The 40534-nt window shown below is 63.2% G+C and carries 20 protein-coding genes, 1 other RNA gene and 2 pseudogenes; 21 read left to right on the top strand and 2 right to left on the bottom strand.

The window, feature by feature from the left end:
- Positions 1 to 273: hypothetical protein (locus ASF90_RS21415; protein ID WP_082473412.1), on the bottom strand; the 273-nt coding region annotated here is incomplete at its 3' end.
- A gap of 786 nt (positions 274 to 1059) precedes the next feature.
- Here ASF90_RS21415 and ASF90_RS04710 point away from each other — a divergent pair.
- Positions 1060 to 6153 (top strand): hypothetical protein, encoded by a 5094-nt coding sequence (locus ASF90_RS04710; RefSeq protein WP_055846618.1) that lies wholly within the window; start codon positions 1060 to 1062, stop codon positions 6151 to 6153.
- Positions 6154 to 6318: 165 nt separating this feature from the next.
- Here ASF90_RS04710 and ASF90_RS04705 read toward each other — a convergent pair whose 3' ends face one another.
- On the bottom strand, positions 6319 to 9474 hold the full coding sequence (locus ASF90_RS04705) for a TonB-dependent receptor (protein WP_193552592.1): 3156 nt from the start codon (positions 9472 to 9474) through the stop codon (positions 6319 to 6321).
- A 372-nt stretch (positions 9475 to 9846) separates the two neighbouring features.
- Here ASF90_RS04705 and ASF90_RS24095 point away from each other — a divergent pair, with 372 nt between their 5' ends.
- From ASF90_RS24095 to ASF90_RS24090, 20 genes and pseudogenes are all read left to right on the top strand, one after another.
- Positions 9847 to 10080 carry a hypothetical protein gene (locus tag ASF90_RS24095; RefSeq protein WP_156364956.1) on the top strand — a complete coding sequence of 78 codons (234 nt, stop codon included), beginning with the start codon at positions 9847 to 9849 and terminating at the stop codon, positions 10078 to 10080.
- Positions 10081 to 10942: 862 nt separating this feature from the next.
- Entirely contained in the window at positions 10943 to 11683 is a 741-nt protein-coding gene (locus ASF90_RS04700) for a flagellar motor protein (protein WP_005992624.1), read from the top strand.
- Between the two features lie 8 nt (positions 11684 to 11691).
- Positions 11692 to 12666 carry a flagellar motor protein MotD gene (motD, locus tag ASF90_RS04695; RefSeq protein ID WP_055846606.1) on the top strand — a complete coding sequence of 325 codons (975 nt, stop codon included), beginning with the start codon at positions 11692 to 11694 and terminating at the stop codon, positions 12664 to 12666.
- Position 12667: 1 nt separating this feature from the next.
- Entirely contained in the window at positions 12668 to 13450 is a 783-nt protein-coding gene (locus ASF90_RS04690) for a ParA family protein (protein WP_055846604.1), read from the top strand.
- Entirely contained in the window at positions 13447 to 14745 is a 1299-nt protein-coding gene (locus ASF90_RS04685; RefSeq protein ID WP_055846601.1) for a chemotaxis protein CheW, read from the top strand. Before ASF90_RS04690 ends, ASF90_RS04685 begins: the two co-directional genes overlap by 4 nt.
- Before the next feature lie 97 nt (positions 14746 to 14842).
- Positions 14843 to 15151, top strand: coding sequence for an STAS domain-containing protein (locus ASF90_RS04680; RefSeq protein ID WP_055846598.1), 309 nt, complete (start codon positions 14843 to 14845; stop codon positions 15149 to 15151).
- Positions 15148 to 15513, top strand: coding sequence for a response regulator (locus ASF90_RS04675; protein WP_002806565.1), 366 nt, complete (start codon positions 15148 to 15150; stop codon positions 15511 to 15513). Before ASF90_RS04680 ends, ASF90_RS04675 begins: the two co-directional genes overlap by 4 nt.
- Positions 15514 to 15546: 33 nt before the next feature.
- Positions 15547 to 17550 carry a chemotaxis protein CheA gene (locus tag ASF90_RS04670; protein WP_055846596.1) on the top strand — a complete coding sequence of 668 codons (2004 nt, stop codon included), beginning with the start codon at positions 15547 to 15549 and terminating at the stop codon, positions 17548 to 17550.
- 245 nt (positions 17551 to 17795) lie between these two features.
- Complete coding sequence (locus tag ASF90_RS04665; RefSeq protein ID WP_055846593.1) at positions 17796 to 20066, top strand: methyl-accepting chemotaxis protein; 2271 nt, start codon at positions 17796 to 17798, stop codon at positions 20064 to 20066.
- 383 nt (positions 20067 to 20449) lie between these two features.
- Positions 20450 to 22720 (top strand): methyl-accepting chemotaxis protein, encoded by a 2271-nt coding sequence (locus tag ASF90_RS04660; protein ID WP_055846590.1) that lies wholly within the window; start codon positions 20450 to 20452, stop codon positions 22718 to 22720.
- A 297-nt stretch (positions 22721 to 23017) separates the two neighbouring features.
- Positions 23018 to 23551: a hypothetical protein gene (locus ASF90_RS04655; protein WP_055846611.1), complete on the top strand. Its 534-nt coding sequence runs from the start codon at positions 23018 to 23020 to the stop codon at positions 23549 to 23551.
- Between the two features lie 301 nt (positions 23552 to 23852).
- Positions 23853 to 26030 carry a methyl-accepting chemotaxis protein gene (locus ASF90_RS04650; protein WP_055846587.1) on the top strand — a complete coding sequence of 726 codons (2178 nt, stop codon included), beginning with the start codon at positions 23853 to 23855 and terminating at the stop codon, positions 26028 to 26030.
- Between the two features lie 191 nt (positions 26031 to 26221).
- Positions 26222 to 29011: a methyl-accepting chemotaxis protein gene (locus ASF90_RS04645; RefSeq protein ID WP_055846585.1), complete on the top strand. Its 2790-nt coding sequence runs from the start codon at positions 26222 to 26224 to the stop codon at positions 29009 to 29011.
- A 61-nt stretch (positions 29012 to 29072) separates the two neighbouring features.
- Positions 29073 to 29149: non-coding RNA, sX9 sRNA (locus tag ASF90_RS21400), on the top strand.
- A gap of 427 nt (positions 29150 to 29576) precedes the next feature.
- Complete coding sequence (locus tag ASF90_RS04640) at positions 29577 to 30338, top strand: transporter (RefSeq protein ID WP_055846582.1); 762 nt, start codon at positions 29577 to 29579, stop codon at positions 30336 to 30338.
- A gap of 13 nt (positions 30339 to 30351) precedes the next feature.
- Positions 30352 to 32700 (top strand): methyl-accepting chemotaxis protein, encoded by a 2349-nt coding sequence (locus ASF90_RS04635; RefSeq protein ID WP_055846580.1) that lies wholly within the window; start codon positions 30352 to 30354, stop codon positions 32698 to 32700.
- Positions 32701 to 32902: 202 nt separating this feature from the next.
- Positions 32903 to 35173 carry a methyl-accepting chemotaxis protein gene (locus tag ASF90_RS04630; RefSeq protein ID WP_055846577.1) on the top strand — a complete coding sequence of 757 codons (2271 nt, stop codon included), beginning with the start codon at positions 32903 to 32905 and terminating at the stop codon, positions 35171 to 35173.
- 786 nt (positions 35174 to 35959) lie between these two features.
- Positions 35960 to 36943 carry a methyl-accepting chemotaxis protein gene (locus ASF90_RS23220; RefSeq protein ID WP_156364955.1) on the top strand — a complete coding sequence of 328 codons (984 nt, stop codon included), beginning with the start codon at positions 35960 to 35962 and terminating at the stop codon, positions 36941 to 36943.
- A pseudogene (locus tag ASF90_RS04620) lies at positions 36855 to 38549 on the top strand (methyl-accepting chemotaxis protein); the annotation flags it as partial. The gene ASF90_RS23220 and the pseudogene ASF90_RS04620, both read left to right, overlap by 89 nt.
- Positions 38550 to 39003: 454 nt before the next feature.
- Positions 39004 to 40534, top strand: a pseudogene (locus ASF90_RS24090) (MCP four helix bundle domain-containing protein); the annotation flags it as partial.

The raw sequence follows: 40534 nt of genomic DNA, 5'->3' as shown, positions 1-40534 counted from the left end.
ATGGGGTACGTGCTGGTCGCCGCCGTGATTGTGGGCGCCGGGGTAATGGGTATAGCTGACGGTGCATTGGCGCGGGCGGCGGGCGCGGCGGGGTGCGCCCAGCGTGCCAGGGCCTTGCGGGGAGGCGTCCGGGTCGGGCGGCAGCATCGGTGGCAGCTTGGTGCGGTCGGGCTCAACGTAGATCCACTGCACTCGCTTGGTCGTCGCGGGGCGTGCACGCTTGCTGCTGGGCTGTGAGGTGGCAGATGCCGTGGGTGGGCGGCGACGTGTCATGACGCCTCCGCGTGATGGCGGGTGATGGTTGCAGCGACGTACTGCTGCAATGGCACAGCCATGCGTGCGAACCGGCGGCGCAAGATGTGCGGCAACACACCGAGCTGGCGACTCAGCGAATGTGCGGGATCGTTGATCGCTCGCTCAACAGCTGCGCGTGCTGCGAGCCGACGCAGCACTTGGGCTACATCCTGCCGCAAGCGGTGAGCAAAGGCTGGAAACAGATCAACCAGCAAAGATGCCGGCATGCATGGTGCGGTAGACATGGCAACGCCCTCCTGGAACAACCCAAGAACCGCCGCCAACGGCGACGGGATGTCGGGAGGTTCGAAACCGCACGTAGCCGGCGGGCATATTCCCCTTGCGGGTGTTGTATTAGCCGCCCTCCCGACGCAGGCATTGCGTCGGCTTGTACCTGCAGGATGCAGGCACAAAAAACCCACCGGTTTGACGGAGGTGGGTACCGCTACGTGAGGAGTTTCGACGCTCCTTGGGCTTAGATTGCAAGTACACGGTCTGGCGTGTCAATACACGCTGGCGGGTCTCGCGCGGCTGTGTGTGCCGCTGGCGAAGTTCCATAAGGGCCACGCAAGCCGAACGCCGTCGCCTGATAAGTGCACCTGACCCCATCACGGACAGAACCGTTGTTTTCCAGCCAGGCTGGACCGGTGTCGCAATGCTCCTCGCTGCGCAGTTTGCATAGCTCTGCTGCAGGTCCCACGAACCGTCCCGCTACGCTTTATGATCGTCTCCAGCATGCGCCGCGCAACGGAGAGAGACTTTGCAATGAGTAAGAAGAAGGAAGTCACCCCGCGCGACCCGCTGCACGGCACCCAAGTGATGAGCACTGTCGCTACTGGCGGCGGTGGCGGCGTTTTTCAGGCCCGTGTGGGCGCCCTGTACCTAGCTAACATGCTTACGGGCTTGCCTACAGCCTTTTGCTTGCACGGTGCCTGGGTTGAAGAACTGCGCTTTGAAGCTCGCTATAAAGGCGCTCACACCGACGATGTCTACTGTCGGCTCCGTGATCCCAAGGAAAGTTGGCTACAACTCGTCCAGTGCAAGCGAGGCCTCAATGCCACTGCTGGTAACACAGATTTTATCGACGGACTGCAGGGTGCCTGGCGCGACTTCCTCGGTATCGAGAAGAGCCCTTTTGACCGCGGCTGTGACGTGCTGGTTCTTGCGACCATCGCCCCGGCGACGGCCGCTAACCAGGCAGCAAAGCGTCTTTGCGAACTTTCCCGTGCATCAGTAGATCTCGCTGACTACTTGCAGAAGGTGAACTCCAAGCTCTTCGACAAGAAGCACAAGGAAACCTGGGAAGCGTTCAAGACGGTCTCGAAGGAAACGTTGACCGACAAGTACACTGAGGAGCTTGTCTTCCAGCTGCTCCAGCGTCTTCGTGTTGACATTCATGACTTGGGCACCGAATCCTCACAGGAGCTCAGCCTCGTCCAAGCACTGTTGACCTCAGGGCAACCAAGCGACTCAGGAGAGCTGGTATGGGATGGCCTTGTCTCCTATGTGCAAGAGCAAGGCATTTCAGTAGGGACTGTCACTCGGACAACGTGGTCTCAGACGGCCAAAGAAGGATTGCAAGCGGCAATGAGCCGCCTGACTTCCTCGCGCGCACTGAGCAATATTGCTGAGCGTTTGACTCAGCGAGCCTTACTTCAACTCTCCCTCATCTCGACAAACCTGCCCAATGGCGCACACATCCCTAGAGGCGAGTGCTTAGGCCGTGTGTTGTCAGCACTCGATGACCGCCAACTCGTCATCATTACTGGCGGGCCGGGCGCAGGAAAGTCGGCGGTCGTCTCTGAGCTCGCTTCTTTGCGTCGTGAGTCCGGTCCATTGTTCTTCTTCAGGGCTGATGAGCTGGATGCGCCGACTTTGGCAGCAGTCCAGTCCCTGAACGGGCTTCAAGACCCGGTGCTAGGCATCGATACACTGCTGCACACAGGGGCACCCACTGTCATCATCGACTCGCTGGAGAAGGCTCTGGAGTCACAGAACCCAGGCGCGCTCGAAGAGCTGCTCGCACTCGTTCGCAAGAACAAGTCTTCGAGGCTCTGCATCACGACGCGCTCCTATGCTCTCAACGGCCTGTACACAAACTTCCTCTATAGCTTTTCCAGCCAAGTCATAGACGTTCCTCTGCTCACGGACGCGGAGATTGCCACCGCGGTAGTCGCAAGCCCGCTTGAAGAGGTTGTCGCCAAAGACTCAGCTGTAAAAGAGGTTCTGCGCACTCCCTACTACCTGCAGCTTGCTTTCAAGTACGCCGCCGCAGGAACTGCACTACCAAGTGCTTCGGGCAACGACCTTAGGAGGGCGCTTTGGACAGAGCGAATTGCGCCCCGCAGAGGCCTTTCGGCCGCCATGCGCACAAGCCGTTTAGCGACCTTCGACCAAGTCTGCTACCTGCGCACCGAGCGATTTGCGCAGTTCGTCGAGCCCCCCCCGGACGTTGAAGCTGTCACGTCGCTCCTGCAAGACGCTGTGCTCGCGAAGGACGAGGCCGACCGAGTAGCCCCGGCACATGACGTCTTGGAGGATTGGTCGCTGTTCTTTCGAGTAGAACGTGAGGTGCGCTCCGCGGAGCGGGACTGGTTAGCGTTATTCACAAAGCTCGGCTCACATGCGGGCATGCGACGAGCTCTGCGCTCATGGACGGCTCAGAGATCGGCTGAAGGCGATGATGATGCCTACGCGCTCTTGGAGGCAGCTCTCCGGCCTGAATCGACGATTGCGCAGCTTTGGCGCGATGAGATAGCCATCGGGCTTCTGCGCTCTGAGCGAGTTGAGGAGCTGGTCGCAAAGCTTGGAAACAATGGCACTTTCAGCAGCGCGGCTCTGCTTCAGCGCCTGTGTCACCTACTGAGGGTTGCTTGCAAGGGTCCGACCTCCATCGACTACTCGCACTTGGCGGCCGACTCCGCGAACAAAGAACTTCTTTCCCGAATCGGGATGGCTGCACCGGTAGGCAAGGCTTGGGACGTGATGATTGGGCTGGTCGCAACGGCATTCCCATCTCTGCCGCCGGAAGCCCACTCATGGGTTGTCCAACTCGCCGAGGATGCGGTCGCGCACGATGACGCTTGGCACAAGCCCAGCCCACGTGTGACCGACGTCTTCACCATGGCGGAGCGCTATTGCTGGCGAGACAACGACACTTGGTACAGAGAGAAGTCTCTCGGCCGGCGATTCTACGAGCTCCTGTGTCGTTGCTCTGGAGCTGACCCCGCCAAGTTCAAGGTGTTCATCGACGCACTTATTAAACGGATCTCCGCGGATCGAGAAGATCGCGACGTCTACGCCGAAGAGCGCTTGGAATTTGTTACCAACATCAAGCACTGTAGGGAGCCGATTTACTTCAATGCGGATTTAGTTCGCACTGCGTTCTGGGCGCTCTACACCGAACCTGAGCCTCGAGCCGAACGTCACTTCGGCATGGTCGGCTGGGAGGCAGCAATGGGCCTCAGTCAGAGGGCAAGCCATGCATTCTTCCCTCCCTCCGTGCTGCAAGGACCTTTCCGGTGGCTTTTGCTCTACTCCTTTGCCAAGAGCATTCGCTTTGTCGTGCAGCTCTGCAATCACGCAGCCGTGTCATTTGCCAAATCGCATCCGGAGGAAGTCACCGTTCTTCCGCCGGAGCAAAGTCCGAACGGACGGGCCCACATCCACGACTGGCGACTTTGGGCCGCCTATCGCGGCCACTCCGTTTCCAGCTACGTGTTGAACTGCGCACTTATGGCGCTGGAGGAAAGGCTGTTGGTCGAGGCGAAGGTGCAGCCGGAGATCATCTCGGAGGTCCTTGAGTTCGTCTTGGAGAGCGGCGAGTCGAGCTTCACTACAGGGTTGGTGGCAGGCGTACTGATGGCGTATCCGAGCCTCGTCACTGGGAAGCTGCTGCCGCTCTTCAGCTGCCCGCAGTTCTTCGTCGACGACATCGCGCGTTACGTGGGAGAGTCGACTGCTTTAGCCATCCATGGCGGCCACGACGGCCTGGGCGACGAGAGGCAAAAGGAGCGCATCGCCAGCAACCGGCTACAGCACAGGAAGCAGCACTTGGAGATGCTCGTGCTTCAGTTGCAGATTATCCGCCCCGACCTCCGGGAGGGCATCTTTGCGATCCTCGATAAGCACATCGAAGATCTCAAGCATGCTGAAGACGTGCCTGACGGTTGGCGCATGGGGCTTAAGCGCATGGACGCTCGAGGCATGAAGTTCGGTGAGCCAATTGGTGATGAGAAGCTCATACCTCTGGAAATCGTGAACCTCGAGCCCGAGCTTAAGCAAGTGAGTGACCAAGCGGAGTCAAGAAGTCAACTCATGAACCGTTTGGCGGCTGTCCGGCTTTGGGCGGTAGCTGTGACGCAGCCAATGCTCACCTTGTCCCCGGGGGCCGCAGACCGCTTCTCCTCCTCGTCTGAGGTGTATGAAGAGTTCCAGCACCTTCTTGAAGAGGTTAAGGGGCAGGAAGAGCCCTTGCTGTTTGGGATGGATGACGACCTCCCTTGCGCGCTGATTCAGCGTTGGCCGACCGACAACTCGGAAGCGCTCCAATGGGCCAAGGACTATCTCCTCGATGTCACCTCGAAGCGTCTGGACAACGACGCTTGTGTCCGTCGTAGCACCGCGACAGGCGAGTTGAGAGCCAAGACGCTCGTCTTGCTTGCAAGCGTGGTCCCAAGCCATCCAAAACTTCCTGAGTGCCTCGCCAACATCATTACAGAGCCCGTCTGGAAGGTTCGCCGAGCAGGAGCTCTTGCCATCTCAGAAATTCTGCGGCCGACGCAGCCTTTGCTCGCCGACATCCTGACAACGGCGCTGGCGCACTACGCCGAAGCGCTCGACACCACAATCGGCGCTGCACGAAGACGCAGGCATGACTTCTACGAAGACGCACGGGACGCAACCAGCAAGCGGTTGGTGGCAGCCCTCACAGGCGGGAAGCTAGCACCTAGGCCTAGTCCTAGAAGCCTCGCCGCTGTCAAAGAATGGACGATAGCGCTCGATGCCGCCCGCAGCGAGATGTCAGAGACTTGGAGAGTCCAGGCGCTTACAGTGCTTGCCCGTCTGATGGCCGATCAGGAAGGCAAATCAAGGATTGACCGGTACGACCCAAACTATGTTGATTTCGAAGCGCGCTGGGAGGTGGGAGACCTCTTGGCGTCTGAAATGCTAGCTCAGAGGACTGACAAGACTCACATCTTTGAAACCCTTGACTACTGCATCGAGCACGGCCCAGAGCTTAGTGAAAGGGTGCTGGAGTCAACCCTTAGCGCGTGCATGAAGCAAGAGTACGCTAACGCGGATGCCTTCTGGCAGGTATGGGACCGGGCCGCAGCGAAGATCCTTCCAGACGAGTCGTTGCGCGCGCGCTCGCGGCGCGTGTACAGCAAGAACGAGAAGCCGCTCGCCGTGCTGCTGTTTCAGTCCATTCCATGGACCAAGACCTTCCATGACTTGCCGCTGCTGCGAAACCACCCTCGCTTCGTCGCCAACTGCCTTGTCGCAGCAGGTGACAGCTGGCACGCGCTCGAACATCTTCTTGCGCTAATGGCAGGTGTCGGAAGGTCAACAGCAGTGCCCTCCGCCTTAGGACAACTGAGGGACGCGATATCGAAGGCTCCTTCTGACTTATTCAACGAAGGAAGCATCCTCTGGCACACTGAGACGGTCTGCCAAGTAGCGGTGCACGAGCACCGTCAGGCGCTCCTACGAGACGTGTCCCTCAGGCAGGCTACTCTGGAGATGCTGGACAGGCTCGTAGAGGCCGGTTCGTCCTTGGCTTTTCAGTTGCGGGACTATCTAGCGACATCGTCACCGGTTATACCTTCAACGCCTCCAGGCTCGAACTCAGCTGCTTAGCTTGTCAAACTTCGGTTAGCGGCGGATTCGCAGCGCCCAGATGTTCTTGAGCTTGTGAATAACGGTTCCAGGTTGAATAACGGTTCCGAATAACGGCTCCAGATGCACTTCTTTACCATCGCGCCCATACCGCCACGCGGCAGCATGGGCGCGACACGCTGGCGCCTAGAACTTGTAAGTCAGCCCCAAGTACGCCAGCCGGCCTGCGTATCCGCCGCTATAGAAGCGGGCTCGGGTGTCCTCGCCCAGGTGCGAGCGCGACTCCTGCTTGGTCAGGTTCAGCACCGAGGCGGTGAGGCTGAGCGCCGGGGTGATGTTGTATGCCGCGTTCACATCGATCTGGTAGTACGGCTCCTCAAAGACGTTCAACCCGTTGACCAGGCCTTGCACCAGCTCGCCACGACGGTTGTACGAGGCGCGCAGCAGCAGGCTATCGGCTTCGTAGAACACGGTGAGGTTGGTCTGGTTCCTGGCGCTGCCCGGCATGGACGTCTTGCCGGCCTCGGTGCCGTCTTCCAGCCGCACCGCCGCCTTGCTGGCATCGTTGTAGGTGTAGTTGACCTGCACGCCGAGGCCAAACGGCAGCGTGTGCTGCGCGTAGAGCTCCACACCTTGCGAGACCGCGTCCTGGCCGCCGGCCTGGGTGCTGTAGTTCTGCACGGTGACCGGTTGCCCGTCGACCATCATGTTGACGTCGCTGATCACGTCGACCGCGAAGTTCTCCACGTTCTTGCGGAACAGCCCCACACCCGCCACCGAACCCGGGTGGAAATACCATTCCAGCCCCAGGTCGAACTGGTTGGCCTTGTACGGCTCCAGGTTCTTGTTGCTGCCCGAGCCGTACCATCCCTGCTCGCTGGCACCGCCGGTCAGGCGCCGGTCGGCCACGTACTCGGGGCTGTAGAACTCCAGGCTGCCAGGCGCGGCGATGTCGTTGTAGCTGGGACGTGCGATCACCTTGGCGGCTGCCGCGCGCAGCAGCAGGTTTTCGGTCAGGTCGTAGGCCAGGTTGAAACTCGGCAACACGTCGGTGTAGTTGCGATCCAGCCCGCTGATTACGAACGACTCGGTGCGCTGCACGCTGTCGGACAAACGCCAGTAGCCTTCGGTCCCGCAATAGGTGTCGGCCGGGGCGCCGCTGGGCATGGCGGCGCCCTGCTGGCAGGCCAGCGGACTGCCGTCGGCGCCGTCGAAGAAATAGTCGTTGTAGGCGGTCACCTTGTCGGTGGAATCGGCACGCTGGCCGGTGCGCGCTACCCGCACGCCGACGTTGCCACGCAGCCGCTCGGTGTGGAAGTTGAGCTGCAGGTAGGTGGAATAGATCTCCTCGTCGACGTTGTAGACGAAGTTGTCTTCGCTGCGGGTCTGCATCGCGCCGTAGGTTTGGTTCAAGTAGCCGATGTAGCCAGGGAAGTTGATCGCCGGGAACGCGCTGGCGTTGACGCCACCGGCCAGGTTGTCCTGCGCGAACAGCAGGCCCGGCGAGAACTGCGTGGCGATGGCATTGCAGCGCCCGTTCCAGTAGCGGTTGTCGTAGTCGCCCGGATCGGTGCCAGGGCACACCCAGTAGTTGTTGCCGGTACTGCGGTGAATGCCGCCGTCGCGACGCTTGAGGCCGAACTGCAGCGAGTCGAAGACCTCGCCATCGAAATGCCAGGTGGTATCGATCTGCGCGTATTGCTGCTGATTGGTATTGCGGGTCCAGGACGAGCCGGTCGAGCCCAGGTCGACCTGCAGGATGCCGTTGCGCAGGTTCTGCATCAGCTCCGGCGAGAACGTCATGCTCGGTGTGCCAGTCAGGTCCCAGGCGCTGGCGAAGTTGCCGTTGGTCCAGCTGCCGTCGGCGTTCTGCAGGCGCGGCTTGATTGGCAGGGAGAACTGCAGCTCCGGCCCGCCCTTGGCCCAGGTGCGGCCAGCCTTGAACGACACGTCCACCTGCTCGCCACGCCATTCGCCGCCCAGGTCCACCGTCTGCGACTGCGACTTCTCGATGTTGTAGCTGCCGGTGATCTGCGGCGTCGGCACCGTGCAGTCATCCGAGCCCCAGCCGCCCGGCGGCAGGCCGGCTGCGGCGGCCTGCGCCTCGCTGCAGTAATACGTCTTGCCCGGACGCAGGCTGTAGGCGGCGCCAGTGACAATCGTGCCGCTGGGATCGAACTGCAGCCCGTCGAGCAGACGGCCGCCGCGCCAGTTGCCGTCGCCGTTAAAGCGGGCAATGTTCCACTCGGGGATCTTGATGGTATTGGTCTGCGAGTTCTGCGACAGATCGAAGCGGAAATAGTTCGCGGTCAGGGTCAGGTCGTCGGTTGGCTTGAACTGCAAGGTCAGCTGCCCACCCTTGCGCTCACGCTCCTCGCGTTTGGCATCCAGGCTGACCGCCGTCGGCATCATGAAACCCGTGGAGTAATTGCTGTTCTGGTCCCAGAAACCGGTACCGCCCCACCAGTTGGCGTTGAAGTCCGACGGATTTCCGTTCACGTCGACCGCCGGGCCGACTTCGTCGCGGCCGTACCACTGCCAGCTCTCGGTACTGGCATTGAGCGTGCGTGCGGTGCGCTTCTGCTGCGTGTAGCCAACAAAGACACCGAAGCGGTTGTCCTTGTCGTGCCAAGAGTACGAACCGGAGAACTGGCCGTCGGTCTTCTTGCTGGTATCGGACCAGGTGCCCTCGGCGGAAACGAAGCCGGAATGTGGTTCCAGTTCCAGCGGGCGCCGCGTCTGCAGGATCACCGTGCCGCCGATGCCGCCTTCGTCGATGCGCGCTTCCGGGGTCTTGTACAACTCCGCGCTGCCCAGCAGGTTTGACGGCAGCAGCGTGTAGTTGAACGAGCGCGTCGGGTCGCCGTTGGACTCGGCGGTGGCGATGTAGTTGCCGTTCAATTCGGTCAGCACCAGCTCCGAGGACAGACCACGCACGCTGACGTTCTTGCCTTCGCCGCCGTCGCGGCTGATGACCACGCCGGGCACGCGCTGCAGTGCATCGGCCACGTTCTTGTCGGGGAACTTGCCCACGTCCTCGGCGGTGATCACATCGACCACGGCGTTGGCGTTGCGCTTCTGCTCCAGGCTTTTTTCGATCGCGTAGCGGTAGCCGGTCACCGTCACAGCGTCCAGCTCCGTGGCCTGCACCTCGGCCTGGCCTGCGGGCGCCGGCGTGCCGTCGGCCTGCTGGGCGGAGACGGTGGCGGAGGCGGCGCTCGCGAACAAAGCGATGGCGATACCGGCGGACAAGGTGCTGCGGTTGCGTGCGAATGGCATGCAGTTCATTTCGATCATGTTCTCCCAATAGTGATCGGCTTCGGCGGCTTTGTATCGATCCAACGATCGGACAAGAACACCGCGCGAGTGACGCAAAAATATCCGGCGCCGTTGCGGCGACCCGGTTTCCCTCCTCTTCTCTCCCCTTCTGCGCGGATGCGATTAGATCGTTCTAATGCAAAGGAAAACTAAGTATCACAGCCCATGCGCCAGCGCATTCTGCCGCGCAGCAGGCCGCAGCAATACAAGCGCCACGATGCGCGGTCGGGCTCGCCACGCTTGCATGCAGCACGGCACAGCCTGCTGCGTCGTCGGTAGCAGCAGCTCGATCGCCGCCAGCAAAACGCCCTCGCCCGCATCCGCGCGCAAGCGGTACCGAAGCGCCTGCGCACTCCCCATCATTTTCAACCGGGCTCAGCCAGAAGCAGGATCGATATGAGTGTTGAAACATTCCAGGACATGGCCACCACACGCCTCTTGGCTGCCATCGCCACGGCAATTCTGATACCGCGAGCATTCTTTATCGCTTGTGATTGCCTGGGCGTTCGATCAATGAATCTGACCCCGATCACGGCCGCACCGATGGCTCCACTGAAGCATTGCACGCAGTCGCGTCAACTGATTGCCGGGTATTCCGGGAGCCTGGCTCCCACCTTGCCGCCGCAATGACGCATGAAACGACTCACCCTCCTGTGGCTGATTGCGCATACGTTTTGTCGGCTGCTCTGAGGCCCGCCGGCACCCTGCGCCGCTGCGCGCGGCTGCACGTTGATTTCGGCCTCGGTGCGGTTGGGCAAAGTTGTCAGGTCGCAAGTGGCCTGCGGCGCGAGCCAGGATGCCGCGTCGCTACCGACGTGGCGCGCGAGTCGCGCAGCGGTATCGGCAGTTTACGATCCGGGTTGCCTGAGTAATGACAACGGCCGCACACAGCGGCCATTGTCGTTTCCGTAGATCTTGCTGCGCGCAGGTGCGTGACGAACTACATTCCGTACAACCTCGGCCCAAAGGTGGCCCGTACCCTCACCCCAACCCCTCTCCCGCAAGCGGGAGAGGGGCTTGTGCAGACGACTTCGTCCTTCTCCCACGGTCGGAGAGGGTGCCCGAATGGCATGCGATTTCATTCTTCTCCTGCATGCGTTCGTCCCTTCCCTCGCGTGCGGGGGAAGGTGCCCGAAGGGCGGATGGGGGCGGCATCGCCGACAGGGATCCGGCCGACAGTCGATCAACACAGACTCCCCCCCGATGAAAACGCACCAGTCTGTTTGCATTGGCAGAGTGGTCACGATGCGCTACCGGCTCCCATGACGCGCAAGCTGCGCACCGGAGCCCGCCAGCTCAACCCCGAGGTGCCCGTACCCTCACCCCAACCCCTCTCCCGCAGGCGGGAGAGGGGCTTGTGCAGAACCGGCTCCAATGACGCGCACGCGGCGCGCACGCAAGGAAGCGGGCGCAGACCCCAGAACGACAACTTTCTGGCGCGCCAACCGCCCGCCTCTATCAAGTCCGCCGCGCCTGGGCCGATACCGCTTGCATGGACAGACTGAGCATTATCGGACTGGTGCTGGCGATCGTTGCGATCGTGGGCGGCAGCGTGTTGAAAGGCGCCGGCATTTCGTCGCTGTGGTCGCCGGCTGCCTTCGTGATCGTGATCGTCGGGACGGTAGCGGCGATCCTGCTGCATACCTCGCCGGCAGTTTTCCGGCGCGCGTTCAAGATCCTGCGCTGGGTGATCCAGCCGCCGGCCAGCGATCGCCCGCAACTGGTGGCGCGGATCGTGGAATGGAGCAACATCGCGCGTCGTCAGGGCCTGCTGGGCCTGGAAGACCAGCTGCCGCGCCAGAGCGATGCCTTCCTGCGCAAGGGCCTGCAGATGCTGGTCGACGGCGTGGAGCCCGAATCCATGCGGCATATGCTGGAAATCGAAGTCGATAACCAGGAGCGTCAGGATCTTGCCGCGGCCAAGGTGTTCGAGGGCATGGGCATCTATGCGCCCACGCTGGGCATCATCGGCGCGGTACTCGGCCTGATGGCGGTGATGAAGAATCTGGCCGACCCGGCCATGCTCGGCCACGGCATCGCGGCGGCGTTTACCGCCACCATTTACGGCATTGCCTCGGCCAATCTGCTGTTTCTGCCGGTGGCGGCCAAGCTCAAGAGCGTGATCCATTGCAGCACCAACGAGCGCGAAATGGCGATCGAAGGGCTGATTGCGATCGCTCAGGGCGAGAACCCGCGCAACATCGAGTCGAAATTGGCAGGCTACTTGCATTAGAGCTTGCTATGGCCCGTCGTCGCAAACACCACGAAGAACATGGCAACCACGAAGCGTGGGCGATTCCGTACGCCGACCTGATGACCTTGCTGCTCGCATTTTTTGTGGTGATGTACGCCATCTCCTCGCTCAACGAGGGCAAGTACAAGGTCATGGCGCAGGCGCTGACCAGCGCGTTCGGCGGCTCGTCCACCAACGCCAGCCCGGTGCAACTGGGCAAGACCCAGAGCCTGGGCGCCGATTACGACCGCCCGTCGGTGATCAAGGCCGGCGCGCCGATGGCTGCATCCAACGGCCCCACCGACCCCACCCTGCTGCCGTCGATGGCCGCGCAGATGCGCATGCCGGTGTCGCTGCGCAATCAGACCCAGCTGGCGCGTGCGCAGCGGCAGATGGACGCGGTTGCCGAACAGCTGAGCAAGACGCTGTCGCCGCTGATCGACAAGAAACTCATCACCATCCGCCGCAACGATCTGTGGATCGAAGTGGAGATCAACAGCGACATCCTGTTCGGTACCGGCTCGGCCACCCTCGCCGGCGGCGCCCGCGGAACGCTGTCCACGTTGGCGTCGGTGCTGCGCGATGCGCCCAACGGCGTGCGCGTGGAGGGCTATACCGACAACCAGCCCATCGCCACCCTGCAGTTCCCCTCCAATTGGGAGCTGTCGGCGGCGCGTGCGGCCAGCGTGGTGCACCTGTTTGCCGACGATGGCATCGCCCCGCAACGATTGGCGATGGTGGGCTATGGAGAATTCCGCGCACGTGCCGATAACACAACCGAGGCGGGACGGAATGCGAACCGGCGTGTGGTGTTGATCATCCTCGCTGACTCAGCTGGCTCACTCGCACCCGATCCGCCATCGCAGTTGCACGCGACCGCCGCCGGGGCGCCAAAGCTTCCCAAGTCAGACGGCGGCCAAACGGCCGTCACCACCGAAAGCGGCACAAGTTCCGTCCCCGCCGTAATTGAAGGAGTGCAGTGAGATGCGTATCTGGGCAATCGCCAACCAAAAGGGCGGCGTAGGCAAGACCACCACGACGCTGGCGCTGGGTCGCGGCTTGGCCGCGCTCGGCCATCGGGTGTTGTTGATCGACCTCGACCCGCACTCCTCGCTCACCCGCGCGTTCGGCGTGGCGGTCGACCCGCCGCCGCGCGGGGTACTGGATCTGTTCGGCACCCCGCCGAGCGATCTGGCCAGCCTGGCGCACGAAAGCAGCATCCCCGGTCTGTCGTATGTGTGCGCGCAAGCCGCACTGGCCACGCTGGAGCGCCGTAGCGCCAATCAACCCGGCCTGGGCCTGGCATTGCAGAACGCCATGACCCGCCACGCTGGTCAACACGATTACATCCTGCTCGACTGCCCGCCTACGCTCGGCCTGCTGATGATCAACGCGCTGGCCGCCTGCGACCGCGTGGTGGTGCCGACCCAGGCCGAGCCGCTCGCGCTGCATGGCCTGGCCAGCATGGTGCGCACCGCCGACATGGTGCAGCGTTCGCGTCGCCGCGAGCTGCCGGTGTCGATCCTGCCGACCTTGTTCGACCGCCGCACCCGCGCCGGCAACGAAACGCTCAAAGAAATGCAGACCACCTACGGACCGGTGGTGTGGGAAGACGCCGTTCCGATGGACACCCGTATTTGCAATGCCGCCGCACTGACCGTCCCCGCCACCGGCGCCGATTATCAGGGCCGCGGCCTGTCCGCCTATCGCCGCGCGCTGGAATGGGTGCTGGCCGATGACGCGATGCGTATGGAGCAAGCCGCATGAGCAACCACACCGCCAACGGTGAGCTGGACGATTATCTGGAAGGCTTGCTGCACGATGCCGGCGTAGAGATGCCCGCCGCCGTCGCGAGCACGCCTGCCGCTGCAACCCTGGCCGCTGCGCCCGCTGCCGCGCTTGCCACGATCGAAGAGACCGACGTCGCTGTCGCCGAAGCGCCGGTTGCCGTTGCCGCAACGCCAGAAGTCATCGCCGCCGATCTGCTGGCCGACCTGCGTTCGGACCCGGCACTGGGTGCGCCCGTGATCGCCGCACCGAGTGCTGCTGACATCGCTGCCGATTTCCTGGCCGAGATGGATGCCGACCCGGCGTTCGGGCCGCCCGTGGTCGCCGCACCGAGTGCTGCCGATATCGCCGCCGATTTCCTGGCCGAGATGGACGCCGACCCGGCATTCGGGCCGCCCGTGGTCGCCGCACCGAGTGCTGCCGACATCGCTGCCGACTTCCTGGCCGAGATGGATGCCGACCCGGCATTCGGGCCGCCCGTGGTCGCCGCACCGAGTGCTGCCGACATCGCCGCCGACTTCCTGGCCGAGATGGATGCCGATCCGGCGTTCGCCACTGCCGCGCCCAGCCCGTTCATGAGCACGGCCGATCTGATGGCCGAAATGGACGCCGACCCGGCCTTTGGCACCGCCTCCACTGCGGTGGACCTGCTGACTGCCGATCTGCTGGCAGAAATGGATGCCGACCCGGCGTTCGGGCTGGAAGCCGCACCGGTCGCCGTGCCGGCACCCGCACCCGCACCGCGTGCAGCACCGCCCCGCGCCGCACCGGCACCGGTATATCCGCAAGGCCTGCAGGCACTGCTTGCGCCTGGCCAGGCCGACAAGATCCATGCAGAGCGCCGCGCCAGCGAACGCAGCACCCGCTGGCTGCGTCTGCGCTGTGGCGAACAAACGTATGCGCTGGAATTGCTCAAGGTGCAGGAAGTGGTCTTGCCGGTACCGCTGTTGCCGCTACGCGGCACCGCCAGCGCCATGCTCGGCATCATGAATCTGCGTGGCCAGGTGGTGCCGGTGATCGACCTGGGCATCCATCTGGGCTCGTCGCCGGTAGATATGGACCTGCACACCCGCGTGGTGGTGCTGGAAGAAAACGGCGAAACCATGGGCCTGCGCGTGTCGGCCGTGGAAGACGTCACCAGCCTCACCGATCACCAGATCGAGCCGCCGGACAACGCACGCCTGTGCCGTATTTCCAACAACCTGTTCCGCGGTGTCGCCCGCCTGGGCCATCAACCGATGATCCTGCTCGATGCCACGCACCTGCTGCATTAACGCAGGGCTTGCACAATCTGGCGTGTCGCCGATTCACCGTTAAAGCTTTTCCGCCTTCCGCCGTTAGTACGCATAGAACCAGCCGTTCGGAGCAACAATGAGCACAGTGACATTGGGTGAGGATCTCGGCATCGAGACCAGCGCCGACCTCAAGCAGAAGCTTGCCGAATTCCTCACCCAGGGCGGCGACCTGGTGCTTGATGCCGGTGAAGTCCGCCGTATCCACACCGCCAGCGTGCAGTTGCTCTGCGCCTTTGTGCAAACCCGCCGCCAGGCCGGTCTGCACACCGAATTCGATGGCTGCAACGACACCTTTAGAGATGCGGCACGTCTGCTCGGCGTCACCGACGCACTGGGACTTTCCGCATCCAATGACAACCTGAAATCTGTGGAGAACGCCGCATGAGCGCACGTATCTTGGTGGTGGACGATTCGGCGTCAATGCGCCAGATGGTCTCTTTCGCCCTCACCTCCGCCGGCTTTGCCGTCGAAGAAGCCGAAGACGGCGCCGTTGCGCTGGGCCGCGCGAAGGGCCAGCGCTTCAATGCGGTGGTCACCGACGTGAACATGCCCAACATGGACGGCATCTCGCTGATTCGCGAGCTGCGCCAGCTGCCGGACTACAAGTTCACTCCGATGCTGATGCTCACCACCGAATCGGCGGCCGACAAGAAGTCCGAAGGCAAGGCCGCCGGCGCCACCGGTTGGCTGGTCAAGCCGTTCAATCCAGAACAGCTGATCGCCACCGTGCAGAAAGTTCTCGGTTAATCCTTACTCGCTTCACCATCGGATCTCACGCCCATGAGCATGGACCTGCAACGTTTCCACGCCACCTTTTTCGAGGAAAGCCGTGAAGGGCTCGACGCGATGGAGGCCGGGCTGTTGTCCCTTGAAGAGGGCAACCGCGACCCGGAAATCATCAACTCGGTGTTCCGCGCCGCACACTCCATCAAGGGTGGCGCAGCCACTTTCGGGTTCGAGGCCGTCGCCGGCCTGACCCACGTGCTGGAGACGCTGCTGGACGAGTTGCGCTCCAACAAGCGCCAGCTCGAACCCAATGCGGTCGATGCCATGCTCGGTTCGGTCGATGTGCTGCGCGCCCTGCTGCGCGAAGCCGAACACGGCACTCCGGCCGACCCGGCCGCGGTCAAGGCCGTACATACGCGCTTGAACGCGGTGCTGGCCGGCGAAGCGCCGGTTGCGGTGGTGGTCGCCAAGCCGAAGGAAGAAGAACCCGAAGCCTGGCACATCGGTTTCACCCCGGCGCCATCGCTGTTCATGAGCGGCAACGATCCGCTGCGCATCATCCGCGAGCTGGAGCATCTTGGCCCGCTGCAGATTGCCGCCCGTCTGGAGCGCATGCCGGGCTTTGAAAGCATCGACCCGCTGGAAGCCTACCTGGCGTGGGATCTGGGCCTGATCGGCAAGATTCCGCGCAGCAAGATCGAAGACACCTTCGCCTGGGTGGTGGACGATTGCGAGCTGGACATCCGCCCGATGGCGGTGCCAGGCCCGCCGCCGAGCCTGGCGGTAGACGCCGCAGCGCCAGTGGCGGCCGTTGCACCGGCCGCTGCAGCAGCCGCTGAGCCTGCCGCTGCTGCTGCGACGCCAGCCAAGGCCGCTGCTGCAGAAGCCGAAAGCTCCATCCGCGTCAGCGTCGACAAGGTCGATGCATTGATCAACCTGGTCGGCGAGTTGGTGATTACGCAGGCCATGCTCAAGCAGGTCTCCACCGGTCTGGACCCGGCGCATGCCGAACAGCTGTTCGCCGGTCTGGATCTGCTCGAGCGCAACACCCGCGATCTGCAGGAAGCGGTCATCGGCGTGCGCATGCTGCCCGTCGATGCGGTGTTCCGCCGCTTCCCGCGCCTGGTGCGCGACCTGTCCAGCCGTCTCGGCAAGCAGGTGCGTCTACGCACCATTGGCGAAAGCACCGAACTGGACAAGGGCTTGATCGAAAAGATCGCCGACCCGCTCGTGCATCTGGTGCGTAACTCGATCGACCATGGTCTGGAAATGCCCGATGCGCGCCGCGCCTCCGGCAAGGACGAAACCGGCACGATTACCCTGGCGGCCTCGCATCAGGGTGGCCACATCGTGATCGAAGTCAGCGACGACGGCCGTGGCCTCAATCGCGCCAAGATCCTGGAAAAAGCGGCCGAACGCGGCATCGCCGTGCCGGACAACCCGACCGATTCGCAAGTGTGGGACCTGATCTTCGCACCGGGCTTCTCCACCGCCGATGCGGTCACCGATCTCTCCGGTCGTGGCGTGGGCATGGACGTGGTCCGCCGCAACATCCAGGGCCTGGGTGGCGAAGTACAGCTGGAAAGCAGCGCCGGCAGCGGTACCCGCGTGCTGATCCGTCTGCCGCTGACCCTTGCCATTCTGGACGGAATGACCGTCTCGGTGGCCGGCGAAACGCTGATCCTGCCGCTGTCCTACGTGCTCGAAGCGCTGCAGCCGGCCGCCGAAGACGTCCGCTCGATGGCAGGCGAAGGCCGGGTGCTGCGAGTGCGTGGCGAGTATCTGCCGATTCTCTCGCTCACCAATTACTACGGATTCGGCGGGCAACAGTCCTCGAAGGAACCGCTGGTGGTGGTGGTCGAAGGCGACGGCCAGAAGATCGCGCTGGAAGTGGACGAACTGCTTGGCCAGCAACAGGTTGTCGTCAAGAACATCGAAAACAACTACCGCCGCATTCCAGGCGTCTCTGGCGCCACCATCCTGGGCGATGGCCGTGTGTCGCTGATCGTGGATATCGGCGGACTGGTGCGCTCGTTGAAGGTGCCGCAGGCAGCGTAAGGCAACATCCCGCGGCACGGATGCCGCGGCGCAACGCTCTTAACGCGATCGATGAGCGATCGGGGTTGGAGAGATCGCCGGCAGTATGGGGGCTGCCGGCATCAGCAATACCCGTCCGGCCCGACACGACCGACGGAAAATCTGGCCCTTCGTCCGGATCGTTCGACTCAGCCATCATCTTGCGCGCCCGCATCTTGCCGGCCGCCCGTGCGGCCAGTCGCTCTCTGCAACATGAGATGACCGCTATGAACTGGTTTCGCAATCTTGCCGTCGCGCGCAAGTTGGCCGTGGCGTTTTCGTTTACCGCACTGATCACCGTGAGCCTTGGCGCGTTCGCATTGGTGCGCATGCAATCCAGCGCGCAGCTATTGCGCGACATCGGTAATGTCTGGGCGCCGGCGGTGCAGCAGTTGAGCGAAATGCGCGCCCTGCTCGGCGAATTCCGCACCTACGAACTGGCCCAGCTGGCACATGCCGACGACCCGAAGGCAGTGCAGAATTATTTCGAGCGTATGGACAAGGCGCGCGCCGACATCGATGTCGCACAAAGCGCTTACGCCAAGACCACCACGCCCGGCAAAGAGGCCGAGCTATACGATGCGGTCAAGCTGAAACTGGCTGATTACTACAAGGCCAACGCTGCGCTCAGCGCCGCCATACGCGCCGATGATCTGGCCACCGCCAATACCGTATCCGACGAGCAATCACGTCCGGCGCGACGCGAACTGTTTGCCAAACTCGTTGAGCTGACCAAGTTCAACAGCGCGCAAATGACCAGCGAAATCGCAAAAGCCGAAGCCACCTACCAGCACTCGGTGCAGGTGATGATCGCGGCGATGACGCTGGTGGTGTTGCTGGCCGCCTTCGCCGGCTGGTTCATCGCACGCAGCATCGCTGGCCCGCTCGGTCGCGCTACCCGCGTGGCCGGCGCCATTGCGCAGGGCAAACTGGACAACACCATCCAGGTCGATAGCCGCGACGAGGCCGGTCAGTTGCTACACAGCATGCAAGGCATGCAACAGCAGCTGCAGGCCGTGCTGGCCGCGCAATCGGACATGGCGCAGCGCCACGACGCCGGCCAGATCAGCTACCGCATGGACGCAGACGCATTTCCTGGCGACTACGGCACCATGGTCCGCGATACCAATGCCCTGGTCGGCTCGCATATCGCGGTGAAGATGCAGCTGACGCAGATCATGTCGCGCTATGCCATCGGTGACCTGAGCCAGGACATGCAACGGCTGCCCGGCGAAAAGGCCGTGCTCACCGACACCATGGACACGGTCAAGGCCAACCTGTCGGCGATGAACAGCGAGATCAAGATGCTGGCGCAGGCCGCCGCCAATGGCGACTTCAGCGTGCGCGGCGATGCGCAGCGCTTCCAGTACGACTTCCACGCGATGGTGGCGAGCCTCAACACCTTGATGGCCACCTCCGATACCAACCTGCGCGCGTTGTCGGGGGTGTTGCAGGCGATTGCAGCCGGCGATCTGACAGCGCAGATGCACGGCGAGTTCAATGGCGTGTTTGCGCAAATGCGCGACGATGCCAATGCCACCACCGAGCAGTTGTCGGGCATCGTCGGGCGGATTCAGCACGCCACCGTGTCGATCAATGCCGCGGCCAGCGAGATTGCCGCCGGCAACCAGGATCTGTCGCAGCGTACCGAACAACAAGCGGCCAACCTGGAAGAAACCGCCGCCTCGATGGAGGAGCTCACCTCCACCGTCAAGCAGAACGCCGAGCATGCGCGTCAGGCCAATCAGCTCGCCATCGGCGCAGCGACGGTGGCCTCGCAAGGCGGCGATGTGGTCGCGCAGGTGGTCACCACCATGTCCGGCATCGAGGTGTCGTCGAAGAAGATCGCCGAGATCATCTCGGTCATCGACGGCATCGCTTTCCAGACCAATATCCTGGCCTTGAACGCAGCAGTGGAAGCGGCGCGCGCAGGTGAGCAAGGCCGCGGGTTTGCCGTGGTTGCTTCCGAAGTGCGCACATTGGCGCAGCGCTCTGCCGGTGCCGCGAAAGAGATCAAACACTTGATCGACGACTCGGTCGGCAAGGTCGCCGAAGGCTCGCTGCTGGTGGACCAGGCCGGCAAGACCATGGCCGACATCGTGGCCAGCGTGCAGCGCGTCACCGACATCATGGGCGAGATCTCTGCAGCATCGCAGGAGCAATCCAGCGGGATCGAGCAGGTCAACCTCACCGTGACGCAGATGGACGAAGCCACCCAGCAGAATGCCGCGCTGGTGGAAGAAGCCACCGCTGCCGCACGTTCGATGGAAGAACAGGCCGGCCAGCTGTCCGACGCCGTAGCGATCTTCAAGCTGCAGCCCACCGCTTCGGTGACGATGGCACCGGCGCGCCCCGCCCCGACAGCGCGCAAGCCGCTCAAAACGCCTGTGGCCAAGCGCGCTGCCGCCACCGCCGCACCGGCGAGCAAAATGAAAACCGTGGCACGCCCTACCCTGGCAGCCGCCTCCGGTGGGGACACCAGCTGGCACGAGTTCTGAGGTCTTGCGCGACATCGGCTGCGGTTACGCAGCCTGCACCACCAAGCCCTGGCAGCGATGCCGGGGCTTGTGCGTTTCTACGGGCATGCAGGAAGCCGCTTGTGGTCTCGCGCCTCCAGTAGCAGCACGCGATGCTGCCGTGGGAAACCACGTGGCCCACAGCGCTCAGCAGCGCGCAATAGAAGGCTTGCAATGGCTTGCAAACCACGGTGCCTGTGTCATCCCCTTGCACGCGCCAGCGGCACTGCGCATCGCGCCAATGCGTCGTGTTGGCGTCGACCGCGCTGAACGCAAGCGTGCCAAGCGCGCCCGAGTGGCTTAAGAAACCCGGCGAGCGAACGCTACCGGTGTACCTCTTTCCCACCCTCCCTTAGAGAATCACCATGAAATTCCTGCACTCCCTGACCGTCGGGCGACGCCTGGCGTTGGCATTCGCGTTGCTGATCGTTTTGTTGGCCGGCTCCACCACCCTGGCGCTGTACGAATTCAAGACCGTCAAACACCAGGTCTCGATCATCATCGAGGTCAACAATCGCAAGGCCGCGCTGCTCAACCAGATGCGCGAAAGCAACATGCTCGGCGAGCGCTACATGCGCGACTTCATGCTGGCCGCACCGCAACAACTGCCCGCCGTCGATGCACAGCTCAAGGAAAATCGTGCGCATTACGCACAACTGTGGGCCGCGCTGCAGCAGCTGCCGACCAACACCGATGGCATGCGCGCGCGCCAGGCCATCCAGGACAGCCTCACCGCTGCCCGTGCCACCAACAACCGCCTGCTCGGCATGGTGCGCGATGGCAATCTCGACGGCGCCAAGCAGCTGTTGAATGGCGAAGCGCAGCCCTTGCTGCAACGCCGCTCCAAGGCGATCGCCGCGGCGGTGGAATTGCAGAACCAGCAGAACGCCGCCGGTGCAGACACGATCCTGAGCAGCGTGGCGCTGGCCAATCGCGCCTTGATCGCCTTCGGCCTGTTGTCGGCCGGCCTGGCCGCTGCACTGGCGTGGCTGATTTCGCGCAGCTTGGTGCGCCCCTTGCGACAGGCCACCCAGGTGGCCGAGGCGATCGCACACGGCAAGCTGGATAATCCGATCGGCCCGCAGCCGCGCGACGAGCCTGGTCAATTATTGACCAGCATGCGCGGCATGCAGGATCAACTCAAAGCCGTGGCCGCTGCGCAGCAAGACATGGCGCACCGGCACGACGCTGGCCAGATCAGCTTCCGCATGGATCAGGCGGCGTTTCCCGGCGAATACGGCAGCATGGTGCGCGACACCAATGCACTGGTCGCATCGCATATCGAAGTAAAGATGAAGCTGGCGCAGATCATGTCGCGCTATGCAATCGGCGACCTGAGTCAGGACATGGACCGCCTGCCCGGCGAGAAGGCCGTGCTCACCGACACCATGGATGCGGTCAAGCGCAATCTCTCGGCAATGAATAGCGAGATCCAGTTGCTCGCGCAGGCCGCCGCCAATGGCGACTTCAGCGTGCGTGGCGATACGCAGCGGTTTCAGCATGATTTTCTGGCGATGGTGGAAAGCCTCAACCAGTTGATGGCCACTGCCGACGGCAATCTGGGTGCGTTGTCCAAGGTGCTGCAGGCCATTGCCGCCGGCGACCTGACCGAGCGCATGCAGGGCCAGTTCCATGGCGTGTTTGCGCAGATGCGCGACAACGCCAATGCCACCACCGCGCAGTTGTCCGGCATCGTCGGGCGTATCCAGCTGGCCACCACATCGATCAATACCGCTGCCGGCGAAATCGCTGCCGGCAACAACGACCTGTCGCAGCGCACCGAACAACAGGCAGCCAATCTGGAAGAAACCGCCGCGTCGATGGAAGAACTCACCTCCACCGTCAAGCAGAATGCCGAAGGCGCACGCCAGGCCAATCAGCTCGCCATCGGTGCCGCCAACGTGGCTTCGCAAGGTGGCGAAGTGGTCAGCAAGGTCGTCGCGACCATGGCCGATATCCAAGCCTCGTCGAAAAAGATTGCCGACATCATCAGCGTCATCGACGGCATCGCCTTCCAGACCAATATCCTGGCCTTGAATGCGGCAGTGGAAGCAGCGCGTGCCGGCGACCAGGGGCGCGGCTTTGCGGTGGTGGCCAGCGAAGTGCGCACCCTGGCGCAACGCTCGGCCGGTGCGGCGAAAGAGATCAAGGACCTGATCGACGACTCGGTGAGCAAGGTCGCCGAAGGTTCGCGGCTGGTGGACCAGGCCGGCACCACCATGACCGAGGTCGTGGCCAGCGTGCAGCGCGTGACCGACATCATGGGCGAGATCTCCGCCGCCTCGCAGGAGCAGTCGGCCGGCATCGAGCAGGTCAACCTCACCGTGACGCAGATGGACCAAGCCACCCAGCAAAACGCCGCGCTGGTGGAAGAAGCCACCGCCGCCGCACGGGCGATGGAAGAGCAGGCCGGCCAGTTGTCCGATGCGGTGGCGATCTTCAAGATCCACCCCGGCCAGACGCAGCCGGCAACGGCAACCCGCTCTGCCCCGCAGCGGCTGGCAAGCGTTGCCTCGACGGGTGCGCCCCGCCACCTTGGATCTGCGAAAGCGAAGCCGGCGATCAAACCTACCATCGTCTCGCGCCCAGCCCTGGTAACGGCCACCGATAACCAGGCGAACTGGCGCGAGTTCTAAGCGCACGACGCTAACCCACCTCCCGCACGGAGGTGGATTCGGGTGAGGGGACGACTCAGCGTCACGGCACCAGTCGTCCTCACGCCGCCTCACCCAAATCCCCAGAACGCCCCGGCCAACCACCGGGGCGTTCTGCTATCCGGACGCTACAAACCCGCATCATCGGGCGCTTCACAACACCAACGATTCACCCGCCTGCGCTGCCGTTGGTCGAAAGGTGATCAAGCGCAAGCTTCTGCGGCCGATACACACAGCAATGAGGGCGGAAGCGCCCGCGCCATGTCGAAGGATGTCCGCATGCACACCGCCAATTCCATCCGCTCTGCCCGCAACATGCTGGGCGCCGCATTCGCCGTCGCCGTGCTGGCAGCGGGCGTGTCGTTGCCGCCCTCGTTTGCCGCACCGGCCGCACCGGTCTCCGTGCTACTGGACAGCGTGCCGGTGAGCGCACTGCAGTCGCTTGCCATCGACCTGGTGCAATTGCGCGACGACCAACGTGCACAGCTCGCCGCCGCGCACGATGCGGCCCGCGTGCAGGCCTATGACGAGCGCATGGGTAACCTGCGTCAACGCATCGCCCGGCATGCCGGCTATTTCCAGGCCACTGCGCCGCAGGGTGAGCAGGCGCGCCAGTTTGCAGTGGTGCAGCAGCAGCTGGGCCAGTACCTGGCGCAACAGCGTCTGGCCAATCGCGCCCTGCATGCCGGCGACCTGTACCAAGCGCAAGCCTTGTCGCTTGGCCAGCCCGGCGATACCCACCAGATACTCTGGACCGAGCTGCAGAACCTGCAGGCTTCGGTGACCAAGGTCGGCACGCCGCAGCACCGCTAAGCGCATTCCGGCGTGCGCCGATCGGCCGCAGTACGGCCACCGCCATCCCATCTACAACATGCTGTACCGCTTCACGTGATCTGCCTTGCAGCGGATCGTGCGCGCCGTGCCGTGCCTGCATATTTCCGCATGTAGGCGTCAACAGATGGCGCTGTCGCGACGCAGGCGATGGCGTGTCGCCCAGACGTCGGTGCGTTGCACGCCGTGCCGGAGCAACTGACGTCACGCAACGCTCAACATTTCTATTGCCGGGTCGCTATTCGACTTATCCCGGTCACAATCCTCTCGCTGGATACCTGTCATGACGTTCAAGAGCTCGCTCGCAAAGACGTTGGCCAATGTGCCGCTCAAGCGCAAATTCTTCGCCCAAACGGCGCTCGTTGCATTGGGCATCATCATCCTTGCCGTCATCGCGGCACGCATGCAGTACGTCGATCTCACCGATACGCGTCGCGACGGGCTCAAGAGCCAGATCGAAATGGCGATGGCGGTGGTCAACGGCTACGCCGAGCGCGCCGACAAGGGCGAGATGGATGTGGACGCCGCCAAGAAGGCCGCCTTGCACACCCTGTCCACCATGCGCGCGCGCGGTGGCGTGGACTACATCTACGTCACCGACCAGGCGCCGGTGATGCTGATGCATCCCACCCGCCCGGACCTCAATGGCAAGCCCCTGACCGATGTGCTGAGCCCGGACGGCAAGCGTATTTTTCCGGCGTTCGTGACCGCCGCGCAGGCTGGCGGCGGTTATGTCGATTACACCTGGGCCAAGCCCGGGCAGAAGGACCCGGTGCAGAAGACCTCGTATGCGGCGCTGTACAAGCCGTGGGGCTGGGTGATCGGCACCGGTGTGTATCTGGACGACACCCAGTCGCAGGCGCTGGCGTTTACCGGCATCGTGACCCTGGCCGGTGGCGTGCTGGTGCTGCTCAACCTGCTGATCGGCTGGATGATCGGCAACTCGATCCTGGAGCCGGTCTCGCGTGCATTGGCGGCGATCAAGGGCGTGGCACGTGGCGACCTGAGCGTGCGCACTGCCGAACATGGCAACGATGAAATCGGCCAGATGCTCAAGGCCACCGACGACATGGTGCACACCCTGGAGCGCTTCTCCGCGCAGACCAAGGTAATGATGCACATGCATGCCGGCGACGACGTCACCCACCGCATGCCGACCGATTTCCCCGGCGTCTATGGCGAGCTGGCCTCCGGCATCAACACCATGCTCTTCGAGCACCTGGATGCCATCGTCGATGCCATCGGCATCCTCAACGAATACGCACAGGGCGACCTGACGCGCGATGCGGTCCGCCTGCCTGGCACGCGTGCGGTCCTGCACGAAGCAGTCGACGCGGCCAAGGCCAGCCTGCTAGCGATCAACACCGAGATCAAGCGCCTGGCGCAGGCAGCGGCCAGTGGCGATTTCAGCCAGCGTGGCGATGCAACGCGCTTCAAGCACGATTCGGCGCGCATGATCAACGACCTCAACGCGATGATGGAAGTCAGCGACCGCAACCTGGGCAAGCTGTCCGAGCTGCTGGCCGCATTGGCCGAAGGCGACCTCACCGCGCGCATGGACGGCGAGTTCCACGGCGTGTTCGCACGCATGCGGGACGATGCCAACACCACGGCCACGCAGCTGGCCGGCATCGTCGGGCGCATCCAGCAGGCGGCCGGTTCGATCACCGGCTCGGCCAGCGAAATCGCCGCCGGCAACAACGATCTGTCGCAACGCACCGAGCAACAGGCCGCCAATCTGGAAGAAACCGCCGCCTCGATGGAAGAGCTCACCTCGACCGTCAAACAGAATGCCGAAAGCGCGCGTCAGGCCAACCAGTTGGCGATCGGCGCGGCCAGCGTCGCATCGCAGGGCGGCCAGGTAGTGAGCCAGGTGGTGGACACCATGTCCGGCATCCAGACCTCGTCCAAGAAAATCGCCGAGATCATCAGTGTCATCGACGGCATCGCGTTCCAGACCAACATCCTGGCATTGAACGCGGCGGTGGAAGCAGCGCGTGCCGGCGAGCAAGGCCGCGGCTTCGCGGTGGTCGCCTCCGAGGTGCGCACGCTCGCACAGCGCTCGGCTGGTGCGGCGAAAGAGATCAAACATCTGATCGACGACTCGGTCGGCAAGGTGGCGCAGGGGTCGGCACTGGTGGATCAGGCCGGCAAGACCATGGCCGACATCGTGTCCTCGGTGCAGCGCGTGACCGACATCATGAGCGAGATCTCCGCCGCCTCGCAGGAACAGTCGGCCGGCATCGAACAGGTCAATCTCACCATCACCCAGATGGACGAGAGCACCCAGCAGAACGCCGCGCTGGTGGAAGAAGCCACCGCTGCCGCCAATGCGATGCAGCAGCAGGCGCAGCAGCTGGACGATGCGGTGTCGACGTTCCGGGTGGTTGCTGTATCCGCTACTCAGCATGGCAATGCAGGCGTGCGCGCACCCAAGCGCGTGGCGTTGGCGTCTTACTAGAAGCGGCAAGCGCAAGACGCCGTCAGCGGCCGCAAGGCCGCTACGGCCCTCAGAGATGCCGTGTTCGGGAGGTACATGCCGCACCGAACAGCGCCCGCGCTGACCTGATCGCCGCCGAGTGAGTCTGTTGCGCGTCTTACCTGCACTCCCGCGCCCCAGCGGGCTCCTCCCCTTCTTTTGCAGCCACGCCCATGACCTCGCTTTCCACGCACTCACGTTTCGGCGGCCGCCTTGCGTACCGCCTGATGTTCGGCACTGCGGTCATCGCCTCGCTGTGCTTCGGCCTGACCGCGGCCATCACCTATTGGCAAAGCAGTCGTGCCCTGAGTGCGTCTGCCCAGGCCACGATGCAGAATGCCGCGCGCTACCAGGCCGAGCAGATCGGCAGCGAACTGGGTCAGGCACTGACCACCGGCCAATCGCTGGCCACCAGCTTGCTGGTGCAACGCGCCAATGGCGGCATCAGCCGCGATACGGCGGCTGCGGTAATACACGACCAGCTGCAGGATCACCCCGAGTGGGTGGGCATGGGCACGCTGTGGGAAGCGCAGGCCTTCGATGGCAAGGACAGCGACTTTGCCAACGCCAAGGGCCACGACGCCACCGGCCGGTTCATGACGTACTGGGGGCGCGATGGCCAGACGCTGGTGCGTGAGCCGCTCACCGATTACGAAACCCCGGGCCTTGGCGACTGGAATCTCAAGCCGCGCGCCCTGCTGCGGCAAACCGTTGCCGAACCCTACGACTACAAGATTGGCGGCAAGACGGTACTGATGACCACCTTGTCCACGCCAATCCTGCAGGACGGCAAGTATCTGGGTGCCGTGACCGTGGACGTGGCACTGGCTGCGTTGCAGCAGCGCCTGGGTGCATTGCGCCCGATGGACAATGGGTATGTCGAACTGCTGTCGCCCGCCGGCGTGGTGCTGTCATCGCGCGATACCGCGCGCATCGGCAAGCCGCTCACCGACGCGCGCCACCGCGCCATGCTCGATGCGATCAAGGACGGCAAGGATTCGGTGGATTTCACTCCCGATGCCGACGGCACGGTGAGTGCGTATGTGCCGCTGCAGATCGGCAAGGCGCAGGAGCGTTTTGCGCTGGGCGTGGTGGTGCCGTATGCGGCCATCATGCAGCAGGCGCATCACCTGCTGTGGACGATCCTGCTGGTGGGCCTGGGCTCGGCGGTGGTGCTCAGCGGTGCGTTGTTCCTGCTGCTGCGTCGCCAGGTGGTGCGCCCGCTGGAATCGGCAGTAGGCGTGGCCGATGCGATCGCCTCGGGCAAGCTCGATAACCACATCACCGTACAGCGTCGGGACGAAGTGGGCCGGCTGATGGGCGCCATGCAGCGCATGCAGGACGACCTGCGTGCGCGGATTGAACGCGACACCGCCATCGCCAACGAAAACCTGCGCATCCGCACCGCGCTGGAACACTCCGAGATGGAAGTGTTGCTGGCCGACGAACAACACAACGCAGTGTTCATTACCGAGGCGCTGCACACCTCGTTCAAGCACGGCGAGCCGGCTTTCCATGCCAAGGGCCAGACCGGCTTCAGCGCCGATGCGGTGGTCGGCAAGCCGCTGGACTACGTGTTCGGTACCGACAGCGAAGGCAAGGCGCGTGCGCAGCAGCTGCAGCAATTGCAGTCCACCACGTCGGAGCGCTACAGCTTCGGCCCGGTGACGCTGGATCTGACCATGACCCCGCTGTACGCGGCCGATGGTCATCGCAGCGGCAGCATGCTGCTGTGGCGCAATGTCAGCACCGAAGTCAGCACGCAGAAAGAAGTGGCGGCGCTGGTGCAATCGGCGTTGATGGGCGATTTCGGCCAGCGTCTGGCGCTGGACGACAAGCATGGGTTCTATCTGGAATTCGGCCGCCAACTCAACGGCTTGCTGGAAACCACCTCGCAAGGCCTGGAGCGTATTTCCAGCCTGCTCAGCGCGCTGGCCGAGGGCGACCTCACCGTGCGCATGGATGGGCAGTTCGCCGGCGTATTCGCACGCATGCGCGATGACGCCAACGCCACCGTGGCGCAGCTCACCGGCATTGTCTCCGGCATCCAGACCTCGGCCACGCAGATCAATGCGGCCGCCAGCGAGATCGCTGCCGGCAATAACGACCTGTCGCAGCGCACCGAACAACAGGCGGCCAATCTGGAAGAAACCGCCGCCTCGATGGAGGAGCTCACCTCCACCGTCAAGCAGAATGCCGAACACGCGCGCCAGGCCAACCAGCTGGCGATCGGCGCTGCCGATGTCGCCTCGCATGGCGGCGCGGTGGTGGCGCAGGTGGTCACCACCATGTCAGGCATCGAGGTCTCTTCGAAGAAGATCGCCGAGATCATCTCGGTCATCGATGGCATCGCCTTCCAGACCAATATCCTGGCGTTGAACGCGGCAGTGGAAGCGGCGCGTGCCGGTGAGCAAGGTCGCGGCTTTGCCGTGGTGGCCTCGGAAGTGCGCACGTTGGCGCAGCGCTCTGCCGGCGCCGCCAAGGAAATCAAACACCTGATCGACGACTCGGTGAGCAAGGTGGCGCAAGGCTCCTCGCTGGTGCATCAGGCTGGCACCACCATGAGCGAAATCGTGGCCAGCGTGCAGCGCGTCACCGACATCATGGGCGAGATCTCAGCGGCATCGCAGGAACAATCCAGCGGCATCGAGCAGGTCAATCTCACCGTGACGCAGATGGACGAAGCCACCCAGCAGAACGCCGCGCTGGTGGAAGAAGCCACCGCCGCCGCGCGTGCGATGGAAGAACAGGCCGGGCAGCTCACCGAAGCGGTCGCCGTGTTCAAACTCAGCCAGGTGGCCGCACCCGCAAGCGCTGCGTTTGCGGCCAAGCCGGCTGTCCGTGCCCTGCCCTCGTCCAAGCGCGCATCCACCGGCAGCACCCGCATCGCCGCACCTGCGCGCCAGTCGGGCAAGCCATCGGCCAACCCGGCCGGCAACGATAGCCAGTGGCAGGATTTCTAAAAGCAGCTCACAAAACCACCGTGCTCACCGCCAGGTGGGCGCGGCCGGTGTTCGGTGCGGCATGCACCACGCGTACATTCCAGTTCTGAGCGCGCCGCCCACGCCCACCTGACGACTGCTCGCTACGTTTTGCGAGCCGCGCTAAAGCACGCGTGATCCAGCGACGGCATCTGTGCAAGACGCCGTCTTGGGCACACTCGGCACTGCGCGTTGCACCGAGCCTGCGCGATGCCGGCACGCACGTGGCACCCAACAATTGCCCGCTACGTCGTTCAAACGCATCACCCGTGCTGCATGGCGTTGCCGCAACGCCAGCACCCATCTGCGTGAAAGCCGCACCAAGCAGACGCAAGCGCTGCTAGCGGCTTGGCACTGCACACGCACCCCGCCCCGCCTGGCTCCACCCATCGGCAATGCTTAAAGATTTATCTGACGTTGCCGTTAGCCTGGGTGACAACGGCTGCCTGTGCCCCACCGCAACAGCCGCTCACACACCGCATGTGCGCTGGTGCAGACAACACGCGCAGACGCATGCGTCCGAGACTTGATCGTTGTAGGGGTCACCATGAAGTCATCTATTCTCGCCAGCTGTCTTGTGCTGTTGTGCGTCGCTGGCCATGCCCGCGCCGAAGACCCCATCGCGACCGATCGACCCGATTTCGTCGAGTCCAGCCTCACCGTCGGCAACCATCGGCTGCAGGTGGAAACCAGCGCTGCGTGGGAGCGCGATGCCTCCGTCGATGGCTATTCCACACCGACGCTGTTCCGCTACGGGCTCGGCCAGACCTGGGAATTGCGGCTGGAAACCGACGGCTGGCAGCACATCGACCTGCCCGGCGAATCCAACATCAGCGGTATGTCCGACGTCTCGCTCGGCATCAAACATCATCTGGCCAGCTCCGACAGTGGCAAGACCTCGCTCGCCTGGCTGCTGCATGTGGATCTGCCCAGTGGCGCACAGGCCCTGCGTGGTCACGGGGCGCGTCCGTCGTTCCGGCTGGTGGCCGAATGGGATCTCAGCGACAGCATCTCTGCCGGCGTGATGCCCGGCGTGATCTGGGACGACGACGGCGACGGCCATCGCTACACCGCAGGCATCTTGGGTGCGGTACTGGGCAAAGCCTGGAACGATCGCGTGCGCTCCTTCGTCGAAGTGGCATTGCCGCAGATCGCCAAGAGCGACGATGGCGGCAGTGTGGCACTGCTCGATGTCGGCTCGGCCTGGCTATTGAACAACGATGTGCAACTGGACGCGGTGTACAGCCGCGGCCTCAACGACCGCTCACCCGACCACGCCCTCGGCGTCGGTCTGTCTTTCCGCTTCTGACACGGACCGCGTAATGAAGATCATGCATATGTTGGGCGCTCTGGTGCTGGTGGCTGCACTGGCGCTGCTGGCCCTGGGCGGTGTGGGCTACAACGGTCAGCGCGGGCTGCTGGAAGCCATCGCCGCGCAGGTGATCTCTTCCGATGCGCTGCGTAACCACATGCAGGCCGACATGATGCACGACGCCTTGCGCGGCGACGTCACCGCCGGGCTGCTCGCCGCATCGCACAAGGACGATGCCGGCATTGCCGCCGCGCGTGTATCGCTGGGCGAACATGCCGGCGAATTTCGCGATGCAGTGCAAGCCAACCGCAAGCTGCCGCTGGACCCCGCACTGCGTAGCGAGCTGGAAGCGGTGGCACCCGCGCTGCAGGCTTACATCGCCTCCGCCGAACAGGTCACGACGCTGGCCGAAACCCATGCCGACAGCGCTGCGGCGTACCGCGACTTCACCGACAAGTTCGGCCAGCTCGAAACCCGCATGGGCGCGATCAGCGAGCGCATCCTGGCCTTGAACGAGGCCAACCGCAGCCAGGCCGAGCAGTACAGCCAGCGCGTGATGTGGCAGCAAGGCGGCGCCGTCGTGCTTGCATTCGTCTGCCTGGCGCTGGCCGCCGGCTGGATTCTGCGCTCGGTGTTCGGCCTGCTGGGCGGCGAGCCGCAGCTGGCCATGGCCGCCGCGCAACACATTGCCGAGGGCCGCCTGGACCAGCCGATTCCGGTTGCGGCAAAACATACGCGCAGCCTGATGGCGGCACTGTCGCGCATGCAGCGCGACCTGCGCGAACGCCTGGAGCGCGAGCGCAGCATCGCCGCAGAAAACCTGCGCATTCGCACTGCACTGGATAACGCATCCACCGGCATGTACATCGCCGACCCGGACCTGACCATCATCTACACCAACACCGCGCTGCAGTCTTTGCTGCACACCTATGCAGACGATATCCAGGCCTGCGCGCCGGCGTTCAATCGCACCGCCAACCTGGTCGGGCAACCGGTCTCGCTGCTGGAAGTGGGCAATACGCAGGACGCGGAAATCTACCAGCGTCTCGACCGCCAGGGCGCAGCGCAACGCGAAGTGCAGTACCGCGCCACCTGCATCACGCAGAACGTGTCGGCGATCCGCGACGAGCGTGGCGCGCATCTGGGCTTTGTCTGCGAATGGCGCGACCGCACCGCCGAAGCGCGGGCGGAAGTGGATGTGGCCGATGTGGTGCGCAGCGCTGCGGCGGGCGATCTGTCCAAGCGCATCGACAGCACCGGAAAACAAGGCTTTTTCCTGCAGCTTGCGCAACAACTCAATGCACTGCTCGATGCCAACGCAGTGAGCATCAGTGAGGTATCGCGTCTACTGAGCGCCCTGGCCGAGGGCGACCTGAGCACACGCATGCACGGCGATTTCCACGGCGTGTTCGCCACCATGCGCGACGATGCCAACAGCACCGCCGAAGCGCTGGCGCAGGTGATCGGACGCATCCAGCAGGCCGCCGGCAGCATCCATACCGCCTCCAGCGAAATCGCCGCCGGCAATAGCGATCTGTCGCAGCGTACCGAACAACAGGCGGCCAACCTGGAAGAAACCGCCGCCTCGATGGAAGAGCTCACCTCCACCGTCAAACAAAATGCCGAAAGCGCGCGCCAGGCCAATCAACTCGCCATCGGTGCGGGCGGCGTCGCTTCGCAGGGCGGCGCGGTGGTGGCGCAGGTGGTCACCACCATGTCCGGCATCGAAGTGTCGTCGAAAAAGATCGCCGAGATCATCTCGGTCATCGATGGTATCGCCTTCCAGACCAATATTTTGGCGTTGAATGCGGCGGTGGAAGCGGCGCGTGCTGGCGAGCAGGGTCGTGGCTTTGCAGTTGTTGCCTCGGAAGTACGCACCTTGGCGCAGCGTTCGGCCGGTGCAGCGAAGGAGATCAAGCACCTCATCGACGATTCGGTCAGCAAGGTGGCCGAGGGCTCGCAGCTGGTTCACCAGGCTGGCACCACCATGGCCGACATCGTCGCCAGCGTGCAGCGCGTCACCGACATCATGGGTGAGATTGCCGCGGCCTCGCAGGAACAATCGTCCGGCATCGAGCAAGTCAATCGCACCATCACCCAGATGGACGAGGCCACCCAGCAAAACGCCGCATTGGTGGAAGAAGCCACCGCGGCCGCACGCACGATGGAAGATCAGGCCGGACAGCTGGCGCAGGCGGTCGCACGTTTCACGCTTGCTGATGCGCCCCAGGTCGCCGCGTTGGCACGCCCGGCCAAGCCGACGTCCATCGCGCCGAAACCGGCAACACCCGTGCGCCGCGCATCGGTGAGCGCGCCCACGGTTGCGCTCGGTAACGACAGCCAATGGCAGGACTTTTAAGCGGTATCTGCACCGCCGCAACGACGGCATCGGATGCTGTCGTTGTGCGAACGATATTGGACGATCGGCATGTTTTCCAGGTGAAGTCGCGCATATAGCCGGGCCTGGAACAGTCTGGCTCATCGTTCAGAGATAAAGAATCATCGCTCCGGGCCGCTAGCGTGCAAGACAGCAGCGCAATGCTACGCCCCGGAGTTACATGATGAACAAGTTCAACGATTGGCCCATTCGCCGCAAGCTGATGTTTGCGTTCTGCCTCAGTGCCGTGCTCACCGCCCTGCTCGGTGGTTTGGGCTTTTCGCGCATGAAGCAGATGCAGCAGCAGACCGCACTCATCAACGAGGATGTGGTGCCGGTGCTGAGCAAGTTGTCGGAGCTACGTGGCTTCGCCGGCGAATTCCGCGTCTATGAAGTGGGCCAGTTCGTCAATCTGGACGACCCGGAACGCTATGCGTATTTCTTCAAGCGCATGGACGAAATCCAGGCCAAGTATGCGGAAACGCAAAAGACGCTGGACGCCAAGATCGGGCCGGATTCTGCGCTAAAAGCCGAATACGCCAAGCTGGCCGATGCCAGCACGCGCTACTTCGCCGCCAACGTGAAGCTGCGGACGTTGTACGCAGACCCCGACCGCGCTGCGGCGATGGAATTTTCGCGCAAGCAGTCCGGCGAGATCCGCAAGGAACTGTTCGCATCGGTCGACAAGATGTATGCGCAGCAGTCCAAGGCGCTGAGCGACATGGTCGCGGCCAGCGCCACCTCGTTCAAGTTCACCAGCGCGGTGCTGCTGCTGGGCACCTTGTTGATGGCCGCGCTGTCGATCACCTTCGGCTGGTTGATCGCACGCAGCATCACCAACCCGTTATCCAAAGCACTGGGCGCCATCCAGGCGGTGTCGCGCGGCGATCTGAGCGTGCAGGTCAGCAAGACCAGCAACGACGAAATCGGCCAGATGCTCGAGTCCACCGGCCGCATGACCCAGATGCTGCGCCGCTTCTCCGACGAGACCGCACGCATGTCGCACCTGCATGCGGCCGAAGACATCACCCACCGCATGCCGGAAGATTTCCCCGGCGTCTACGGCACCCTGGCCGGCGGCATCAACACGATGATTTTCGAACACCTGGACGCCATCACCGACTCGGTGCGCATCCTCAACCAGTACGCACAGGGCGACCTGACCCAGGACGCACGCCGGTTACCGGCAAGCCGCGCGATCCTGCACGAAGCGATGGATGCGGCCAAGGCCAGCCTGTTGTCGATCAACACCGAGATCAAGCAGTTGGCGCAGGCGGCAGCGGCGGGTGACTTCAGCGCCCGCGGCGATGCAGCGCGCTTCAAGTACGACTTTGCGGTGATGGTGGCGGACTTGAACTCGATGATGGAAGTCAGCGATCGCAACCTGGGCAAGCTGTCGCAGCTGCTCGGCGCGGTGGCCGATGGCGACCTGACCGCACGCATGGACGGCGAATTCCACGGCGTGTTCGCGCGCCTGCGTGACGATGCCAATGCCACCACACAACGCTTGACCGATATCGTCGGCCGCATCAAGCACTCCACCCTGACCATCAATACCGCCGCCGGCGAGATTGCTGCGGGCAATCAGGACCTGTCGCAGCGTACCGAGCAGCAAGCGGCCAATCTCGAAGAAACCGCCGCCTCGATGGAAGAACTCACCTCTACCGTCAAGCAGAACGCCGAACACGCACGCCAGGCAAATCAGCTGGCGATCGGCGCCGCCGGCGTGGCGTCGCATGGCGGCAGCGTGGTCGGCCAGGTGGTCACCACCATGTCCGGCATCGAGACTTCGTCCAAGAAGATCGCCGAGATCATCAGCGTCATCGATGGCATCGCCTTCCAGACCAATATCCTGGCGTTGAATGCCGCGGTGGAAGCCGCACGTGCCGGTGAGCAAGGCCGTGGTTTTGCGGTGGTCGCCTCGGAAGTACGCACGCTGGCGCAGCGCTCGGCCGGCGCCGCCAAGGAAATCAAGAGCCTGATCGACGACTCGGTCAGCAAGGTGGCTGAAGGCTCGGCACTGGTGCATCAGGCCGGCACCACCATGAGCGAGATCGTCTCCTCGGTGCAGCGCGTGACCGACATCATGAGCGAGATCTCCGCCGCCTCGCAGGAACAGTCGGCCGGCATCGAGCAGGTCAACCAGACCGTCACCCACATGGACGAAGCCACTCAGCAGAACGCTGCGCTGGTGGAAGAAGCCACCGCTGCCGCACGCTCGATGGAAGATCAGGCGCAGCAGCTCACCGAAGCGGTAGCGCTGTTCCGTCTGTCGGCCGAACTGGAATCCCAGACCCGCGCCACCCCGGTCGTGCACCAACTCGCCGCCAAACGCCCAACCGCGCCAGGCAAGCCAGCTACCAAGACGCTTGGCAAGCCGTCTGCTACAAGGCCCGCCGCGCGCGCCGCCGTGGCGTCGGCACCGTCCAACGAATCGGACTGGGCAGAGTTCTAAACCACGTGATCGGTCGCATGGCGGCCGATGCTGTCGAAGCCGCGCTCTTTCGGGAGCGCGGCTTTTTTATTGGTTCTGTGCGCTGGCCTCTGTCTCAGTGCAGTTGGACGATTCAGTCTCAGATCCGATTGATGCGTGCTCTCGCCCTTGATCGGCCAGCTGCATTCGTTAGAGCTTTGCGCTAACGCACAGCATTTTTTCAGTGCGACCCTTCGCACACCGGGGCTAGGACCTGATCGTCCCTAAAAATCGCTTGAAGTACCCATGCGATCAATGCATTCGCACGCACAGATTTGCGCTTGGTCCAGCTTGCGCTCGATGTCCCGCACGGCATGCCCCACCTCAGCACCACGCATCGATACTGCAGCACGCGCTATCCGCGCTTGAACGGATGCGTATACGCATCGCGGCCAGCTTTAGGACGTAAGTCAGGGCCTTGTCGCGACTGACCAACGGCCGCGCGTGCCGCACGGCTGAGCGCAACGGGTGGCAAGCGTCCACCGGTAAGCGCATAGCGCAAATCGCGCCGCCCTCAGTGTCACCGGACATGACAGGTCAGGCCAGAGACAAACACGAGACATCGCAGACAGCATATACAAATCAACGGTCTAGCCCGCTTACAGCATGGGACGCGGGCATTTATCACTGATTAAAATGTCTCTAACGGAATGAGACAGTCAAATAATGTCTTTTTTTTCGTCTGCGTGACTGCGGTCATATTTTTTTCGCATAGCCGTCATTCAGACCTTAGATACCTGAGCCGTTATCTCGCATAGCGGCAAGGGTATGGCGAGATCGTCATGGCTTGCGTCGCAAGCAACATTTCCTGCCACGCACGCCTTCGGAACCCTGTCAATGAACGCATTCTTGCAACGGTACAACGTCGGTCGCCGGTTGGGCGTGGCCTTTGGGATCCTGATTCTGCTGTCCGGCCTGCTGGTCGCCTCCGGCTTTAGCACGATGATCCAAGCACGCGCGCAACTGGATTCCATCGTCAAGAACAACATGATCAAGATTCGACTCAGCAACAATATGCGCTCGGCCAATGCCGACATCTTCATTGCGATGGGGACGCTGGCCATGGTCACCAGTCAGGAACTCAATGACCAAGCCGCAGAGAATGTCAAGCAAAAGCGTGAACTGTATACACACGAACGCAAGGCGCTGGAAGCTTTTCCAGCCTCCGTCGCCGGGCGCAAGTTGCGCGACGAGATCGACGCGGCGCGCACGGTTGCCAGAGGTCTGAACGACCAGATCATTGCCCTGGCAATGCAAAACAAAAACGACGAAGCGCAGATGCTGATGGTCGAAAAAGCACGGCCTGCCATGCTCGCCTGGCAGGCAAAGATTGACGACAACGTCGCACTACAGGAAAAACAGACCCAGCATAGCTACGAGCAGGCCGTCGCCGCGATGAACCGCGGCAAGGCCCAGTTGATTGGTGGAGGCGTGGCGGTGCTGCTGATCAGTAGCCTGCTGGCGTTTGCCATCACCCGCAGCCTGACCCAACCGCTCAGCCGCGCCACTCGCGCTGCTGAATCCATCGCCGGCGGCAAGCTGGATAACGACGTCGATACCCAGGCAAATGACGAAAGCGCTCGCCTGCTCAAGGCAATGAGCAAAATGCAACAGCAGTTGCGCAGCCTGATCGCCGCGCAAACCGACATGGCCAAGCGCCACGACGATGGACGATTCGAGCAAGCTACTCGTGGCCGGCACCGTGTTGGTGGTGTTGCTCAGTGGCGCGTTGGGCCTGATGATCACCCGTAGCCTGACCCAGCCGCTCAGCCGCGCCACCCGCGCCGCCGAGTCGATTGCCGGCGGCAAGCTCGATAACGACGTCGATACCCAGGCAAATGACGAAAGCGCTCGCCTGCTCAAGGCAATGAGCAAAATGCAACAGCAGTTGCGCAGCCTGATCGCCGCGCAAACCGACATGGCCAAGCGCCACGACGATGGCCAGATCAGCTTCCGCATCGATGCATCCGCCTTCCCGGGCGACTACGGCCGCATGGCCAACGACACCAATCTGCTGGTGGCCTCGCACGTGGCCGTGCAGACCGATCTGGCCCGCATCATGGGGCGCTATGCCATCGGCGACCTCAGCGACGACATGAGCAAGCTGCCCGGCGAAAAGGCCGTGTTCACCGACACCATGTCACAGGTCAAGGCCAACCTGGGCGCGATGAACGGCGAGATCAAACAGCTGGCGCAGTCCGCCGCCAATGGCGACTTCAGTGCCCGTGGCGACGCCGAGCGCTTCCAATACGATTTCCGCGTGATGGTGGAAAGCCTCAACACCTTGATGTCCACCGCCGATGGCAACCTGCAATCGCTGTCCGGCCTGCTGCAGTCGATCGCCGCCGGCGACCTCACCGCACGCATGAGTGGCGAGTTCCGCGGCGTGTTCGCGCAGATGCGCGACGACGCCAATGCCACCGCCACCCAGTTGGCCGAAATCGTCGGCAGCATCAAGACCTCGGCCATCTCGATCAAGGGCGCCGCCAGCGAAATCGCCGCCGGCAACCAGGACCTGTCGCAGCGCACCGAGCAGCAAGCGGCCAATCTGGAAGAAACCGCTGCCTCGATGGAAGAACTCACCTCCACCGTCAAGCAAAACGCCGAGGGTGCGCGCCAAGCCAACCAGCTCGCCATCGGCGCCGCCAGCGTGGCGGTGCAAGGTGGCGAAGTGGTCGGCAAGGTCGTCCAGACCATGTCCGGCATCGAAGCCTCGTCCAAGAAGATCGCCGACATCATCAGCGTCATCGACGGCATCGCCTTCCAGACCAATATCCTGGCCTTGAATGCAGCGGTGGAAGCGGCACGTGCCGGTGAGCAGGGCCGCGGGTTTGCGGTGGTGGCCTCGGAAGTGCGCACGCTGGCCCAGCGTTCGTCGGGTGCGGCCAAGGAGATCAAGGACCTCATCGACGATTCCGTGCAGCGCGTCGCCGAAGGCTCCGCGCTGGTGCACACCGCCGGCAAGACCATGAGCGAAGTTGTCTCCAGCGTGCAACGCGTCACCGACATCATGGGAGAAATATCCGCCGCCTCGCAGGAACAGTCGGCCGGCATCGAGCAGGTCAACCAGACCATCACCCAGATGGACGAAACCACCCAGCAAAACGCAGCCCTGGTGGAAGAAGCCACCGCTGCCGCGCGTGCGCTGGAAGAACAGGCGGTGGGCCTGACCGAGGCGGTTGCGGTGTTCAAGACCGACGCGACCTACGCGGCCCCGGCCGTGCGCGCTGTGCCGTCGCGGCCAGTAGTGAGTTCGGCGATTAAAGCGAAAGTGGCTGCAGCCGGGCGTACGCCGGCATCCAAGCCACGCGCGGTGGTCACCGCCTCCAGCAACGACACCAGCTGGCAGGAGTTCTGAGCCAGCGGCGGCAACGCTGGCAGCGTTGCCGCCCAGTCCGTCATGCAGCCGCGCCCCCTCAATGGGCGCGGCTTTTTTTATGCCCGGCACTTCGGGGCCGGATCAAAACGTCTCGCCACGCAGTGTCATGACGATGCGTCTTAAAGCACATTCAATGATCGACAAGACAACTGCGCGTCATCCGCAAGACATTGCAATTTTCCAGCTACAGCAAGCACTCCGGCAGGGCTCGCTTGGTGATGACAGCCATCGGAGCTCGTCTGGATCCGTATTGGCGACTTGGCAAGACACTTACTGTCCTGTCAGTTCACATTCGTGACCGCAGTTATGCTTTTTTCTGCATATAGGCATTCAGCTTCGACGTCTCCGCGCCGCTACTGCGTTAGCAAGGTCATGGCAACTGTCACGGCCCGCTCTCGACGTAGCACCTTCGCTCACATTCCTGGAAATCGGTATGAACGCACTTCTGCAACGCTACAACGTCGGCCCACGCCTGGCGGCCGCATTCGCGGTGTTGATCGTGCTATCCGGCATCATCGCCTTCATCGGCTATCGCGGCCTGAGTTCGGCGCATGCATTGGTGGACGACATCGTGCACCAGAAGATGATCAAGATCCGATTATCGAACGATATGTTGAATGCCAACTACATCATCTCGATGCAGATGCGCAACCTGGTATTGCCTAATAGCGCCGAGCAGAGCAAGCGCTATGCAGAGACCATCCTGCTCAACCGGGAGACCTACACAAAGGCCCGCGAGAAGCTGCGCGCAATGCATTCTTCGCCGCAGGAGCGCGCCCTTGGCAATGAAATCGATGCACGGCGTGGCGTCGCACGGCCAACTGTCGATGAGGTGATGCAGCTGATCAAGGCCAATCAGGTGCAGCAGGCGCAGGCACTACTGCTGAGCAAGGCTTCACCACGCGTGCAAGCATGGCAGGACAAGATTACCGAGAACATTGCGCTGCAGGACAAACTTGCCACCGATGCCTCGGCGGCCGCGCTGCAGTCGATGGACGATTCGAGCAAGCTACTCGTGGCCGGCACCGTGTTGGTGGTGTTGCTCAGTGGCGCGTTGGGCCTGATGATCACCCGTAGCCTGACCCAGCCGACGAAAGCGCTCGCCTGCTCAAGGCAATGAGCAAAATGCAACAGCAGTTGCGCAGCCTGATCGCCGCGCAAACCGACATGGCCAAGCGCCACGACGAAGGGCAAATCAGCTTCCGTATGGATACCGATGCGTTTCCCGGCGACTTCGGCCGCATGGCCAGGGACACAAACGAATTGGTTGCCGGCCATATCAAGGTCAAAATGGAGACAATCCGTCTGGTGGAACGCTATGCCATCGGCGACTTGAGCGAAGACATGCCGGACCTGCCGGGCGAGAAAGCCAACATCACCGCCGCGATACGCCAGGTCAAACAAAGCCTGTCTGCGATGAACGCCGAGATCAAGCAACTGGCGCAGTCCGCCGCCAACGGCGACTTCAGTGCACGTGGCGATGCCGAGCGATTCCAATACGATTTCCGCGTGATGGTGGAAAGCCTCAACACCTTGATGTCCACCGCCGATGGCAACCTGCAATCGCTGTCCGGCCTGCTGCAGGCGATTGCCGCCGGCGACCTCACCGCACGCATGAGCGGCGAGTTCCGTGGCGTGTTCGCGCAGATGCGCGACGACGCCAATGCCACCGCAACCCAGTTGGCCGAGATCGTCGGCAGCATCAAGACCTCGGCCATCTCGATCAAGGGCGCCGCCAGCGAGATCGCCGCCGGCAACCAGGATCTGTCGCAGCGTACCGAGCAGCAAGCGGCCAACCTGGAAGAAACCGCCGCCTCGATGGAAGAGCTCACCTCCACCGTCAAGCAGAACGCCGAGGGTGCACGCCAGGCCAACCAGCTCGCCATCGGCGCCGCCAGCGTGGCAGTGCAAGGTGGCGAAGTGGTCGGCAAGGTGGTCCAGACCATGTCCGGCATCGAAGCCTC

The sequence above is a fragment of the Xanthomonas sp. Leaf148 genome (assembly GCF_001423585.1).
Taxonomy (GTDB): domain Bacteria; phylum Pseudomonadota; class Gammaproteobacteria; order Xanthomonadales; family Xanthomonadaceae; genus Xanthomonas.
This window is presented reverse-complemented; position numbering and strand designations above follow the sequence as displayed.

What these genes read in the sequence shown, in the direction of transcription:
- ASF90_RS04710 (WP_055846618.1), top strand. Translation starts at nt 1,060, where the DNA reads ATGAGTAAGAAGAAGGAAGTCACCCCGCGCGACCCGCTGCACGGCACC.
- ASF90_RS24095 (WP_156364956.1), top strand. Translation starts at nt 9,847, where the DNA reads ATGAGTGTTGAAACATTCCAGGACATGGCCACCACACGCCTCTTGGCT.
- ASF90_RS04700 (WP_005992624.1), top strand. Translation starts at nt 10,943, where the DNA reads ATGGACAGACTGAGCATTATCGGACTGGTGCTGGCGATCGTTGCGATC.
- motD (WP_055846606.1), top strand. Translation starts at nt 11,692, where the DNA reads ATGGCCCGTCGTCGCAAACACCACGAAGAACATGGCAACCACGAAGCG.
- ASF90_RS04690 (WP_055846604.1), top strand. Translation starts at nt 12,668, where the DNA reads ATGCGTATCTGGGCAATCGCCAACCAAAAGGGCGGCGTAGGCAAGACC.
- ASF90_RS04685 (WP_055846601.1), top strand. Translation starts at nt 13,447, where the DNA reads ATGAGCAACCACACCGCCAACGGTGAGCTGGACGATTATCTGGAAGGC.
- ASF90_RS04680 (WP_055846598.1), top strand. Translation starts at nt 14,843, where the DNA reads ATGAGCACAGTGACATTGGGTGAGGATCTCGGCATCGAGACCAGCGCC.
- ASF90_RS04675 (WP_002806565.1), top strand. Translation starts at nt 15,148, where the DNA reads ATGAGCGCACGTATCTTGGTGGTGGACGATTCGGCGTCAATGCGCCAG.
- ASF90_RS04670 (WP_055846596.1), top strand. Translation starts at nt 15,547, where the DNA reads ATGAGCATGGACCTGCAACGTTTCCACGCCACCTTTTTCGAGGAAAGC.
- ASF90_RS04665 (WP_055846593.1), top strand. Translation starts at nt 17,796, where the DNA reads ATGAACTGGTTTCGCAATCTTGCCGTCGCGCGCAAGTTGGCCGTGGCG.
- ASF90_RS04660 (WP_055846590.1), top strand. Translation starts at nt 20,450, where the DNA reads ATGAAATTCCTGCACTCCCTGACCGTCGGGCGACGCCTGGCGTTGGCA.
- ASF90_RS04655 (WP_055846611.1), top strand. Translation starts at nt 23,018, where the DNA reads ATGCACACCGCCAATTCCATCCGCTCTGCCCGCAACATGCTGGGCGCC.
- ASF90_RS04650 (WP_055846587.1), top strand. Translation starts at nt 23,853, where the DNA reads ATGACGTTCAAGAGCTCGCTCGCAAAGACGTTGGCCAATGTGCCGCTC.
- ASF90_RS04645 (WP_055846585.1), top strand. Translation starts at nt 26,222, where the DNA reads ATGACCTCGCTTTCCACGCACTCACGTTTCGGCGGCCGCCTTGCGTAC.
- ASF90_RS04640 (WP_055846582.1), top strand. Translation starts at nt 29,577, where the DNA reads ATGAAGTCATCTATTCTCGCCAGCTGTCTTGTGCTGTTGTGCGTCGCT.
- ASF90_RS04635 (WP_055846580.1), top strand. Translation starts at nt 30,352, where the DNA reads ATGAAGATCATGCATATGTTGGGCGCTCTGGTGCTGGTGGCTGCACTG.
- ASF90_RS04630 (WP_055846577.1), top strand. Translation starts at nt 32,903, where the DNA reads ATGAACAAGTTCAACGATTGGCCCATTCGCCGCAAGCTGATGTTTGCG.
- ASF90_RS23220 (WP_156364955.1), top strand. Translation starts at nt 35,960, where the DNA reads ATGGCGAGATCGTCATGGCTTGCGTCGCAAGCAACATTTCCTGCCACG.